Origin of the sequence: Streptomyces longisporoflavus (assembly GCF_014649775.1) — a bacterium.
In the GTDB taxonomy this organism is placed as follows: domain Bacteria; phylum Actinomycetota; class Actinomycetes; order Streptomycetales; family Streptomycetaceae; genus Streptomyces; species Streptomyces longisporoflavus.
This window is the reverse complement of sequence record NZ_BMTR01000001.1, coordinates 782,117-837,131: the sequence shown is the minus strand read 5'-3', so window position 1 is coordinate 837,131 and position 55,015 is coordinate 782,117. Positions and strand designations below refer to the sequence as shown.

Sequence of the window (55,015 nt, the reverse complement as noted above, 5' to 3'; positions counted from 1 at the left end):
GATGTTGGTGCGTTGGGAGGCACTGACCAGCACCTCCCAGGCACGCTCGGGCCCGCAGGCTCCCACGGCCATCAGGATGCCGCGCGCCTGGTCCACCACCGGGCGGCCGGTGAGCACCTGGCGCAGTTGCGCGTTCTCCCGCCGCAGCTCCTCCACCTCGGCCTCCGTGGGCGGTGTCGGCGCCGGAGTCCGGGGCGGGAGCGCGGGGCACGGCGAGAAGCGCTGCCTGGCGCGTCGGCGGTGGCCGCCTTCCAGGCGCAGCCGGGAGCTGTGGTTCGACGCCCGACGAGACCTGCGCACCAGCTCCCTGGCGCGTTCGTGAGTAGCGTCCAATTGCTTGCACAGAGCGTCCACGTCTACCGCCATACGGTCCTGTTGCCCGCCCCGTGCGCTTTCATGGCCTCAGCGGTGCGGGTGGCCCTGATCGGGGTCGTCGTCGGGGGTCTGCCAGGTGGTGCCGCGCTGGGCTTCGCCGCTGGCCGGCTTGGGTGTGTGGGCGGGCTTGCTGGGCTGGGTGCGCCGGGCCGCGCGGCGCCGGCCGCTGACGAACATGGCGAGGAGCCCGAGGACGACGGCGACGCCGACGATGGGAAAGATGAGCGAGCCGCCGCCCTCGAGCGCCAGGACGGTATAGCGATGAGTGTGCATATCAGCCATATACCCCATCAGCGGTGAAACCGACCCGGAAGGCAACCCGGGAATGCCGGCCCGCCCGCCGGTCAGGCCCGGGCCGCCGCCGTCAACGACGGCCCGGGCCTGCGTCTAGCGGGAGTCGGTATAGCCGCCGGTGGCCGCGATCGTCTCGCCGATGGTGTAGCTGGAGTCGGCGTCGCTGGCGAGGTAGACGTAGGCGGGCGCCAGCTCCTCGGGCTGCGCGACGCGACCCAGCGGCGTCTGGGTGCCCAGATTGATCAGATAGTCGTCCGGGAAACGCTGTCCTGCCAGGTTCAGCGCCGTCCAGGTGGGCCCGGGGGCCACCACGTTGGCGCGCACACCCTTCTTGATCAGATGAGGGGCGATCGACTTGGTGAAGACCACCACGGCCGCCTTGGACGCGGCGTAGTCCATCATCCGATCGCTTCCCTTGAGGGCCTCCTCCGAGGCCGTCGCGATGATGGAATCGCCCTGGCCCATGCGCGGGAAGGCCGCCATGACCAGGTGGAAGTAGGCGTAGACGTTCGTCTTGAAGACCCGGTCGAAGTCCTCGGCGGTCAACTGCTCGAGCTCCGTCTGGCTGTTGAGGTAGGCGGCATTGCTGACCAGGATGTTCAGCCCGCCGAGCTCCTCGACGGTGCGGCGTACCGACTCGGCGCAGAAGTCCGGGTCGCACAGATCGCCGGGCAGCAGGAGACAGCGCCGCCCGACGGCGTGGATCTCCTTCTCGACCGTCTTGGCGTCGGACTCCTCTTCGGGCAGGTAGACGATCGCGACGTCGGCGCCTTCCCGTGCGTACAGCAGGGCCACGGCGCGCCCGATGCCGGAGTCCCCGCCGGTGACCAGTGCCACCTTGCCGGCCAGCTTGTCGGCGGGCCGGTAGTTCCGGGCCTGGTAGCGGGGAGCGAGCTCCATCTCGGATTCCAGCCCCGGGCGTTGCAGGCGTTGCAGCGGATAGGGCGGGAAGAGCTCCTCCGAGACCTGGGCGGAGGCGGACGCGGCGTTGGGCGCGCCGGGAGTGCTGTCGCTCATGCGGAAAGTCCCCTTTGAACGGTGGCGTCGGTGGCTCTGTCGCGGCTCAGTCGGTCGAGAGGGCCTCGAGCAGACGTCCCGCTTCCGGGTCGTCGAGGGACCGGGCCACGTCCGCGAGGGCGACCATCCCGACGAGGTCCTTGCCGTCGATCACGGGAAGCCGCCGGACCTTGTGCTCCGTCATGGTCGCGAAGACCTCGTCCATGGGGTCGTCCGCGCCGATCGTCACGGCTTCCCCCTGGGCCAGGGTGCCGGCCTCGACCTCCGCCGGGTCCAGGCCCTCGCCCAGGACCTTCACCACGAGGTCGCGGTCCGTCACCACTCCGATGAGCCGGTTGTTGTCACCGCAGATGGGCAGGGCGCCCACCTTCAGCTCCTTGAGCTTGCGGGCCGCGTCCAGGGCGGTGCCGTGGGCTCGGACGCACTCTGCGCCGCCGGTCATGATGTCGCGTGCGGTCTTGGTGGGCATGGCGATCTCCGTCCTTCGGCTGATGGTTCACTTCATGGCTGCTGGTTCACTTCATGCCCCGGCACACCTTCCGCGCCGGGATCATGCCTGCCGGGTGTCCTGGTGCGCGGGCCGCGAAACAGGCGATTACGGGTTCTTTGCGATGCGCGCTGCCCAGCGGGCGGTGCCATCGCCGCGCTTCTCGGCGCCCGGCTGCCCCGGTCACCGCCGCCGGGCCAGCGCGCGCTGCGCGGTCACGGCGGCGGTACGGACGGGACCCCTGGCCCGCAGGGCGGCGCGGGCCGCGTTGGCCCCCGGCGCTCCGTGCACTCCGCCGCCCGGGTGGGCGGATGCCGAGGCGAGGTAGAGGCCGGCCACCGGGGTCTCGGGGCGGGCCGTTCCCGGCAGGGGCCGGAAGAAGAGCTGCTGGTGCATGGCGGCGGTTCCGCCGTTGATGGCCCCGTTGTGCAGGTTGGCGTCGGCGGCCTGCAAAGTGGGGGGCGCCAGGATGCGCCGGGCGCGGATCCGGTCGCGGAAGCCGGGTGCGTACTGCTCGGCCTGCTCCTCCATCCGGTCGGCCATGGCCTCCTGTTCCCGCTTCTCCCAGCGTCCGGCGAGCCCTTCTCCCCCGGCGTCGCCCTTTACCTCGTGCGGTACGTGGGTGTAGGCCCAGGCCGACTCCGTGCCGGCCGGGGAACGGGTGGGGTCGGCGGTGGTCATCTGGCCGAACAGCAGGAAGGGGTGGTCGGGGACGTGTCCGGTGGCCAGTTGGGCGGCGAAGCGGGTGAGGGCGTCGACGCCGTCGGCGATGTGCACCGTTCCCGCGCCGCGGGCCCCGGGCGCGGTCCACGGGACGGGCCCGTCCAGCGCCCAGTCCACCTTGAACGTGGCGAAGTCCCAGGCGAAACGGCGCACGTCCTCCCGTACCCGCGAGGGCAGATGGTGTCCGGCGACCAGGTCGCGGTAGAGATGCGGCGCCGCGACGTCGGCCAGCACGGCCCGCCGTGCGCGTACCGCGTCCCCGTCGGCGGTCCGCACACCCAGGGCCCGCCCCGCGCCCACCACCACTTCGGTGACGCGCTGCCCGCACCGCACGCTGCCGCCGCGGTCCCGCAACCGTGCCACCAGGGCATCGGCCAGCGCTCCCGCCCCGCCCACGGGCACCGGGAAGCCGTGACTCTGGCCCAGCATCGTCATCAGCCAGCCGAAGCCGCCGCTGCCTGCGGCCTCCGGAGCCAGGTCGGCGTGCAGCGCGTTGCCCGCGAGCAGCAGCCTGCCGCCCTCTCCGGTGAACTTCTCCTCGCCCAGCCTGCGTACCGGCAGCAGGAGTTCGCGCGCCATCCGCAGTCCGCCGGCCGCTCGCAACCGCGCCGCGAGCCGGGCCGTCGCGCGCACGGGAGGAAACGGCGTGAACAGCGCCTCCAACAGGGGGTCGCGCAAGCCCTCCCAGACCCGGCACAACTCCAGCCAGGCCTGCCCGTCGCCGGGGGCGAAAGCCTCCAGGCTGTCGGCCGTCGTCGCCCGGTCGCGATCGAGCACCGCGCACCGCCCGTCCGGCAGCGGGTGCGCAAGGACGTGCGGGGCGTGGCTCCAGCGCAGGCCGTAGTGGTGCAGGTCCAGGGAGTCGACGATCGGGGAAGCGGCGGCCAGCGGATAGAAGGCGCTGAACACATCGCTCACGAAGTCCGGATCGACCCCGCGGTCGCTGCGCACCGCGCCGCCCGTCTGCTCCTGCTCCTCCAGGACCGTCACGCTCCAGCCGGCATCGACCAGCAGGTTCGCGGCCACGAGACCGTTGGGCCCGCTGCCGATCACTACCGCGTCAGGCATCGGCCGTCTCCCTGCCCCGTTGCGGCGCCGACTCCTCCACGACGCCGGCCAGGCGCCGCAGCAGACGGCGGTGGCGCAGCTGCAGGACCATGTCCAAAGCGCCGTTGTGCAAGGTGCCGCCCATGCCGCTCAGCGGATGCTCGTCCAGGATGACCAGCGTGTTCTCCCCCCACGGCCGGATGTCGAAGGCGATGCGCGCGGTGCCCAGCGGCCCGCTGAAGGCCTCGAGTTCCAGAAACCGCGGCGGCTCGTAACGGCGCACCACGGTGAACCCGGCGACCTCCTTGGGCCCGAGGCGCACGGTGTAGTTCAGGGTGGATCCCTGTTTGGGCCAGTTGCCGTCACCCGGGCAGGAGGAGTGCGTGCCGACCACCCATTCGTGGAAACGTGACTCGTCTTCGAGCACGGCCCACAGGGCTTGCGGCGGGCGGCGGATGAGCTGGTGCCGTACGGCCATGACGCCTCCAGGTAATGCGGTCGGGACCTGACTGCCCGAACACTGCTGATCGTCGCGCGGATGCCGAGTGACCGCCTGCGCCCGCTCTACACCCCCTCCCCCGGGTCGGCCCCGTTGCCGGCCTCCCGGTGTGGCCGAGCGCCGCCAGGGGTACCCCTGCCGCACCGCCGCACCGACACCGGAAAAGGAGCGGCACAACGAAACGGAAGGGGCCGAACAGGTGGCTGCTGACCTGGACAAGGTCGTCGTGATCACTGGAGCGTCGAGCGGAGTCGGCCGGGCCTGCGCGCAGGCATTCGCCGCCCGGGGATGCTCGCTCGTGCTCGCCGCGCGGCGGGCCGACGTACTGCGCGAGGTCGCCGAAGAATGCCGCTCGTCGCACGGCGCCCGCACGCTCGTGGTGCCCACCGACGTGACGGACGCCAAGGCGGTCGAATCCCTCGCACAGCAGGCCGTTGCCACGTTCGGGCGCATCGACGTCTGGCTCAACAACGCCTCGGTGGCGGCCTTCGGAGCGCTTCAGGAGGTGCCGCACGAGGTGTTCCGGCACGTCGTGGACGTGAACGTTCTCGGCTACGTCAACGGCGCCCGGGCCGCCCTGGACGTGATGCGCGGGCAGCGGCACGGCACGATCGTCAACGTGTCCTCCGTGGTCGGCGCCGCGGTCGTCCCGTACAACACCCCCTACGTCCTGTCCAAGGCGGCGGTACGAGCCCTTGGCGGCACCCTGCGCCAGGAGATGAGGCTGGCGGGGCAGGACGGCATCCACGTCTGCACGGTGCTCCCGGCGACCATGGACACCCCCTTCTTCCGCGACGCGGCCAACTACTCGGGCCGGGCGGTGCTGCCCATGGCCCCCGTCTACACCGCGCGGCGCGCCGCGAAGACCGTCGTGGGCCTCGCGGTCAGGCCGCGCAGGGAGGTCTACGTGGGGCCGGCCGGACAGGTCCTGGGGGTTCTGTCGAAGGTGGCGCCGCCGTTCGTGGAACGGGTCCTTGCCCATCAGATGGACCGCGCCCACCTCTCGCGCAAGCACGGCGCGGAACCCACCGAGGGCAACGTCCTGCGGCCGTCCGCCGCCCCGGCCTCGGTGAACGGCGGCTGGCACGGGCGCAGGCGCACCGCGCTGCGCAGGATCGGCACACTGGCGCTGGCGGCGGGGGCAGGCGCCGCGGCCGTGTCCGCGCGGCGAGCGGGTCCGTCCGCTCAAAGCAGCAGGACGAGGGCGTAGACGAGGAAGAACGCCGCGATCAGCACCACAAGGACGCTGATCAGCGTCACGGGCCCCTTGGCCCACCCTCTGGCCGGATTGTGGGTCTCGTCAGGCCCTGCTCCGGACATGCTGCTCTCGGCGGGCGGAGTCTCTCCCGGTGGCACGCCCCCGCCGGGTTCCAGACCCGTCGAGGTGTCGGGGTCCGGTTCCGGGCTCGGGTCCTTGGAAGGGGTCATGTCATCCAAGCTGCCACGACATCGCCGGGCTCACCTCTCCACCCCGTTCGGGCGCGCGCCTCTCCACTCCTTTCGGGCGTGCCGGCAGACGCGCCCGTTATGCCCCGGAGACGTCGGGTACGCCTATGCGAACGAACGAAAGCGGTCGCGACCTGCAAGGAGATAACAGCAGCATGAAGATCGGCTACAAGTTGGCCGCCGAGGCCTTCGGCCCGGCAGAACTGGTGCGGCAGGCGGTGCTCGCGGAGCAGGCGGGCTTCGATTTCGTCGAGATCAGCGACCACTACCACCCCTGGCTCGACAATCAGGGACATTCGCCGTTCGCCTGGACGGTCCTCGGCAGCATCGCGGCCAAGACCGACCGCATCGAGCTGGCGACCGGCGTGACCTGCCCGACGGTGCGCTACCACCCGGCGATCATCGCCCAGGCGGCCGCCACCCTCGCCCTGCTCTCCGAGGGTCGCTTCGTACTCGGCCTCGGTTCGGGCGAGCGGCTCAACGAACACGTCACCGGCGTGGGCTTCCCCGACGCCGTCTCCACCCGGCACGAGATGCTCGAGGAAGCCCTGGAGATCATCCGGCTGCTGTGGAAGGGCGGCTACCGCTCCTACGAGGGCAAGCATCTGCGGCTGACGGACGCGCGGGTGTTCGACCTGCCCGAACAGCTTCCCCTGATCGCGGTGGCCGCCAGCGGCAAGGACTCGACGCGGCTCGCCGCCGAGTTGGGAGACGGCCTGTTCGCCACGGAGGACAAGCCCGAGATCGTCCGGCAGTACCGGGATGCCGGCGGTACCGGCCCGCGGTACGCGGAGGTGCCGATGGCCTGGGCCCCCGACGAGCACACCGGGGCCAAGGCGGCCCTGGAGACCTCGCGTTGGGCGCTGACCGGGTGGAAGGTCATGAGCGAGCTGCCCAACCCGGTCAACTTCGACGCCGCGACCTCGACCGTGCGCGAGGAGGACATCCTGGAGAAGTTCGCCTGCGGCACGGACCCCGCCCGGTTCGTCGAGGTGGCGCAGAAGTTCGTGGACGCGGGCTTCGACAACCTGGTCATGCAGAACGCCGGCCCCGATCCCGACGGTTTCATCGACTTCTACCAGCGCGAACTCGACGGGCGCATGCGGCAGCTCCGGCCGAGCGGCGGACAAGCCTGACCCGGTTGCGGTCCGGTCGGCCGCGCCGGCAGCCGGCATTCCGCGGGGGCTGGACGCGGCCGCCGTCGCGTCGCTCGAAGCGGCGGCGGCCGCGCCGGCGCGGGGCATGGCTCCCCTATTACCTCGCGCCGACGTCCTCACGGGCCCGGGGGCGCGGGAGTGGCTCCAGGCCAGGACATGAGGACGTCCGGACCGGGGCTTCGTTCGCTGCAGAGCGCGTCCCGGCCGCTTTTGGGGTCAGACCTCACTACACGCCCGGGGACTGGGGGCAAGGGTAAGAGTGCCCGTACGACGGGTCAGTAAGCTGGTGCAATCGCGGGAAAACGGGCCTACTCGGCTACGCCGGGATCGGTACGAGGCGGCGGCGCGGGCAGTCGTCGACGACCTCGTTCGGGGCGCGGCGCGCTCGGCGGCGCGAGACGAACACAGCCATGGACGTCGGCGAACTCCCGCAATGCCGACGCCCACGGCCGGGCCGCACCGACCGTGGAGGGGAGCCAGCGCGGGCGGTACGCCCTTGCCCCCACTGTTCTCCGGAGCCGGGGCTCGAAACGCCGCGGGCTCGCGCATTTCCCCTACGCCAGAAGGCTCCGCGACCGCCGACGGGGGCGCTGCCCGGTCAGGGACGGTCCGGCGCGCGTTCAGGGGCGGGACAGCGGAAGGAAGCCGGCCCTGGCGGAGTCGGGAGCGGCCGGCGGATCCGGCGCCCCGGGATGCAGGTGGGCGAGGAGATCCGCGAGGCCGCCGGGGGCCCGCCCGTGCAGGCGGGCCGATGTGCGCACGGGGTGCCGGTCGGTGCGGGCGATGCGATGGCCCGTCGCGAAGAGGCGGGCCGCGAGGTCGCGGTCCTCGCCGGTGGGCAGCGGGGCGAAGCCGCCTACGCGGCGGTAGGCCGCAGCGGACACGCCCAGGTTGGCGCCGTGTACGTGCGGGTGCTCCCATGCTCTCCCGCTCTTGCCGAGTCGCCGGGTGCGGAAGTACTCGGCGTCGTGCCGGGCCACCAGCAAGGGGCCGGCCGTGTCGGGGGCGAGGCGGATGGTGCCCAGGACGGCGTCGTACCCCCTCCGCGCCCAGGCGATCTGGTGAGCGAGCCATGCGGCGGGCACGGTGCTGTCGGCGTCCGTCATGGCCAGCCACACATCCGGGCCGGCAGCCGCCCGCCGCTCCAGCGCGTGATCGATGCCGGCCGCCCGCGCGGCACCGACATTGCGGCAGCGGGTCTCCACCACCCGGGCTCCCTCACGGGCGGCCAGGCTCGCTGTGGCGTCCGTGCACGCGTCCGCCGCCACCACGATCAGCACGGGCAGCGGCGCCACGTGCGCGGCGGCCACCCGCAGACTGCGCAGGCAGGCGGAGATGCGGCGTTCCTCGTCGTGCGCGGGGACGACGACGGCCAGGGCCGAGGGCGTCATACGAGACCTTCCGCGCGGGCCGGCGAGAGCACCGGGCCCGGATCCGGGCGGCGTTCGTGGACGGTGAGGGTGAAGTCGGGATCGTCGTAGCGGGCCAGGCCGCTCAGTCCGTCCAGGGCGTCGAGCTGGGCGGCGATGTCGCGGCCCGTGCAGGTGTGCTCCGCCACGGGGTGGTTCCAGTGCACGGCGACCAGATGGCCGCCCCCGTCCAGACTCTCCATGCTCTGGTGCAGCAGCGCCGCGCGGGTACCGGTGTCGAAGTAGTAGAGCAGTTCCGACAACACCACGAGATCGAAGGACTCTTGGGGCCACTGCCCGGGGACCGTCATCTGCCGCACGGTGACGTGCTCAAGGCCGGCGCTGCGCCGTGCGGTGGTTTCCACGGCCGCTGTGATGCGGTCGGTGGAAAGCAGACGGTCACAGCGCGCGGCCAGCTGCTCGGTCAGCACGCCGACCGAGCAGCCGGGTTCGAAGGCCCGGGCGTAGCGGGCGCGGGGCAGGGCCGCGACGGTCAGGGTGTACTTACGCCGGTCGTACCACCGCTCGCCCAGGTGCCAGGGGTCGGTGGCCCGGGCGTACTGGCTGTCGAAGTAGGCCGCCGGGGTGTTCAATGCAGCACCGTCTCGAAGGTGCGGGTGTGGTGGGCGATCTCCTGCGGCGGCAGCACCGGAGGCATGCCGCGGCCGCGCGGCTCCAGTTGGCTGGTGAACCGTGCCAGGGCGGCTTCCTTGCGGTCGAGCGCCGCTTGCGCGAGAGGGAGTACGGAGGCCCGGTGCCACGGCACCCGCGGGTCGTGCGGGCGGGCCCAGTGCCACATCCACACCGGGTAGGACCACACCGGCGTCGCCGTGTCCCGGCCTGCGCCTCGCGCGGCGCGGCCCGCGGCCTCGTGGTCGCTGTGCAGGTCGTTCTCCCACGGGGCTACGCACAGGGCGGCCCCGGTGGCGTCCAGGAGTTCGCCGATCACGGCGCGGGCCTCGTCCTCGTGCTCATCGAGCGCGGAGTCGGGCAGAGCGGCGTGCACGGGGGCGGGCAGGGCTCCGAGTTCGCCCAGCGCCGCGGTCAGTTCGCCGCGCCGCCTGGCGGCCAGCCGGGCCAGGGCGGAGGGCGTCGCCGGGCCGTGGGAGGCTTCCCCGTCGGTCAGGCACACGGTGTGCACCGACCCTCCGGCAGCGAGCAGGGTGGCGATGGCACCGCCGAACCCCAGGACCTCGTCGTCGGGATGGGCGGCCACCACGACCACGGCGCCCGCGGGAAGTACCAGGCGGGGCAGGTGGTCCGCCAGCCGTGCCGCTCGCCACATGGCCTCGTCGGTGCCCGGCGCGTCGATCGCCGCGGCGGCGGCCTGTCTGTCAGGGGTACGGGTCCGTGGCGTGCTCATGGTGCCGCCTGTGTACGGGGGGCTGTCATCTGCGTGCGGGCGGCTGTCGCCTGGCGGCCGAGGTCGGCCTGGGCCGCCTCGGCATGGTGCTGGCGCACATAGACCGTCAGATCCGCCACCGCGCGGGCGTGCCGTTCGTCCTGGCACAACGGCCCGGCGCCGGTGGCCCGCCCGACGTGGTCCATCACCTCGGCGCACACCTTCTCGACCAGGCAGCGCACGCGCAGGGTGCGTACCCGCGCCTGCTCGCGTTCGTCGAGGGGGTCGGCGTCGATGTCCTCGCCCGCTTCGCGCACGACCGTGTCGGCCGTGTGCAGCAGCATGTCGACCGCTCCGAGGTGGGCGGCGGCGTGTTCGTTCAAGCGTCCCGCCTCGGCTCGCTGGTACAGCGGCGCGGCGACGGCGTGGGCGCCGCCGAGCCAGCAGGCCGCCACGCCGATCCCGCCGTGCTGGAAGCCCGGCCGGTTCAGATAGCCCTCCACCCCTCCGACGGCCCGGGCGGGTACGTCCGTGAAGGACATGTCCAGGCTGTCGCTGCCGGCCATGCCGATCGCGGGCCACGTCCCCTCCACCGGCCGTACGCCCGGGTGCTCCAGCGGGACGGCGAACAGTCGGTACCCGTCCTCCGCGTCCGCGGTCACCAGGGCGTGGGTGCAGCTGCGGGCACCGGAACAGTAGGGCTTGACGCCGCTGATCATCCACTCCTCGCCGGCGGCTGTGGCGTGCACGCCGGGGCCCGGCGGGCGGGCGGCCCACACGCCCCACCGCTCCCCCGCGGCGGGCGGGGGCTCGTTCAGTTCGTGCAGGATCGCCGCGGCGTCGAGATGTCCCTCGGCGAGCCGGGCCAGGGACAGGTCCTGCCGCCCCAGAGCGGTCAGGACGGCAAACCGACGCGCCGTCATCCGGCCCGGCAGCGGTACGCCCGGCGCCTGCCGCTCGACGAACTCGGCGAACAGGTGCGCCGTACGCCGCTGCGGTGTGCGGAGGTGATCGGGCACGTCGGGCACGTCGGGGGACGGCTCGGGGGACGTCAGGATCACGCGGGACCTCCTGCGTACATCGTCGAGCGCGCCGGCAGACGCATGACTATCCGTAGGTCGTTCCTTGCTCCTCCGGAGCCGCCCGAGCTGCCCGGCCGCCCTCTTGGACTGAGGCGTCGCCTTTCACCGGCCCCGCTGCACACGTGCCCGCGGGCGCCCGCCCCGGCCCCTCGGCGCAGCCGCCGGCCTACGACCGAGGACCGCATCGAGCGGAAAGCCGCCGGCACTCCGTAGAGCCCAGCATCGGGCAGCCCGCGGGCCGCCGCCACTTCGCGAAGCTCCCTGTGCGCCGCCGGGGTCCACGGCTTCCTCACCGCTGCATGTCCTCGGCTGTCCTGCCCTCGGCTGTCATGCCGTCGCCCGACTCGGCCGCGGTGAAGAGGTGGCGTGTGCCGGTCAGCTCGAGCAGCCTTTCCACGGCGGGGCTGCCGGCGCGCAGGACGAGCTGCTGGGCCGCCCGGTGGGCGCGATGACGCGCATGCAGCAGGACGTTGAGGACGGAGCAGTCGCAGAAGTCCACACCCCCGAGGTCCAGTTCAATCCCGGCGGAAGCGTGCTCCAGCGCGTGGTGCAGCGTCTGCTGCAACAGCGGAGCGCTGTCCAGGTCGAGTTCACCGGACACGGTCACCACGAGCCGCTCGCCGTCCGCATCGATGCGCAAGCCCACGGAGGCCGGTGTCCGCGTCTGCGCGAAGGTATGGCCGCATCCGGGGCAGGTCCATGCGGTGGGGGGAAGAGTGGCGTGAGGGGGCATGTGCGGCTCCCGGCATGTCGTCTTCTGGACCACGCACACTATTACCCGGTTCACTCTTCACGTCAAGTAATACACGAAAAGCTATTCGTCTTTTGAGATGCGTGAACGGTGCCCCCTATCGTGGGGACATGGATCGAGCGCCGGAACCACATTCAGGCTGGACGTTTCTGACCAACCACTCCCGCGTGCTGGCTTCCATCGCCGCGGATCGCACCACCCGCGTCCGCGACATCGCCGCCCGCTGCCGGCTCACCGAGCGAGCCGTACAGAAGATCATCGCCGACTTGGAGGCGGGCGGGTATCTCACCCACGTCAGGGAAGGCCGTTCAAACACCTACCGCATCGCCGCACACACGCTGCTGCGCCATCCCGCGGACGCCCCCGCCAGCGTCGCCGACCTGCTGGCGCTCCTGGCCCAGCACGACTCCGCGCGCCCGGCCGCGTCCGCGGCCCTGGCAGACCAAGAGCACTGACCCGGCACAGAGAGCACTGACCCGGCACCCCTGCAGACCGGCGGCCCCCGGGCCGACGGGTCCACAGGTCGACGGGTCCACAGGTCGACGGATCGACGGGCGGGGAAGCGTTCGACAACCTCCCCAGGTGGCACACGCTTCCCCGCCCACCGCGTCCCAGTACCCCGCGCCCCGATGTCCATGCGGCGTGCTCACCCCGGCTTGATCCCGCCGCCGGCGACTCCGCGCCGGTGCCGCCCGGCGGCCACCGCGCCCAGGGCCGTACCGACGGCCAAGACGATGAGTCCTCGCACCCACACCTCGGCCTCGACCTGCGTGGCAAGCACCACGCAGGAGACCGCGCCGAGGACCGGAAGCGCCGTCCAGGCCCGGAAGTGCGCATGCGTCGCCCGGTCGCGGCGCAGGACGAGGACGGCGGTGTTGACGAGGAAGAACACCACGAGGAGCAGCAGGACGAGCGTGGAGGCAAGGGTTTCCACGTCACCGGTGAGCGCCAGCAGGAACGACAGGACGGTCGTGGCCGCGATGGACGCCCACGGGGTGCCGCGTCCTGGCAGCACCCGGGTCAGAACGCGCGGCAGGAGCCCGTCCCGCGCCATGCCGTAGGCCAGGCGGGAACTCATGATGCCGGTGAGCAGCGCGCCGTTGGCGACGGCGACGAGCGCGATGGCGCTGAACAGCTCCGGCGGCATCCCGCCTGCCTCCTTCACCACTTCGAGCAGCGGGCCGCTGGAGTGGGCCAGCGTGCCGGTGGGGACAGCGGCCGAGGCGACGATGCCGACGAGGGCGTAGACCAGCCCCGCCGTCACCAGGGCGCCGAACAGGGCGCGGGGGTAGGAGCGGCGCGGGTCGCGGGTCTCTTCGGCGACGTTGACCGAGGTCTCGAATCCGACGAAGGAGTAGTACGCGAGCACCGTCCCGGCCAGCACTCCTGCCGCGGCCCCCGAGTCGGCGGTCCCGAACTGGACCAGCCTGGCCGCGTCGCCGTCGCCGCGCAGGAACAGCATGATGCCCAGGCCGACGACGAGCAGCAGCCCGCCCACCTCGATGACCGTCGCGGCCACGTTGGCGCGGGTGGACTCGCTGATGCCGCGCGCGTTGAGAAGCGCCAGGGCGCACAGGAAGACGGCCGCCACCAGTACGACGGGCAGAGTGACGAAGGCGGTCAAGTACTCGCCGGCAAAGCCCCTGGCCAGTGCGGCCACGGAGACGATGCCCGCCGCCAGCATGCAGAACCCGGCAAGGAAGCCGGCGAACGGCCCGTAGGCCAGAGTCGCGTAGTGGGACGCTCCGCCGGCCCGCGGGTACTTCGTCGCGAGCTCGGCGTACGAGGCCGCCGTCAGCAGCGAGAGCACCAGGGCCAGGACCAGGGGGAGCCACACGGCGCCGCCCGATTTCGCGGCCACCTGGCCGACGAGGACATACACGCCCGCCCCCAGCACGTCTCCCAGGATGAAGAAGTAGAGCAGCGGGGTCGTCAGTGTCTTCTTGAGTCCGGGGCTCTGATCCCGCACCGCGGACGGTGCCGGCGCGGAGCGGGCCATCACCACGGCTCCCGGAGGTTCACGACCGCTGCGAGAGTCGCGTGCCGTGCGGTGCCGTGACTCTTGCGGCAGGCGCGGGACGGACGGTCGGGGACGCTCGGTACGTGGGACCACCAGCTCTTCTGTCGTCGCATGGACATCTGGTAACCCCTGTCCGCACAACCACACACGCCGGCAGCGGCCCCCCTGGCCGCGTCGACCCGGACGGCTCCCCGCGCGGGCCGTGCGAAGACATGTCCATGCGCTCACCCTGCGCCGGGCAGCCGCCGCCGACCACTCGGCTTGATCGCGATTCCTCCGACCGGGCGGGCATTTTCTGCGCGAACCGGGTACACGAGCGGCATGCAGACTCACAGCTATACCGTTCTGGCCGTCGAGGGCGGCGGCTCACTGGTCTTCGTCGTGGTGGGCCTGGTCGTGGTGATCGGCCTGCTCGCCATGTTCGTCAGCGGGCGGCGCCGCGCGGCCCGGCGCAGGCCGAGCACCCCCGCCCCGCCCGCCACCCCCGCCAGCGGCGAGGCCCAGCGCGGCACCACCTGGCAGACCCCCGACGACGACCCCGCCCAGGGCCGCCCCCACCGCTGACCGGCCTCTGCCCTCGCCGGGGTGTCCGCACCGGCGGGGGCGAGCGCCAACTCGGCCGGTACGACCGTCACATGAAGGCCGCGTCGCGGGCGCCGGGCCCCCTGCGTCAGGCGGGAATTTCTGATGCGAGACTGGCGGATATGGATATCCGTGTCAGGAACAACGTCACCGTCACCGGCCGCGCGGACGGGCCGGTGCTCCTGCTGGCGCACGGCTTCGGCTGCGACCAGAACATGTGGCGCCTGATCGTCCCCGCCCTCGCCGAGAACCACCGGGTCGTGCTCTTCGACTACGTGGGTTCAGGCAGGGCGGATCCTGCGGCCTGGAATGAGCGGCGCTACAGCTCTCTGGAGGGTTACGCGCTCGACGTGCTGGAGGTGTGCGAGGAGCTGGACCTGCGGGACGTGACCTTCGTGGGGCATTCGGTCAGCGCGATGGTGGGGGTGCTCGCCGCCGCGAAGGCGTCGCAGCGTATCTCCCGTCTGGTGATGGTCGCTCCCTCGCCCCGCTACATCGACGACGAGGGCTACCGGGGCGGTTTCAGTACCGAGGACATCGAGGAGCTGTTGGAGTCGCTGGAATCGAACTATCTGGGCTGGTCGGCGGCGATGGCCCCGGTCATCATGGGCAACCCGGACCGTCCGGAGCTGGGCCAGGAGCTGACCAACGCGTTTTGCGCGACCGATCCGGACATGGCGCGGGTGTTCGCCCGTACCACGTTCCTGTCCGACAGCCGGGACGACCTCAAGACGGTCGCGGTGCCGACGCTGATCCTGGAGTGCAGCCAGGATGTGATCGCCCCCCGCGAGGTCGGTGCCTACGTCCACTCCGCGATTCCCGGCAGCCGGCTGGTGACGCTGACCGCGACGGGCCACTGCCCGCAGCTCAGCGCGCCGCAGGCCACCGCCGGGGCGATCACCGAATACCTGGGAACGGCAGCATGATGGGCTGCACCGACCAGACGTCCGAGCCGGGCGGGGAGCGCGACGCGCATGCCGCCGACGCGGTGTTCACCTCGCTTCTGGAGGACAGCGCCGAGGAGCTGTACGAACAAGCCCCGTGCGGGTATCTGTCGACGCTGATGGACGGCACCATCGCGAAGATCAACGCCACTCTGCTGGACTGGCTCGGTCTGGAGGGGTCGCAGGTGGTGGGCCGGATGCGGTTCACCGATCTGCTCACCGTGGGCGGCAAGCTCTACCACGAGACGCATTTCGCGCCCCTGCTGCAGATGCAGGGTGAGGTCAGCGGCATCGCCCTGGACCTCAAGGCCGCCGACGGCGCGCGACTGCCGGTCCTTGTCACCTCGAAGGTGAAGACGAGCCAGCAGGGCGAGCCGCTGCTGATCCGCACCACGGTCTTCGACGCGCGGGACCGCCGCGCCTACGAGGCCGAACTGCTGCGCGGCCGTACGGCGGCCGAGGAGGCACGCCGGCAGGCCGAGGAAGCGCGCCGGCAGGCCGAGGCCGACCGCGCCCGGCTCCAGGAGGCCCTCGCCGTCCTCCAGCAGAGCCTGCTGCCCTCCGCGCTGCCGGAGATCCCGGGTCTGGAGGCCGGTTCCTACTACCACACGGCCTCGCCGGATCTGCTGGGCGGAGACTTCTACGATCTGTTCGCCCTGGACGGCAAACGGTGGGCGTTCTTCCTCGGCGACGTGTGCGGCAAGGGCCCGCAGGCCGCCGCCGCGACGTCGCTGACCCGCTACACCCTGCGCGCCGCCGCGCTGCACGACCCCGATCCGGTCAGCGTGCTGTCTACTTTGAACATGGTGCTGCACGAGCGGTACTCCAGCGGCGACAGCCGTTACTGCACCGCCGTCTTCGGCGTCCTGGAGCACGGCGAGGACCACGTCAGCGTGCAGCTGGCCTCCGGCGGCCATCCGGCGGCCCTGGTCCAGCGCGCGGACGGCAGCGCGGAGTTCCTGCCCACGCCGGGCGGGATGCTCATCGGCGTCCTGCCGCGGGCCGAGTTCACCGCTACCCGCACCGAGTTGCGGCCCGGCGACACCCTGCTCCTGTACACCGACGGCCTGACCGAGGCGCGTACCGGACCCGAGCGCGAGCTGTACGGCGAGGAAGCCCTGCACGCCTTCACCGCCGCCCAGCCGGCCGCGGGCCCGCAAGCCCTGGTCACGGCCCTGACCGGGCTCCTCGCCGGCTTCGGCGACGGACTTGACGACGACACCGCACTGCTCGCACTCGGCATGCCGCCGGTCTCCGCCCCCGCCCCCGACAGTGAAACCTGAGATGACCCCGCTGACGATCACCTCCCGCGACGCCGCCACCGGTCCCGTACTGGAGATCACCGGTGACCTCGACTACACGTCCGCACCCGAACTGCGCCAACTCCTCGACCAGCTCACCCTGATGGCGGGGCAGCAGCTGGTCCTGGACCTGACCGGCCTGGCATTCTGCGATTCCAGCGGCATCAGCGCCCTGCTGGCGGCCCGCAGCCGGGCCATGGAACAAGACGCCACCGTCGCCCTGGCCGCGGTCCCCGCCAACACCGCCCGCATCCTGCGCATCGTCGGCCTCGACCGGGTCTTCGCCCTCTACCCCGACGCCGCCGCGGCCGTTGCCCGTGCCTCTGTCACGGACCTGACCGCCTGACCGGCCGGACGACCTGCCGAGCCGGGTGCCGCTCACGCGCAAGGGCGGTGCGACCTGTGGTCGGCACCGCCCTTGGCACTGGATCCGCCCAGGAGTCAGTGGTGTCCGTGGGCGCTGGCGGAAGCTCCGCCGAAGAGCCTGGCAACGGCACGGAACGGAAGCGTGACGACCGTGGCGATGGCTCCACCGATGGCTCGCAGCACATCTGCAATGGCCTTCAGCATGTCGGGACCTCCAAGCGGGATCTAGCTCTCTCGCATCACCAGCTGTGCACTCCTGCACGAGCTGTTGCCTACCGGGTGCCCCTGGACCGACGGCAAAAACATCGTGATCTGCGCGAGGGGGTCGCGGGGCGTCGGCCGGCCGGAGGGCCTCTCAGCGCAGCGCCTGCGCTCCGATGACGGACGGCAACCGCAGCTTTTCGTGGCTCTCGCTGCCGGGGACGGCGGTATAGACGAGCAGGAGATGCGGCTGGTGCGGATCGAGCGGTGTCTGGCAGGTCAGCTCCAGTGCGCCTACCCGGCCCGCGGCTGGGTCATCACGAGCAAAGCCCGGCGCGTCTGGCAGGTATCCGAAGAACTCACGAAGGCCACCTTCCCCGACAGCTGAGAACCGACTGCTGAGAACCTCAAGGGCGGCCCGGCAGGGGTGGGGTGCGGGTTCACGCCGGGCGAAGAGGTGACGTAACGGTGCAGACCGCCGGTCCGGGCACGGGCGATCGCGCGGGAATGCAGACGTCCGCTGCGCGGCCGGGTGCGCATATGACAGGGTCGACAAATGTTTCCCCTCGACAACACTATGGAAGTCCGTCCGGAGGGACGGATCATCGTGGTCACGCTGCGCCACGAGATCGATCTCCAGGGCGCGGACGCCGTCACCGAAGCCTTCCACCGCGCCCGCACCCACAGCGGCACCGACGCCACCCTGCTCGACCTCGCCGCACTCACGTTTGCCGACAGCACCCTGCTCGGTCTGATCCTGCAGACGAAAGCCGAGCACGAGCAGGCCCGGCGCCCGCTCGTCCTGAGCGGCCCCTTCCACCCGGGCATCCAACGCCTGCTCGACCTCACCGGCGCCGCCACCGTCCTGCCCCTGGCCGACACCCGCGACGAGGGGCTGCGGCAACTGCACACGCTCCTCAGCACCGCGGCACACCACGAGGCACCCTGAGCCCCGCACCACCGCACCCCTGGCCGGAGTCCCCGCTCCGGTCGGACCTGCCCGGGTGGCGTCGGCTTCGCTGACGCCACCCGGGATGGCGGGTCAGCCGCAGTTCCCGTCGACGCGGGTCTGGGCCCGCAAGCGGGTGCTCACACGTCCCCGCGCCGGTCCGCCGCCCGCGTCGAGTCGGCTCGCGGGTCGGCGGCATGGTCGGCGGGCAGGTCGGGCGGGGTCTCGCCCGCGGCGAGGTGCTCCAGTACCTCGGCCAGTTCCCGGCAGGCGTTCTGCACCGAGCGCCGCAGCGCGCGCTGTTCGGCGACCATGGCAGACAGCAGGAGTGCCGTCAGGGCGCAGGCGCCGTTGAACGCCTGCAGTTTGGTCATGACCTCGATGGCCGAGAGGTTGTGGAAGGCGCCCTGCTGCGTACTCGCCTCGAAGGTGGTCAGCACCGACGCGAACAGGGCGCACAACATGCTCCCCGCAAGCTGGAAGCGCAGCGCAACCCAGATGAGCAGCGGGAAGACGAGGAAGAGCAGGCTCAACTCGCCGAGCACCGACAGGGGCACGACGACCAACGTCGTGAGGCCCAGGACCAGCATCTCCTTCCAGCGCCTCAGCCGCAGTGGCCCGGTGGCCCCCACCAGCACCAGCAGAAGCGGCGTGACCAGCAGGACGCCCATCGCATCGCCCACCCACCAGGCCAGCCACACCGACCAGAACTCCGCCGTGTCGAGCCGGCCGGTCACCACCTGAAGCCCGACCCCCGCCGTGGCACTGATCAGCATGGCTCCAAGCCCGCCGAGGAAGACCAGGGCCAGACCATCGCGCAGGCGTGAGATCCCGACCCGGAAACCGGCCCGCCGCAGCAGCAGACAGGCACACAACGGCGCGACGGTGTTGCCCGCCACGGTGACCAGCGTGGAGAGCTGCGGGGTGGCCAGGGACGCGATGAGCAGGAAGGAGCCGACGGCGATGCCGGGCCAGACCGCCGTGCCGTAGACGAGCAGGGCGGCGAGGGCTACGCCGGTGGGCGGCCAGATGGGTGTGACGATCACGCCTTCGACGGTGAGCCGGCCGAGCAGGCCGAGCCGCCCGGCCACGTAGTAGCAGGCGGCCACGGCCAGCGTCTTGAGGACGGCCTCCAAGGACAGCCCGAAACGCCGAGTCACCAACACAGAGCCATCAGACACCCGGCGGGCCACTTCGGCCACGCGAAGGTCCCGGTCCGTCTCCGCGCCCCGACCCGTCTCCGCGCTCCCCCGGCCCCTTCTCCCCTCCCCCGTGCCCGGCGGCGTGCGCCGGACGTGCGTCGCCGGCTGCGCTGTCGTGGCCCAGGATCAGGACGGCGGCATCGTCCTCGTGCCCCACCGTGTCCGCCAGTCGCATGACACCGCCTGCGAGGGAGTTGATGCCGAGCCCGGCAGCGGTGGTGATCTCGGCGAGGCGCATCACCCGCCGCAGACCCTCGTCGAGGCTCAGTGAGGGCCCCTCCACCACTCCGTCGGTCAGCAGCACGACCACCCCGTCCGTGGTGAGCCGGTGGCACACCACGGGGTACTCGGCGCCTTCGAGCACGCCCAGCGGGGGGCCGCACTCCCCTTCGTCGATGCCGGACCGGCCGTCGGCCGTGGCCCAGATGTGGGGGATGTGACCGGCCCTGGCGCACTCAAGGACGCCGGTGGCCGGATCGAGCCGCAAGAACGTACACGTGGCGAAGAGGTCCGCGCCCAGGGAGAGCAGGAGCTCGTTGGTACGCGTGAGCAGTTCCCCCGGATCGCCCGTGACGGAGGCCAGGGCCCGCAGGCCCACCCGGACCTGCCCCATGAACGCGGCGGCCTGGATGTTGTGACCCTGCACGTCGCCGATGGACAGTCCGATACGGCCGTCGGGCATGGTGAAGGCGTCATACCAGTCTCCGCCGACGTTGAGCCCGTGATTGGCGGGCATGTAGCCCACGGCCAGCCGGACACCGGCGGGCTGGGGAAGGTCGTGGGGCAGCATGCCGCGCTGCAGCGCCACGGCCAGCTCGACCCGCGAGCGCTGCATCGCCGCGAGCTCCCGGGCCCGGGCCGTCAGGCCCCCGAGCCTGGCAAGCAGCTCGTCACCGTCGTCGGCGGTCTGCGTACGGAACATTGATCGCCCCGGTTCCGCGAGAGCACCCCGCGTCAGTTCAGCTGTCTTCCGCCACATGCACCACTGGCACAACGTCGCGATCAAGTCTGCCCGCAGATGACGCCGGTCGCACCCTGTCGGCCGGACCCGGGGCGCCGACGCCCGGCAGGATCAGGGACGCACCTGCTCCACCAGCGCGGGCAGCGCCTCTCCCAGGGGCAGGTCGACGCGCTCGGTGGCCCAGCGGTCGCCCCGGGTCGGCCCCTGGTTGACGATCAGGACCGGCGTGCCGGACTGCGAGGCCTGGCGCACGAAGCGCAGCCCGGACATGACGGTCAGGGAAGAGCCGAGCACGAGCAGGACAGCGGCCTCCCCGACCAGCTGCCGGCACTCCGCGACGCGCTCGATGGGCACGTTCTCGCCGAAGAAGACGACATCCGGCTTGAGGACCCCGTGGCCACAGGCCGAGCACGCCACCACCTTGAACTCGCGCACCGCCTCCTCGGGCAGTTCCACGTCACCGTCCGGATTGACCCGCGCCGCACGGTAGCGCTCGGCAGCGGCCTCGAACCCCGGATTGGCCGCACGCAGCCGCTGGTCGAGCTCCGCACGGTCGCTGCCTCGCCCGCAGCCCAGGCAGGTCACCCGGCTCAGACTGCCGTGCAGCTCGATGACGTGCCGGGCCCCGGCCGACTGCTGCAACCCGTCGACGTTCTGTGTGATCACACCGGTGACCAGACCGGCCTCGGCCAGGGCGGTCACGGCCCGGTGACCGGCGTTGGGGCTGGCCCGCGTCATGGCCCGCCAGCCCAGCTGGCTGCGCGCCCAGTACCGCCTGCGTGCCTGCTCGGCGCCGACGAACTCCTGATACGTCATGGGAGTGTGCCGGCGCAGGGAGCCGTGCTCCCCGCGGTAGTCCGGGATGCCTGACTCGGTGGAGAGCCCGGCCCCGCTCAGCACCACGACCCCGCCGCCGCGCACCGCCTCGACGACAGCCGTGAGGTCGGTCGAGGCCGGCAGCAGGCCGCCCGTGGGCTCCCAGGTCAGCGTGGGTCGCGTCCGCATACGGGCCAGCTTACGTTTCGGGTGCGGGATCACTGCTCCGCGTCGCGCACCAGGAGTGCGATCTGTACCCGGTTGTCCACCGCCAGCTTGGCGAACAGGTTGCCGGTGTGGGCCTTGACGGTCGCGATGCTGATGCACAGCCGCTTTGCGATCTCCGGGTTGCCGAGACCGTCCGCGATGGCCCGGGCCGTCTCGCGTTCCCGGTCGGTCAAGTTGGCCAGCTTCTCGCGTGCGGCCTTGCGGGCCGCTTCGCGGACGTGTCCGGACTGCGGCCCGGTGGCCGCGGCGATCACCCGGGCCGCGGCCGCCGGAGAGAGCACCGCCTCGCCGTCCGCGACGGTGCGCACCGCGTCCAGGATCTGTGCCGGCCGGGTGTCCTTGAGGACGAAGCCGAGTGCTCCGGCCCGCAGCGCGCCGAGCACCAGGTCATCGGAGTCGAACGTGGTCAGCATGAGCACCCGGGGCGGCTCCGCGCGGGCGAGCAGTTCGCGGGTCGCGCTGAGGCCGTCCCGTACGGGCATGCGCACGTCCATCAGCACGACGTCCGGCCGCTGCTCGTCCACCGCGGTGATCGCGGCATCGCCGTCGGCCGCCTCCCCCACGACGCTCAGGTCCGGTTCGCCGTCGATGACCAGCCGCAACGCCATGCGCACCAGCTCTTCGTCGTCGACGATGACCACACGCACCGGCTGCCGCTCGCTGTGCACTCAGGTTCTCTTTTCGTGGGAGGGGTTCGGCCAGGGTAGTTGCGCCGTCAGAAGGTAGCCGTGCTCGGGCGTGGGGTGATGGTCGAGCTGCCCCCCGGCGAGGCCGACGCGTTCGGTCAGGCCGAGCAGGCCGTAGCCCGAGGCCGGTCGTCGCTGTGTCGCTCTCGCGGCGCCCGGAAGGTGCGGTGCCGGGGAATTGCGGACGCTCACATCGAGCCGGGCGCCCGCTGCCCCCTCCAGCGTGATGTGCACGGGCGCGCCGGGAGCGTGCTTGGCGGCGTTGGTCAGCCCTTCCTGGACCACCCGGTAGCAGGTTCGCCCGACGACGTCGGACGGGGATTCCCGCACGGTGGTGGTGAGCGTGACGTCCAGGCCGGACGAGCGGGCGTCGGCCACCAGGTCGGGGATCCGGTCCAGGGACGGCTGGGGTGGTTCCGGGTGGCCCGGCTCTGCCCTGAGCACCCCCAGAACATCCCGGAGTTCCTCCAGGGCCTGGTGAGAGCCCTCGGCGATGCCGCGCACCAGCACACGGTTCTCCTCGGTGCTGAGGTCACCGCGGTGATCAAGGACTCCGGCCTGCATGGCGACCAGGGAGATCCGGTGGGCGAGTACGTCGTGCATCTCGCGGGCGATCCGGTTGCGTTCCATGGCCCGCGTCTGCGCCACCCGTGCGGCCTGTTCCCGTTCCGCGCTCTCCGCCCGCTCTCGCAGGGACCGCACTTCGACACGGCGCGCGCCGACGGCCATGCCCACGGCCGCCGCGCTGCCGGCGGTCAGTGCCGGCAACGTGAGCTGGAGCCACCACGTGCCGGGCACGCTCTGGATTGGATAGACCTCGACAGTGAACTGCGCCGCGCTCACATAGGCGAGTGCGACGACCCCGATCTCCACCGGCCGACGACGGGTGGCGATCGAGCCGAGCGCCGCGAGCGCGGCGCCCGACGCCAGTGCCGAGGCGGTCGAGGCGATCGTGACCGTCATGGCGACGGCCAGCGGAAAACGCCGGCGCCACACCAGCGCCAGCAGGCAGCCGAGCGCCACCAGCGGGTCACCGAAGTGGAACCAGGGACCCGGCGCGTCCCCCTGCTGGTGCAGCAGCACACCGGTGTAGAGCCAGGCCGGAATGCCCACCGCTGCGGCTGCCGCCAGCCGCCAGATCTGCTGCCACCACCCGAGCCGTGGCGCGACGTCCGTATTCACCCGGCCATTGTCGCCAACGCGTGCGGCCCGTGGATCAGACCCGGGGCTGATGCCACCTAGACCTGAGTCCAATGCCCCCTGGCCCGGGGGTGAAGACGGCGCGAGCCTCCGGGTCGATGTGCCGGATGCACCGCACGGACAGACTCGATCACGTGCCAGGACGACGCGACAACGAACGACCGCAACGGACGGATACGAGAGGGAGGGCCGCGATGCGCAAGGCCGGCTTCGCGGCCCTGGAGGCGGTCGGTATGGCTACCACCGCCCTGGCCGCGCAGGCGGTGATCCGCGGGTTGCTCGACCACGACACCGAACTGTTGTGGGGCCTCGCCGACCGGGTCCCCGGCGGCCGCACCGGTCAAATGGTCCTCCTCGGCTTCATCGCGCTCCTCGCGGCGGTGTCCGGCGGCTGGGCACACACCCGCCGGGAAGCGCACGCCCCGCACCGCGGTGACGCGCAGGGGCCCGGAGCCGGAAGGCGGCCTGAGCCGCTCCGGGACGACGGTCTCGCTCCTCGGCGCTGACGGTCCGCTCCTCGGCACCAGCACCATCCCCAGCACCCCTGCGTCCTTCGGGAGGACACCAGATGCGCAGAGCCCTGTCCCTCGCCCTCGTCACCACCACGATCGCGGCGGCGACCGCCGTGCCGGGAGTGTCGTCGGCGGCGACGCCGGACACCGTACGGTGGGGCCCTTGCCCGAAGGGCGTCTCCTCGCCTCGCCTTGAGTGTTCGACGCTCGAAGTCCCTCTGGACTACCGGAATCCCGACGGTCGCCGGATAGAGATCGCCATTTCCCGGCTGGCCGCCAAGGACCCCGCGCAGCGCCGGGGCGTGCTGCTGACCAATCCGGGCGGTCCCGGCGGCGCCGGGCTCGACTACCCGGCCGTCCTCGCCGGCGCCGGGCTGCCGCAGAAGGTCCTCGACTCCTACGACGTGATCGGCTTCGACCCGCGGGGCGTCGGCCGCAGCACACCGGTGACCTGCGACCTGACGGCCGGACAGCAGGCACGCGGCAACTTCGCGCCGTACGCGCACACCGCGGCCGATGTCGCACGAGAGGCGGGCAACGCGCGGCGCATCGCCCGGCAGTGCGCCACCTCGCGCACGGCGTGGATGCTGCCCCACACCACCACCGCGAACACGGCGCGCGACATGGACCGCATCCGCGCGGCGCTGGGCGCGCCGAAGGTCTCCTACCTCGGGCATTCCTGGGGCACTCACCTCGGTGCGGTCTACGCCACGCTGTTCCCCGGGCGGGGCGACCGCATCGTCCTCGACAGCAACCTGGGGCCCGGCGGTTACGACGCCACGGCCATGCGGCGGTTCGCCCGCGGAATGGGCGACCGGTTCCCGGACTTCGCGGCCTTCGCGGCCGCGCACCCGCGGTACGGCCTTGGCACCACACCGCGGCAGGTGACCGCGAAGTTCTTCGAACTCGCACGGCGGTTGGACGCCAAGCCGGTCCAGGGCATCGACGGGACGCTGTTCCGCGGATTCACGTTCGAGCGCCTCTACGCCGATGCGTTCATGCCCCAGACCGCCGAGTTCTGGCAGGCACTCGACACCGGCCGGCCGCTGCCGCCCATGCCGCCCCCGCCGAACACGGAGAACCTCATGTCCGCGCGTTTCCACGTCATTTGCGGCGACAAGCGCTGGCCGGACACCGTCCGCGCCTATCAGCGCAATGTCGCGATCGACCGCGTGCGCCACCCGATGCTGGGCGGGTCCACTGCCGGCATCGGGCCGTGCGCGTTCTGGCCGGACAAGCGGGTCGAGAAGCCCGTGCGCATCGGTGACCGGGGCCCGTCGAACGTGCTCATGGTGCAGAACGAACGCGACCCTGGAACGCCGCTGACCGGCGCCGAAGAGTTGCGGCACGCGTTCGGCGAGCGGGCCACGCTGGTGACCGCCGACCAGGGCGGTCACGGCGTCTACCCCTTCGGCCGCAACACCTGCGCGAACGACGCGGTGACTGCGTTCCTGACCACCGGGGAACGCCCCGCGCGGGACCTCGCCTGCGCGGCCGAGCCGAGCGAATAGCCGGGAGGGCAGGACATGCTCAACGAGATGCGGCGCCGACGGGCCACACGTCGGGTCAAACCGGGGGACGACCGTCCCCTGAAGCGTTTCCGCTGGTGGCAGATGACCTTCCGCGCACTGTTCTACCTGCGGCTCACCGGCGACGACGGCCGCCGGATGGTGTACGCCGTCGATGTCAGGCATGCGGGGGACAAGTCGACCGGCGTCGTCGAAGCCCACCTGTACCGCGACGGAAGACAGCACGCCCGATCCCGGCTCCCGGCCTTCTTCCCCGTCCCCGGCGGCACCGTCCAAGTGAGAGGCAGCGCCTTCGGGCTCAAGCGCTGTCACTACGTCACCACCAACGGCACCGAGCACCAGCTCACCCCGGACCGCGACTCCGCCGAGGGCCGGCGCGAGCACCTCGATCGCGCGCACCCCGCGCTGAGCCGTGCGATCGGCGTCTTCTCGTCGGTCGTGCTCCTCATCTCCCTGGCAGTCCTCTTCTGCCAGCTCATCGAGCCGATCTCCAGGGTGGAGCCCATCGCCCGGAGCATCGGGACGTTCACCTCGCCCGTCCGGCTGCCGGGATGGGGCAACTTCACGGTCGGGCTCGCCGGCACGCTGGCCAGCATGGAGCGGGCCATGCGGCTGCGCTACCACTGGCTGCTCGACGGCGGGGCGGGCTGACACGCCCTGCTCGCCGTTCTGCGCACACCGGAGCCGCGGCTACATGGCAGCGGTGCTGATGGCGGTGCGGGTGCCGGGGCCGTAGACGCCGAGCGGCTCGTCGATGGCGCGTGCCTGTTGCATGCGCGCGACGGCGGCTGCGACATCGTGGCTGTAGTAGCCGTCCACGGGGCCGGTGTAGAGGCGCAGTCGGCCCAGCTGTTCCTGCAACTTCCGCACGGAGGTGCCCGTGCTGCCAGGGCGCAGCACGCTCGCCGCGGTGTCGGCCGCCGGGTCCGGGTGAGCGGGCGGGGTGCCGCGTCCGGGGTTCGGCGCAGGGGGCTGGTGCGGTGTGGGTGGGGCCGGGGGCGAGGGCGCCTTGTCGGGGGCGGGCGACGACTCGTGGCGGGGAGTGTCCGGCTGCTGCGCGGGCGGCGCGGCCTGCGGGCGGGTGGGGGCCGTGCGGCCGTGGGACTGGGCCAGGAGCCCGGCGGTCAGGACGAGCAGGGCTGCGGACGCGTAGCCGTACGAGAGCGGCGGGATGATCCGTCTGGGCCTGGCCGCGCCATGACGGCCACGGGGGTGCGGGCGGGTCCGGCCGCGTGGGGTAGCGGTCGCGCGGTGGCGCCCCTTTTCCTCGCTGCCGGCCGTGGGCGCCACACTCGCGGGCGCCGCGTGGGTCGGCCGGTCCACCGGGCGCGGCGCCCCGAACGCCGTACGGCGCCGTCGATCAGGGGTACGGGCGGAAGTCCGCGTCAGGTAGGAGGAAAGGGCCGGGTACGTGGACGGATCTGGGGCGGCTGCTTGGAGACTCACATGATCGAACGTAAACGCCCGTGCGGCGCTGATCGCCCGCTGCGGGCCCGGAAACGTGATCCTTAAGGCTGCGTTGATGGTCGACTCAGGGCCGGATAAGCACCAGCACGTCCGGCGAGGATCCCGTGCGGGTCGAGGACCTTCTTGCCGGCCTGCAGGGCGACGGCGGGCGGACAGCCGCCAACTCTCACCCTAATGTCGAGGTTGAGGGATGGGCGGCCAGTCACTCGATGCGACCATCACGCTCCTCCGCACCTCTTCCCCTCTCCCCCTTCTCCCGGCCCGCTGTTCAGGAGGGCGATGCCCTCCAGGAAGGGGACGATGGCGGCGAGGAAAGGGTCGTTCCGGTCGCCGGCCACCATGTGTCCCGCCCCGGCCACGTCCACGCGCCGCGCACCGGGGACCAGGTCGCAGAACTCCTCGGCGATGTCTTCAGGCACCACGTCGCTGACCTGGCCGCGGACGAGCAGGATCGGCACGGCCGCGCGGCGCCCGGCCGACAGAAGACGCTCCGCCATGCCCGGCGGATCCATCCGCCCCTCGAAGCTGTCCAGCATCCGGGGATCCCAGTGCCAGACCCACCGATCGCCCCGGCGCCGCAGATTGTTCTGCATCCCCGCGGAGTCCGCAGGGCGCGAGCGCTGCGGCAGATAGGCGCGGGTCGCCGCCACCGCCTCTGCCACACTGGCGAAGCCCTCCGGGGCGCCGCGCATGAACTCCGCGATCCGGTGAAACCCGCGGGAATCGGGCCGATGGGCGACATCCACCAGTACGAGAGCACGCACCGCGGCCTCCGGCGCTTCCCCTGCGGCCAGCAGCGCGCTCAACCCGCCCAGTGAGGCCCCGACGAGCACCGGCCGGGCGCCGAAACTGTCGAGGCTGTCGAGCAGGGCCCGCACGTCGTCCGCGTAGAGGCCGAGATCGTAGCCACCATCGGCGGACCACCCGCTGTCCCCGTGCCCGCGCAGGTCCGGGGCGATGACCTGCCACCCCAGCGCGGCCAGCCGAGCGCCGGTGCGGCTCCACGCATGCCGTGTCTGGCCTCCCCCGTGCAGCAGCACGACAGCGGGCCACGACGCCTCGCCCCACACGTCCGCCGCAAGCACCACCCCGTCGGCGCCCACGAAGTTGCGGACCGCCCGCCGCGCTCCGGTCATCCCTCCGCCTTCCGGGATCGCAGGGGCGCGAGCAGTTTCTCGCGGCTGGGTTCCGTGGCCGCCGCGGCCAGTGCGACGTCCAGGGCGAACAGCGCATGCGACAGGAACCGCTCGTCGTCGATGCGGGCGGCCACCCACTGGTGCAGCGCGCCCACACACGCGGCGCCGACCACGGCGGCCAGTGCGCCTGTGTCGACATCCGCGCGCAACAAGCCCCGGGTTTGCGCCTCCCCCATCGCCTCGCGCAGCCGGGTCAGCGGGCTGTGGTCGAGCGCCAGGCCGCTCTGCCCCCACGCACGCACCATGTGGCGTGACACCACCGGGTCGTCCACGAACAGTTGCACCGTCATACGCACGACACCGTGCGGGTCACCGGCCTCAAGGCCCGCCAGGCGGTGCTCCAGGTCCTCCATGAACCCGGCCGCGAGCGCCTCCCAGATCCTCTCGCGCGCCCCGATCAGGTTGTACACGGTCGCCGGGGCAACCTCCGCGCGCTCCGCGATCCGCTCGACGCTGACCGCCGACTCCGGTTGTTCTCGCAGGAGTTCCCGCACGGCGTCCACGATCCGCGCGCGCCGCTGCGCCTTGTGCCGCTTACGCAGTCCCTCACCGGTCCCCGGCATCCCCGCCCCTCCCCCGAACTTAGAGAACTCTCTAAAACTAGAGGTCCCTCCAAGAGCAGGCAAGCAGCGGGACACACCCGGACTCCCGGCAGATCCCCCCGGGACGCGGCTTCAGTACCACGTACGCCGGTGCACGCAGGACGTTTTCGCCGGAACCCGCCCCCGTCGCCTCCGTTTAAGGATGATGGAACGGCACCTCAGTCGGAGTGCTGCGGGGGATGCGGGGGATGGGGCGATGGAAAAGATCGGGCTGCTCTCGGACAATGCGATCTCCGGGGCATCCGGTGATGCCTTCGGGTTTCTGGCACATGCCCGTGTTCTGTGTGACGCCCTGGAAGGCACGGAGGACCTTCCGCTCACCGTCGGCATCTTCGGCCCGTGGGGCATGGGCAAGTCGAGCTTCATGAATATCTGCCGCGACACGCTGCGCGAGCGCGCTATTCCCACGATCTGGTTCAACCCCTGGAAATACGACCAGAAGGACGAGATCTGGCACGCGCTCATCCAGAGCGTGCTGACCGAAATGGCCGTCGATCTGGAAAGGCGTCGGAGCGAGGCCGGTGAAGCAAAGCGCGAGCGGTTGACCGAGACGCTGGCCACCGTACGGCAGTTGAGCCAGGCGGCGGCCTGGCTTCTCGCCCGACGGGCGGCCGGCCCGCTGACGGGCGGCTTCCTCGCGGCCGATGACGTCGACCGTTTCCAAGAGTCGATCACTGCCACGGACACCGCGGCCTACCGCCACGTCAATCACTTCGAGGAGGACTTCAAGGACGTCGTCCACCGGTACACGAACGGCGGCCGGCTCGTCCTCTTCGTCGACGACCTCGACCGCTGCACGCAGGAAGCGGCCATCACCGTACTGGACTCCCTCAAGCTGTTCCTCGGCGAGGCGTCCTGTGTCTTCGTCCTGGCGATGGACCAACAGGCGATCACCGAGGCGGCCGGGCGAAAGGCCAACGCGGAGGAACCCGATCTCGTCCGAGGCCAGCAGTACCTGGAAAAACTGATCCACTTCCCGTACCACCTGCCCGTCGTACCGTTCGAAGCGCTCTACCGGCAATTGCGGACAACGGTCCGACCCCCGGAAATGGCCGAATCCCTGGAACTCTGGGAACTGATCCGATCCGCCTTCGGCGCCAATCCCCGACGGGTGCGCAGATTCATCAACGGCCTCAATCTCTCCGCCGCGACCCTGGAACTGCAACAGGCGCCGTCCGTACGACGACTGCTGCACGCCGGTGTTCTGCTGTCCTTACGGATGCTGCATCCGTCCTTCTTCCTCGTCCTCCAGGAAGATCCCGCCATCTGGTTCCGCTTCGACGAGGCGGAGGCCAGAAAGACACAACTCGGCGGCCGGGACGAAACGGTCGCCCTGGAAAACCCGGGCGTACGACGCCTCCTCGCGGATGTATCGGCGCACCGCGCGGGGTTCGGCTTCCCGCCACCGCCCAACGAGCAGGAGATCAGACTCCTCACCGAGATCCTCACCGTGACCGGTGGCCTGCCCTCCGCACCCGAGGAGCCGTCATGAGCCAGGCATCTTCTCCGCAGGAGCCCTTCCGCTCCCCCGGCCCCCGCCATGTCATCGGACTCGACATCGGGGACGGCGAGAGCGCCCTGTGCTGGCTGTCGACGGACCCGGACACCACGGGGGCCGAGCCGGAGGTCTTCGAACGGGACACCAAAGAGAAAAGCATCATCACGGCGATCGCGTGGGAGTACGGGAAGCACGACGACGAAGCCCGGAACGACGAACAGGACCACGAGCAGAACCAGCCCCAGACCCGGGACCAGGACCATGACGGGGATCATGAGGAGACCACCCGGCTTCTGATCGGCGAACAAGCCGTGATGTCCAGGGACTGTCTCCAGTTCAGCGTGAACTTCAAGACCGCCTTCGACCCCGAGCAGCAGGTCATGCCGCGACAGGTGCCGTTCGCCCAGGCGCTGCTGCGCGAGTTCTTCCGCCGCCGTCCCGAGGTCAAGGAGGACTGCGCGGTGTATGTGGGGCATCCCGCCGGATGGCCCGTGGACGCCGTCGAGGCGTATGCGAGGCAGTTCGCCCCTCTCGACGTGCCCGTGCGGCTCATGCCCGAGTCGCAGTCCGCGCTGGTCCACGTCCGGGACCGGCACGCGGGAACCCGGGGCAATGGTGTCGATCGCGACGCACTGCGAGAGGTCCTCATCGTCGATGTCGGGTCCTCGACCACGGACTTCACGTTCGTCGACGATCTCGAACCGAACAATCTTCCGGTGGGCGCCTCACTCGGCTGCCGGCGGATCGATGACGCTCTCGCCGCCCTCATCCGCAGGGAACTCGCCGAGGACAAGGAGTTCACCGACGCCCTGGCGATGCCCGGCGGAGCACAGATGCTCCGGCTGGTGTGCCGTCGGGCCAAGGAGGCACAGTTCTCGTCCGGCGACGCGGACAAGGGCAACTTCCTCACCATCCCCCAAGGGGGCGCCACCCGGTTCGCACCGATCATCGTCAAGGGCGGCGGCCGACTGCGCGGCGTGGAGATCCCCCAGTTGGTCGCCGCCCCCGGAGGCTGGGCGGACGACCTCCGCGCCGTACTGGCCCGGGCCAAGCGGCACCTCGGCACGTCCCGGCCTCAGCTGATCGTCGTGACCGGCGGCGGCTCGCGGATGCCGGTCGTACGGGAGGCTTGCGCCGAGGCATTTCCCGACGCGGCGGTGCGCAACGACCTGGCCCCCTCGTTCACGGTGGCCCGCGGCCTGGCGAGCGCAGGCCGGCACCGGGTCGGGGTGGAGCGCTTTCGGCGCGACATCCGCGCCCTGAAAGACCAGGCCGCCTTCACCGGGGAAATCCGCACCACGCTCCTCGAATCGTTCGACGAGGTGATAAGTCTGCTGCGACAGCGCGTCGCCCCGGGCGCGGGGCACAGCGACGTCGAGTCGGCCTCGCTGGACGAGCAGATCCGCGAGATGGCCGATGTCGACGCGGTGTTCGGGCGGATGCGGGCGCGGCTGGAGTCCTCGTTGACCCCGCTCGTCCTGGACATCTGCCGCGCCTACGGGATACGGGACGACCGCTTTCGACTCGACCTGACGGTGCCGAACGTCGTCAGCGCCGCGATGAAGGCACGCATCCGCGGGGTTTTGTGGACGGCTGGCACGACACAGGAGATTCTGACGAGCACCGGAAGCGCGCACGGGGCCGGCCGCGTTCTCATGAATGGCGCGGTGCAGGCCTTCCGCAAGGGGGGCGCCGCTCCGCTGCTCGCCGCCGCCGGGGTGGTAGCGGCGGCCGGTGCCGTGATCGTCGGCGGTGCCGCGGGAATCGAGTACGCGGCACGCTGGCGGCTTCAGCGAGTGCTGGAGTCGGCACACCTGGAGCCGACCGAGATCACCAAGCTCGTGGAGGAGGTCGCGGAGTCCATCGCCGCGCAGATGGACGACCGGGCCGAAGAGATCGAGCGTTTCGTCAACCCGGTCGGCACCCGCCGTTCGTGAGGTGTATGCGGGAATCCGAACGGCCCGTACGGTTCCGCTCCCCGCCCGTCACGGGCGGGGAGCGGTAGCAGCCCGCGTCACCGGGACGCGGATCCGCGGTCAGCCGAAGGGGATCGTCAGGGTCGAGTCGGCCGTCCCGGTCCGCAGCTTGGCCGGAGCGTTGCCGATCGCCGACCACACCTCCAGGCGGACCGTGCCGTTCTTCAGGTCCCCCAGTTGGCCGGTCGCCGACTTGAGGCCGCGGCCCTCGCTGTAGGCCTCCCAGCCGTTCACCGGGTCGGTGGCGAAGTACTGGTAGGTCTCCGTCCGCTCGAAGGTGCCGTCACCGGTGAGGTCGTAACTGATCCTGGCCTGCTGGCCCAGGCCGACCGCGGTTCCGGCGTCCACCTGGAGGCGGAAGGTCGTCGACTTGCCCGATGAGAGGGTGCCGTTGACCTTCTTCGCCTCGTAGACCTGCGGCTGGTGTGGTGTCCCGTCGTGGTTCGCACCGCCCGCCGAGGCGAGGGTGTCGCTGCCGGACGTGGCTCCGCTCGCCGTGGTGAGGGTTCCTCCCGTGCGGAGCTGGAAGACGTTGCCCGTGGGCGGGTCGGGGTCGGGATCGCCGCCGCCCGTTCCGGTGCCCGTCGCCGTGGAGCGGGCCGGGACCGTGAGGGTCTTGCCGTCGGAGAAGGTGACCGTGCGCGGCGAGGCGCCGAAGTTGTGCGCCGCGTAAGTGCGTGTCGTGCCCTTGGTGAAGACCGCCGAGGTCGGGATGTCGCCCGTGACGGTCGTATCGGGGGCGCCGAGCGTGTCCAGGGTGTTGATCCAGTGGTAGGTGTGCGCCTTGGACTCTCCCTGCTCGGGCGTATAACCGGCGTTGCCCGCGTCCCACTTGGACTTGGCCGCGGCCGGGTCGGCCAGCGATTCGAATTCCCAGAGGATGTCGCGCCATTCGACGGCCGGGCCGCCGTTCTCCCGGACCATCTCGGCGAGATTGCGCCGGATCGCGGCCTTGTGCCCGGACAGGTGCAGTGAGCCGCCGGTTATGGGCAGGGCGTTGATGCCGTGGATCTCCTCCGGATTGGCCGTCCACCACGTCGCGTACGCCGCGCCGCTCCCCCACACCATGCCGGCCGTGTCATGGCCGAACCCGGAGGGGAAGACCTGCTCGTCGGCGTCGAACCAGTACTGGGCGATCGCCTCCGACTCGGTGGTCAGCAAGTAGGCGCCCAGGTCGCGGAGTTCGGCGTTGTCGGTGGCCGAACCCCACAGCACGAGGGCCGCGCTGAGGTTGGTCGACTCCGAGGAGGACTCCTGGTTGTTGCCCGCGGCGAAGCCCTGGTGCCCCGAGGCCCAGCTGTGGCCCGCGTAGACGTCGAAGCCGCGCAGGAAGGGGAAGGCCGAGTCGCCGCGTGCGGGGTTGACGGCGTCCTTGATGAGCGTCTTGACCATGCCGCCCCACGCCGAGTCGGCGGCCCAGGCCTGGTCGTACTGGGCGACGATCGCCGCCGCGTAGACGTAGTAGCTGTAGTGGAAGTGGTGGTCGTTGAGTTCGGTGTCGCTGCCGTACGACGCCGGGTAGCCGGTCAGGGTCTTCCAGTCCTTGTCGTACGAGAACTCACTCGCCCCGCCTGCGGTGAACCACTCCTGGAGGCGGCCCTTGAGCAGACCGAGGAGTTTGTCGCGGGTACCGGTCTCGCCGATCTGCTCGGCGACCGGGACGAGTTGGGCGAGCCGGCCGAGGGCCTTGCCCGTCCAGTAGGTGTCGGTGGCGCCCGAGAACGGGTCGGAGGCGTTCGCCACGTCGTCGAGGTAGGTCTTCAGACGCGCCCGGTCCACGCCCGAGGACTTGGGCAGGGCGGGCAGGACGGACGAGGACTTCTGGGTGGTGGTGAAGGATGTGCCCTCGCGGACCTTCATCGTGCCGCGCGGCGACTTGTAGGTGTAGGAGGTCAGCGCGTCGCTCGTGTGCAGCCACTGGTGGCGGTAGAGGGCCTGGAGCGTGCCGGTCTCGCTGCCCTCCTGCGCCTGGGTGGTGAGGGTGTAGTCCGCCTTGACCGAGCCTGCCGCGGAGGACCAGGACGCCTTGGATCCGGTCACGAAGCTGTAGGCGTACTTCTTGTACGTGGCGAGCGCGTCGGTCGACGGGAGCACGGCCAGGGAGAAGTAGTCCTTGGCGCCCAGGCCGGCAGTGATCGTGGAGCCCGAGACCGTCCAGTCGCTGCCGCCGGGGGCGAAGAGGGCGTAGTGGTGGCCCGCGATCGTGATGCCGAGTACGTTGCCCTGGTCCGCGAAGACGCTCGGCGCACCGGCGGTGGTGATCTGGGCGTTGCCGCCCGACCCCTTGGCGTAGACGTAGGGCAGGCCGTGGCCGATGGTGGTGCGCAGGGTGCGGCTGCCGTCCGACCAGTAGGGGGTGACGGTCCAGTCGGACCAGGCGTCGGCTTTGGTGTCCGCGGAGTTGAGGCCGCTCAGGCCGAGGGTGAGATCGCGCTTGTGCGCGTACTCGTACTGGCGGCCGTCGCCGACGACCGCGGACGTGGTGGGGTAGCCGACCTCCAGGCCTCCGGAGACGGCCTGGTAGGTGAGCGGGTGTCCGTACATCGGGGTGGAGTACGGGTTGTCGCCGTACCGCTGGAAGGCCAGGGAGGACCACCAGTCGTTGGTGGGGACCGGCTTGCCCTTGGCGGCCGAGGTGACCTTGGGGGTCACCGGGGTGCCGGTGTTGGTCGTGGGCCCGGAGGCTCCCGCGGGGCGGGTGTCGGAGTAACTGCCGGAGCCTACCGGGATGTTGGCTGCCGCCGCCGGGGTGGCGGCAGGGCCGAGACCGACGCCGGCCAGGGCGGCGACCAGCGCGAGGGCGGCGGCCGGTCTTGCGTGGCGGACGGGGCGTAGGCGGGGGTATGGCATGGACGGCACCTCAAACTCATGACGGGGAGGGCGTCTTGAGAGCGCTCTCAGATGTCGAGGAACGTAAAGGCAGCGCAAACAAGCGTCAATAGGCGGGGCAGGCGGGCATCGGGCGCCCGCCGCACGGCAGTTGCGCCTTCGAGGCTTGAAGAGACCCGCCACCGGGGGAACACCGCGACGTCCCTGACGCCCGGGGCGCGTCCAGACAGTTGTACAGAACCGGACTGATTGCCCGTGGCGGAGCCGGCGCGGTTGTATCGCGGGGCGCCTCGGCAGGAGGCCGGGGCCGGGAATGCCCAGGGGGGAACATGCGAAGACTCTTATCGGCGATGACGGGCGCGTTAGGGGCCGGCCTGCTGGCGGCGCTGCTGCCGATGGGCACAGCCGGCGCGGGGTCCGCGAGCGGGGACGCGGCGACGGAGCGGATCAGCGTGGCCGCCGACGGGACGCAGGCCAACAGGGCGTCGTACGCACCGGTGATCAGCAGGAACGGCCGCTATGTCGCCTTCGTCTCGCAGGCGACGAACCTCGTACGCCCCTATACGGTCCCGCCCGGCGGGCAGTACTGGTCCTACCTGCGCGACCTGCGGACGGACACGCTGGAGCGGGTGGCCGTCGACGGCATCCCGGCGGAGGTGCACGACTTCGACGCCTCGGAGAACCGCGTGGTGCTCAAGTCACGCACTGGTCTGTACGTGCGCGACCTGCCGACGGGCGACACCCGGCGGGTGGACCTCGACCTCGGTGCGTTCGCCGGCGGCGGCGCGTACAACGCCCGGATCAGCGGCTCCGGCCGCTACGTCGTGTTCGAGGCAAGCCGCCCCATCGGGTCGACGGCGGCCGAGGGCTCAAGGGTGTACGTGCGTGATCTGCAGGACGCCACGACGCAGTGGGTGAGCCAGCCCAACACCGCGACCGACACCTACTACGCGGGCGGACCCGTGATCAGCGACGACGGGCAGCGCATCGCGTACACCCACACCCGGCACGTCTCCGCGGGTGCCGCGCGGGGCAACGCCTACCTCTACGACCGCCATACCGGCGAGCGGCAGATGGTGGACGTCTCGCAGAACGGTGAGACGCCGGAGCGCACCGTGAACCAGCTGTCGTTGAACGCGGACGGCAGCCTGGTGCTCTTCAACCGCGCCGACGACAGCCCGGTGACGGCGGACGACCAGAACTCGAACACCTTCATCCGCGAGCCGGCGGCGGGCACCACCCGGCCGATCCCGCCCGCCGGAAACGAGACCGTCACCGGCGGCGGCAGGCTCAGCCCTGACGGCCGCTTCGCGCTCTACACCGCCGGCATCGGCCCGGACGCGGCGCCACGACCGCTCTTCATCCGGAACCTTGGGACCGGAGAGGTGCGGACCGTGACCACCACGACGGACGGCAGTCCGGTCACCGGCGATCCCGGCCGGGTGGCGATCACCGGCGACAACAGCATGGTCACCTTCTCCTCGTCCGCCCCCGACCTCGTCCCCGGCGACACCAACGCCACCTACGACGTTTTCGTCCGGACCCTGCCGTCCGACTCCTGAAACGCCGGCGGCACGGGGGCGGTCGTCGCACGACTGCTCCCGTGCCGTCTTTCCGCGGGACCGCGTCCCGCCCTCCCGCGGGTCGCGCGCAACGGCGCCCCCGGCGGGGACGCGTGCCACAGCCGGTCCCCGGAGTACCTCGGAGTACCCCGGAACACCTCGCACACAGCAGTCCGGCCCCGGCCGACCCGACGCGGCACGCGCCGGCCGATGCCGGTGCCGTTCCCCACCCTGGCTCTCCCAAGATGCGGCGCGCCCGACAGTGACAAGACTTGTCACCATGGCAGATCAACATGCACGGGCCGGGGGCTCCTCGACGGCATCCCGGAGAAGAGCAGCGCCTCGCAAAGGGCCCGAGTACGCCGCCCGCGCCGCCTGCCAGAGCCTTGAAGGACTGATCGGCCACCGCACCGAGGGCGTCTCGGCGGTGCGGCGCTCCGACGACGACGGCTGGTGCGTCGTCGTGGATGTCCTCGAAGTGGCCCGCATCCCGGACACGACGAGCCTGCTGGCCTCCTACGAGGTGCAGCTCGATCGGTCCTGCGAACTCCTGGAATACCGCCGGCTTCGCCGATACCGGCGCGGTGCCGCTGACGAGTGACCCAGTTGACGAGTGACCCAGTTTCGTCCGACCACTGGAAGGCCCCCATGACGACCACGACCTACGCCGACGAGATCGCTCCGTGCCCTCCCCGCGCCGGCACGCTCTACGACGTGCTGGAACTCATCCTCGACCGGGGCATGGTGATCGACGTATTCGTGCGGGTCTCCCTGGTCGGCATCGAGATCCTCAAGATCGACGCCCGCATAGTCGTGGCAAGCGTGGACACGTACCTGCGCTTCGCCGAGGCGTGCAACCGCCTCGACCTCGAACGGGACTCCGGCAGCACCACCGTGCCCGAACTGATCGGCGGCGGGGCCGCCAAGAAGATCGGCAAGCGCAAGGTGCGTGACGCCGCGGAGAGCGTCGGCGACACCGTGCGCAAGGTCGTCGGCGCCGACGGCTCCGACGAGCATGACGAGGACGAGGCGGAGGAGCAGTACGAGCGTCCCCGGAAGCGTCGTGCGCCCGCCCGCAAGAGCAGTAGCGGCGCGCCCCGCCGCCGCAGAGCGGAGGCCTGATCGTGTCGCCCGACGGACTGTACGTCTACGGGATCGTGCGGGCCCGGACCCCGCTGCCGCCGGGGGCCGCGGGGGTGGGCAGCCCGCCCGCCGCACTGCGCACGGTCGGGACGGACTCGGTGGCCACGGTCGTCAGCGCCGCCCCCGCACAGCTGCGCGCCCGGCGCCGTGATCTGCTGGCCCACCAGAACCTTCTGACGGGGCTCGCGGAGGCCGGGCCGGTCCTGCCCATGCGCTTCGGCGCGGTGGCACCGGACGAGGAGGCGCTGCGTGCCCAGCTGGCCGCCGCGGAGGCGAGTCACCTGGCCACGCTGGACCGACTCGCGGGGCATGTCGAGATCAACGTAAAGGCCCTGCCCGCCCGGGATTCCCTGGCCTCGCTGGTGGCCGGCGACTCCACCGTGCGCCGGCTGCGCGACGAGGCACGCCGGCGTCCCGGCTACGAGGCCGACGTACGTCTGGGACAGGCCGTCGCCTCTGCCCTGTCCCGCCGGGCTGCCGAGGCCGGGCGGAAGATCCTTCGCGACCTCGCGTCGATGGCACGCGCGACAGCTGCGGGGCCGGACGTCCAGGGCTGCGCGCTCAACGTGTCCTTCCTCGTCGGCCGGTCGGACGCCGACCGCTTCCGCACCACCACCGAACGTTTCGCCGCCGCACACCGGGAGCATGTCGAGCTGCGTCTCGCCGGGCCCCTGCCCTGCTACAGCTTCGTCGGTGCCTCCGCGAATCCTGCGGCTCCTGCGACCCCTCCGGTCGCTGCCGGTGGAGCGTGAGCATGGGACTGATCTCCGGGTTGCTGCTCCTCCCGCTGGCGCCCGCGCGCGGCGTGATGTGGGTCGCCGAACGGCTTCAGGACGCCGCCGAGCGCGAGCTCTATGACCCGGGCGTGATCCGCGCCCAACTCGCCGCACTCAATGAGGACCTCGACGAAGGACACATCTCCCTGGCCGAGTTCGAGGTGGAAGAGGAGCGGCTGCTCGACCGGCTGTATGCCGCGCAGACCGGCCCGACGCCGACAAACAGAAGGTGACAGGCATGGATGACCGGAGCAAAGTCGCGCTCGCCACGGCCGTGGTGGGCGGATATGTACTGGGGCGGACGAAGAAGGGCCGGCTCGCTCTGACCGTCGCCACCTATCTGGCAGGACGCAGGTTCCCGCTCGAACCCCGGCAGCTGGCAGCCGAGGGCATGCGCAAGCTGGGTGAGGTCCCCCAGTTCGCGGAGTTGCAGGAACAGCTCCGGGGCGAGGTGCTCGGAGCCGGTCGCCAGGCCCTGACGGCCGCCGCCGACAGAGGCATGCACACGCTGGCGGACGCGCTGGGTGAGCGTACGGCCCGGCTCTCGGAGGCGGCGGAGGAAGAGGAGGAAGAACCCGAGGACGAGTACGAGGACTCAGAAGACTACGAGGACGACGAGGACGACGACGAAGACGCATACGAAGACCCCGACGACGAGCCGACTGACGGGGCCGGCGGCTACGACGAGGACGAGGGGGACGAGGACTACGAGGGGGACGAGGACGAAGGGGACTACGAGGAGGACGAGGAGCCTGAAGAGCAGCCGCCTGCTCCGCGCACCCGGCGCAAGAGGGCCTCCGCGCCTGCCGCCAAGAGGGCCCGAGCACCTGGCAAGTCCCCCTCCGCGAAGAAGACGGCGCCCCCGGCGAAGAAGTCGTCATCGGGCCGCAAGCCGGCTCCGCCGAAGAAGGCCGCATCGAAGAAGAGCGCCTCGAAGAGGTCCGCTCCCGCGAAGAAAGCCGCATCGAAGAAGACGGCGCCGGCCAAGAAGGCAGCTCCCTCGAAGAAGCAGGCCTCAGCCAAGAAGGCCGCCCCGGCGAAGAAGACCGCCCCGGCCAAGAAGTCGGCGGCCAAGAAGACCGCCGGGAAGAAGGCGGCCCCCGCGAAGAAGTCGGCGGCGAAGAAGTCCGCCGCCAAGAAGACGGCATCAGCGAAGCGGGCAGCACCCAAGCGCGCCGATCGGCGGAGGTAGCCACTCATGGCAAAGAACGACAGGGACGAGTCCGCGGCTCCCGAGGAGTCGGGGGTCGGCCGGCTGAAGGATGAGCTGTCCAAGTTCGCCAGTGCCCAGGTCCAGGACTGGGCCGAGAGGGCAGGCGGCAAACTCACCGACCTGACCGGGAAGTTGAGCGACGCGGCCGAGAACGGCGGCTCGCTGCCCGCCGTCGGTTCGCGCGTGCTCCAAGGGGAATCTCCGGTGAAGGCATTCGTGTCGGAGAAGGCCAAAGGGGCCAAGGACGCCGTCGTGGACAAGGCGAAGGAAGCATTCGGGGGCGGCGGAGGGGGCAAGAGCAAATCCGGCGGCGGCAAGCTCATGAACATCGTCGAGGTGCTCGACGTGGGCGTGCCGTTGCGCACCGCCTACAACGCCTGGACGCAGTACGACCAGTTCAGCAGCTTCGCCAAGGGTGTCAACGACGTCTCCACCAGTGATGAGACCGAGAGCGACTGGAAGGTCAAGGTCGGTCCCTCGTCCCGCAGCTTCAAGGCCACCGTGCAGGAGCAGGTGCCCGACGACCGGATCGTGTGGACCTCGGAGGGCGCCAAGGGCACCACGCGCGGCGCCGTCAGCTTTCACGAACTGGCGCCGAACCTGACACGGGTCGTCCTGGTCATGGAGTACTACCCCTCCGGGTTCTTCGAGAAGACCGGCAATCTCTGGCGCGCCCAGGGCCGTCGCGTGCGGCTGGACTTCAAGCACTTCCAGCGTTACGTCACGCTCACCGAAGAGGAGCCCGAGGGCTGGCGCGGGGAAATCCGTGACGGCGAGGTGGTCCTCTCCCACGAGGACGCCGTCGAACGGGAGGAACAAGAGGAGGAGGAGAACGCCGGGGACCAGGACGACGAGCTTGAGGACGAGTGGGACGCGGAGGACGGCGAAGAGGCCGGGGACGGCGAGGACCCCGAGGCCGAGTTCGAGGACGAAGACGAAGACGATGAGGACGGCGAGGACGACGAGGAGGACGAAGAGGAGGAGCCTCCCCCGCCCCGGCGTTCGAGTCGTAGGGGCCGCCGGGGGGCCGCACGGTGACGGACCTCGACTTCAGGGCGGGCGGGCAGCCGGTGCCCGGTCCGGCCGGCACCAACCTGGCCGACATCCTCGAACGGGTGCTGGACAAGGGCATCGTCATCGCCGGGGACATCAAGATCGACCTCCTCGACATCGAACTGCTCACCATTCGTCTGCGTCTGTTCGTCGCGTCCGTCGACACCGCGAAGAAGGCGGGCATCGACTGGTGGGAGACCGACCCGGCGCTGAGCTCACGGGCCTCGCGCGATGCGCTCCAGGACGAGAACCGTGAGCTGCGTGAACGCCTGGAGGCGCTCGAGGCATCCGTAGACGCGCCCGCGGCCCGACAAGCGGACACGGGGAAGACCAGGAAGACGAAGACGAGCAAGCAGGCGGAGGACCAGCAGCCATGACGCACCCCGGCCCCCGAGCACAGGATCCCGTCGCGCAGACCGCCACCTACGTGTTCGCCGTATGCCGCGACACCCGTGCCATGAACACGGCCGATCTCACCGCTCTGCCGGGTATGCCCGGTGGTGCGCCGCTGCGCTTGCTGTCCTCGGCCACTCTGACGGCCGTGGTCCAGAGTGTGCCGACCGCCGACTTCACCGACGAGGTCTGGCAGCAGCGGCTGTCCGACCGGCAGGAGATCGAGCGGTACGCACGCGCTCACCACGAAGTGGTGTCCGCCGCGGCAGCCCGGGGCCCGGCGGTCCCGCTGCCCCTCGCCACGCTGTACCACGACGACGAGCGGGCCCGCCGGGTCCTGGACGACGAGGCGGAACGCTTCCACGGCGCGCTCAAGCGCATCGCGCATCACGCCGAGTGGGGTGTGAAGGTGTATGGACGCCAAAAGCCGCCGCAAGCACCGGGCGCGACACCCGCGCGTCCGGTCGCCGTCGGTGCGGGACCGCGCCAGGCCCCGGCTCCCGGCGCCGGGCTGGCCTACCTGAACCGCAAACGCAGCGTCCACCAGGGCCGGGAGCGGCGCCGTCAAGAAGCATTGAGCGTCGCGGAGTCCGTGGACGCCGAATTCCGGCAGCTCGCCGCGGCATCGCGCCGGCTGCGAACCCACGACGCGAGCCTGACGGGCGACCACCGCGTGCACGTACTCAACGCCACCTACCTGGTCGCCGAGGAGCGGGTGGACGAACTCATGCGGATGACACGGACGCTGCGCGAGCGCACGGACGCGCAGATCGAGCTGTCCGGCCCGTGGGTCCCCTACTCCTTCGTCGGCGAGGTGTAGGGGGTGGAAAGGGAGGTAGTGCCCTGGGACAGCCCGGAGCCGCTGTCCGGTCCCATCGGCGTGCCGCTCGTCGATCTGCTTGACCGGGTCCTTGCCACCGGCGTGGTGGTCAGCGGCGACCTCGTCATCGCCATCGCCGACGTGCCCCTCGTACGACTGTCGCTGCACGCCCTGCTGTCCTCGGTCAACGAGCGGGTGCCGGCGCCCTGGTCCGACGGGGGGCCGCTGTGACGGAATCACGCGTCGACCTGGACTCCGAGAAAATGGGGCGCGACCTGGTGGCCCTTGTTCTGACCGTGGTCGAGCTGCTGCGGCAGCTGATGGAGCGGCAGGCCATCCGCCGGGTCGAACAGGGCGGGCTGAGCGACGCGCAGGTCGAGGAGATCGGCACCACCCTCATGCTGCTCGACCAGCGCATGCAGGAACTCTGCGACCAGCACGGCGTACGCCCGGAAGACCTGAACCTGGACCTCGGGCCACTGGGCTCACTCCTGCCGCGGGAGTGAGGCCCTTGCGCGGATCGCGCACTTCGGGGCGCGGACCCTGGCAAGCAGAACTCGACGCTTTCACCCCTTTGAGTGAACTGGGGCCAAGGGCGTCGTTCTTGCGGCCTCCTGCGCACCTAGGTTCACAGCAACGGCGTTTCCCCAGACCCCGGTTGGGCCGCTCGCGTCCTTGTCCGTGACCTGCCTGCCGGTATCCGAGGCAGCCGCCCCACCGAGGTGATGCCGCCATGTCGCAGCACCATGTTCCCGTCCTCTCCCGCCCTGCCCGCGTCTATCGAACGCACGGTCACACGGTTGTCGAACTGACCGGAGAGATCGATCTGACGGTCGTCGACGAGATCGCCGCAGAGCTGGATGCGGTGGGCACCCATCCCGGCGAGTCCGTCGTGATCGATCTGTCTCCCGCCACGTTCTTCGGCTCCTCGGGCCTGAATCTGCTGTGCGGTGCCCGCCGCCGCGTCCAGGCCCGTGGCGGGCACCTGCAAGTGGTCTGCCCGCACTCCCTCACCGTGCGTGTCCTGCGGCTCGCCGGGCCCTTTCGGGTGGTGCGCACGCTGGCGGAGGCGCTGCAACGCACCCCGGCGTGAGAATCGCCGCTGAGCGCCCCAAGCCGCCGGGCAACCCCCGGCGCACGAGGGTTCCTTGCCCCGGCCGGCGGGGAGGAGGATGGCAGCAGTACTCGGCCATCGGCTCCCCAGACCCCGGAGCGTTCGCAGTGTCGCTGTCTTCGCCGGCCCGGCCAGGGCTCTGCCGCACCTCCCGCCCGCTGGGGGTGCGACTGGCCGGCTCCCTGGGCACGTTCGCCGACGGGGCCCTGGAGCGGTGTCTGGCCGAGCTCCTGTCCAGCTACCCCGGCCGGGTCATCCATGTGGATCTCATCGCTGTGACCTCGATGAGCCTCGCCACTACCGCGCTGCTTGTGACCATGGACGACCGGGCCCGCAGGCGCGGCGGCGAATTGCGGCTGCACCTGTCACCCGAGCTGGAACGTCTCTGTGAGACCACCGTGCGGGCTCAAGCACGGGTAGCCCCGCGGGACTGAAGCGCCGTCAGGTCCGCAACGACATCGTCCCGGACCCGGCCGGGTCCGCTCCCGCCCGTCCGGTATACCGACTTCGGCGTACTGGAGTAGGGCCGAAGTCGCTCGGCCAGGTCGGCTTATCGTCTCGACGGGCGGGCACGCTTACCCTGCCCCCAGACCCCGGGCGTTACTGAGGCAAGACCCCAGACGGCCGGGATTACGCTCCACCGCGACGCAGCCCCGGCCCCACGTCCTCACGACCCGGCCCGGGGCAACTCCCGCGCCCCCGGGCTCGTGAGGACCCCGGCGCGAGGGAAAAGGGGGAGCCATTCCCACGCGCCGGTGCGGCCGCCGCTGTGCCGAACGATCCGGCGGCGGCCGCCTCCCCCGGCGCATCGGCGATCACCCGGAGAACCAGATCGCGGGAGAGGTCTTTGCCATGTATACGACAGTTAAAGGAATGAAGCCCCCGAGGGTGGATAGCGATGTGCTCACCACGACACCACCGCACCACCTCACCCACAGCCGCCGCTGACCTACGCAGGCGGACACCGGTGGCTGCCGAACACGACTGACGCAAGAGCACGATCGCTCCGGCTGAAGGGTTCTCCATCATGGTGCAACCGGCCCAAGAGTTCGGCGACAACCCTGTCGATGTACGTGAAACCGGGCACTACACGGAGGAATACGTACCCAGCTTCGTCGAGAAGTGGGACTCACTCATAGATTGGGAGAAACGGGCGGAGAGCGAGGGGACGTTCTTCATCGACCTGCTGCGCAAACGCGGTGTCCGTAGCGTCCTCGACGTCGCGACGGGCACCGGATTCCACTCGGTGCGCCTGCTCGCCGCCGGATTCGAGACCGTCAGCGCCGACGGCAGCGCCGAGATGCTGTCCAGGGCCTTCGCCAACGGCATGCAGAAAGGCGGCCACATCATGCGGGTCGTCCAGGCCGACTGGCGCTGGCTCAACCGCGATGTGCACGGCGAATACGACGCCATCGTCTGCCTGGGCAACTCCTTCACGCACCTGTTCTCCGAGCGCGACCGCCGCAAGGCACTCGCCGAGTTCTACGCGATGCTCAAGCACGACGGCATCCTGGTCCTCGACCAGCGCAACTACGACGCCATCCTGGACGACGGCTACACCAGCAAGCACAAGTACTACTACTGCGGCGAGGACGTCGCCGTAGAGCCCGACTACGTCGACGAGGGGCTGTGCCGCATGCGGTACCGCTTCCCGGACGACTCCGTGTACCACCTCAACATGTTCCCGCTGCGCAAGCAGTACACCAGGAAACTCATGACCGACGTGGGCTTCCAGCGGGTGGAGACGTACGGGGACTTCCAGCACACCTACCGCGGCGAGAAGCCGGACTTCTTCGTGCACGTGGCCGAGAAGGAGTACCGGGCGGAAGGCGAGCAGGAACGCCGCTACACCGGCGCGACCAGCACCGCCCGCAGCTACTACAACTCGCCCGACGCGGACACCTTCTACGCCGAGGTGTGGGGCGGCGAGGACATCCACATCGGCCTCTACGAAAACCCGGGCGAGCCGATCGCGGACGCCAGCCGCCGCACCGTCCGGCGGATGGCGGACAAGCTGTCCCTGACCGGGGAGTCCGTCGTCCTCGACCTCGGCTCGGGCTTCGGCGGCTCGGCCCGCCAGCTGGCGGCGGGCCACGGCTGCCGGGTGATCGCCCTCAACCTGAGCGAGGTGGAGAACCAGCGGCACAAGGAGCTCAACGCGGGGCGCGGCCTGACCGACCGGATCGACGTCGTGGACGGCTCTTTCGAGGACATCCCCTACGGCGACGGGCAGGTCGACGTCGTCTGGTCCCAGGACGCCTTCCTGCACAGCGGAAACCGCGTGCGGGTCCTGGAAGAGATCGCCCGTGTGCTCCGGCCCGGCGGCCAGCTGATCTTCACCGACCCGATGGCCGCGGACGACTGCCCGGCGGGCGTACTCCAGCCCATCCTGGACCGTATCCACCTGGACGACCTGGCCTCCCCCGGCTTCTACCGGCACCAGTTGTCCCGGCTCGGATTCGCCCCGGCCACCGGCACGGACAGGGGCTTCGAAGAGCACGGCGACCAGCTGACCACGCATTACACACGTGTCCTTGAGGAAACAGCACGTCAGGAGGCGCACGGTCTGGCCCGGCAGATCAGCCACGACTATCTGGACCAGATGAAGACGGGGCTCGGCCACTGGATCGACGGAGGCCGCCGAGGGCACCTGACCTGGGGCATCTTCCACTTCGTACGCGACTGAGCGGGAGTACGCCCCGGCGGCGGCCCGGTCGTCGGGCAGGAACCCGTGTCGGGCCGCCGACCCTGCCGCAGCACCCCACTTCGTCGCCACAGCGGCCCCACGCCCCGCCGCCAACACCACGCCGTTCAACCGCTGTTGACAGGAGCAATGAGCAGGCGTTGGCTGGCGGCGCGGCGTAGGGCCGTGTCACTCCGGACCGTTCGGTCACGACACCCCGCCTTCCCGCTCCGCCCGGACCCCGCGGACATCAGGAACCTCTCCGCGATCCATGTCTCGTTGCCTTCGTCACGGGCGACCGCGGCACCGGCGGCGACCTGGATCGCGGCAGCGGCCGAGGCCGGTCCAGCCGCAGTCACGGATGACCGGCATCCCATCCATCAAAGTCGAACAGAGGACAGCCGTGAGTACTGGACGCACGTTTGGCAACAAAGTGCAGACGCTCAAGGGCCGGATCACTGAGCGCATGGGTCGCGGCACCCGCAACAAGCGTATGGAGCGCGAAGGCAAGACGGACCGGGTGGCGGGAAATCTGAAGCAGTCCGCCGACAAGGCCAAGAACGCCTTCCGCCGCTGACCCTCATCCTTGCGGGTGGCGTCCGGCCCGTGGACGCCACCCGGCCAGGCGGCAACAGGACACCTCGCAGTGGAAGTTGCCGAGGCGCCTCGCGGCACCGCCGCAAGAGGCGTGTCGCCGAGACCGTCACGCTGCCGGCACGGCCGTCCCGGGGCCGGGGACACCCCGACGTGTTCACGGTCCGCCCGACATCACAGGCCGAAGAGCCGCCGCGCCACGCGCTGGAGCAGCCCCCATCCCAATGGGCCGTCTGATCAATGCCGGTGTGCGCCAATCGCGGCGTTTCCGCGCAGGCATGCAGGTGCGCTGCCTGTTCAGGGAAGGACGGGGAGGGGAGAAATGGGAGCAGAATGGTCGATGTCATTGTGTTGATCGGCGTGATTGTCGGTGCGTCCATGCAGATTCAGGCGGTGTGGGACCTGGGCCGCACCCCGAACGACGGTGAGGACAAGACAGCGGTGCAAGCCCAGGCTTTTGTCCTGGCGGCGGCAGGGTCCGTAATCGCTGTCGGCGCCCTGGCCACCGCCCTGCTGATCGCCCCCGGCTTCTGACCCGCCTGCCGGCAACACCTGAATACACGGGGCCGGGGCCCGGCCCCCGGCCCGGCCCGGACTCGTACGGCTGCCGGAGTGAATCCGTACCGAGGGCGAACTGCCCCTGCTGCCCGCCGGAAATGCACGGTCTCCGGTGAACCGCCCGCTCCGCCCCGGCGTCTTCGCTCATGATCGCCACCAGACGCACAGGAGCACAGACCGTGACCGACAAGCACGACGAGCAGTCCGACGCGCGGGAGTACGGCCCGGGGCCCTGGTGGGAGGATCTGGGGACGTGGGGCGCCGTCGCCCTGATCGCCTTCGGCGGCCTCGCGGCGGCATGGGTCTTCCTCCGGCTGCCCGGCACCCCACAGGACATGGCGGTCGGCTACTACCACGCCGCCAAGATCATCGCCATCGGCCTGGTGATCGCGGGCAGCGCCCTGCTGGGCCGCCGCCGCACCGGGACGGGAGCCGCCGAGGAGCCGAACGAAGCCGAACGCGCCTGACACCACCGGCCGGTGAAACCCGTCCGGCTCACGGCCTCTCCCCTTCCCACCAAGCCTCCCGGGTCACCGGCCCGAGCGGCGACAGCAGTAGCCGATCTCACCGCCTGCTATGCGGCGGTGTCGGCCCACAAGGCGTTGCTGTGGGCATCGATGAGCGCGCCGATACGGGTGAGTGCGTCGCTGATCGGCTGCGGGTCGAGTCGGCGTCCGTCTCGCAGACGCAGGGCCACGTGATCGTCAGCGGCCTCCTTGGCGCCGATGACGGCCTGATAGGGAACCAGGCGGGCCTCCCGGATACGGGCGCCCAGGGTGCCGCGGTCCGGTCCCGCGATGTCGGCACGCAGTCCGAGGTCGGTGCATCGCCGGGCGAGGGCCGCGGCGTTCGGCAGTTCGGTGTCGGAGATCGGCAGGATCACCAGTTGAGTGGGGGCGAGCCAGGCGGGGAAGGCACCGCCGTGCTCTTCGATGAGATGGGCGACGGCTCGCTCCACACTGCCGATGATGCTGCGGTGCACCATGACCGGCCGGTGTTTGGCGCCGTCCGCACCGATGTAGTGCAGGTCGAACTGCTCGGGCTGGTGAAAGTCGACCTGGACGGTGGAGAGGGTGGACTCCCGGCCGGCACCGTCGGCGACCTGGACGTCGATCTTCGGGCCGTAGAACGCGGCCTCGCCCTCGGCCGCCTCGTAGGGCAGGCCCGAGCGGTCGAGGACATCGGTCAGCAGCGCGGTGGACCGTCGCCACTTCTCGGGAGCGGCTACGTACTTGCCACCGGAGCCCGGCAGGGAGAGCCGGTAGCGGGCCGGGGTGATACCGAGCGCCTCATAGGCCCGGCGAATCATCTCCAGCGCCGCCCGCGCCTCCTCGGCGACCTGGTCGAGGGTGCAGAAGATGTGCGCGTCGTTGAGCTGGATGGCCCGTACCCGGGTCAGCCCGCCGAGCACGCCGGAGAGTTCGGAGCGGTACATGCCTCCCAGCTCGGCCATGCGCAGGGGCAGTTCGCGGTAGCTGTGGGAGCGGGAGCGGTAGATCACCGCGTGATGAGGGCACAGGCTCGGCCTCAGGACGACCTGCTCACCGCCGAGGTCCATCGGCGAGAACATGTCGTCGCTGTAGTGCGCCCAATGCCCGGAGATCTCGTACAGCTCCCGCTTGCCGAGGACCGGCGAGTACACGTGCCGGTACCCGGCACGCCGCTCGGCGGCGCGGATGTACTCCTCCAGGGTGTGCCGTACGGTCGCGCCGTCGGGCAGCCAGTACGGCAGGCCCGCGCCGATCAGCGGGTCGGTGTCGAACAGGCCCAGTTCACGGCCGAGCTTGCGGTGGTCATGCATGGCGGTCTCCTCGCGGATATCGGGCGAGTGACCGCAAGACGAAGCCCCGGGGCACTCGCCCCGGGGCTTCGACTCAGACATCTGTCAGCGCGCCGGGACACTCTCCGGCGTCGTCGTCATAGCAGCGCGCTTCATACGGCTGACGCTAGCAGGCCCGTAGCGACGTCCGCGCGGTCATTTCATTTACGTCGGAACCGCCGCCCGCCGTACGCCGCGTCTACGGCAGCTTGCGCATCCGTCGACTGCTCAAGGCAGCCGCAGGCCGCCGGCTCCAGGCGCTGCTTCCCGGATCATGTACGGAGCCAGATCATGAGGGCTGCGAGGGCGACGGTCGCGAGGGAGATGTATCCACGCTCGCCACAGCAAGTGGCCACGGCCCGGGACCCCGATGCCCCTCACTGCAGGGCTCCTGCGCGGCGGCCCTCGGCGAGCAGCGCTTCCACCAGTTTCGATTTGACGCCCGGTGCCACGCACACGAGGGGTTTGGCGGTCTGGTTCCGGTGGATCTCCATGCGGTGCGCTCCCATGTAGAGTTCCACGACCGTTGTCTGCTCTATACCGGTCACGTCGCTCCAGGCCACGGAATCGGTCACCCGGCCGAAGCGGTTGGTCACGGCCACCCCCTCCGCCAGGAGGTAGCACCGGTTCATGCCGAGCCGGGCGCTCAGCAGACGCCATCCGAACGTCACGGCGTAGACCGCGATCACCACCGCCGTCGTCCAGGCTAAGTTCCCGTCGACCTGGTCGGGGGTGAACACCGTTAAACCGACCATGACGACCCAGAAGATCAGCATGAATCCCCGGTGTATCTGGAACAGGGTGCCCACGAGCGGGGTCATGACGGCGTAGTCCCCTCGGCTCGGACCGAGGCCCAGTCCGGACACGCGAGTGCGCACGATTCCCCCATCAGCCAGATCCGGTCCGAGCCCTGACGTGCGGTCGGCAAGGCAGGACATACCCCCGCGCACGAGGGATCGAACGGGCTTTTCATCTGGATCGTGCCGACTGGTCCCAGCGCAGGGGCGCGGCCGCGGCACTGGAACCAACGACGCGGGACGGAACGCAGGGCGGACGCCGAGGACGGGACGATCGCGAGCTGGGCCGGGTCGGCCCACCGCGTCAGGATGGGGGCGCAGTCACGGACTGTCACAACGGTTTCCGCCGACTCAAGGGCTTCCGCGCCGTCGCCACACGTTACGGGAAACGCGCCTGCATCTACCTCGGAACCGTCGCCCTCGCAGTCCTCATGATCCGGCTCCGCACATGATCCGGGAAACAGCCCTAGGGGATCACCACTCCGGGACCGTTGTCGCCGCTCAGGTTCAAGCCGTACAGGGCCTTCGCCGCCGGTGCCCCGATGTCCGTCGGGTTCTGCGCGGCGGACTTCGAGGCCGTCACGCCGGAGGCCGAGCCGCGCAGCAGCCACACCGCACCGCCGTTCACGACGGCACCCGGGTCCTCGCCCGGCGCGCCCGTGGTCAGGTCCGCCTTGCCGTCACCCGTCACGTCGAGCAGCCGTACCGAACCGCCGAACCGGTCGCCGGACTCCGCGACACCCGGCACGTCCGCAGTGTCCTGGTGGAAGGCCTGCGCGCCCGTGCCGGTGAGCCCGCCCCTGCCGCCCTTGAGCACCACCACGGCACCGGCTTTCGCCTTCGAGCCGATCGCCTCGCCGGGGACGCCGACGGCCAGGTCGGGGTAGCCGTCGCCGTTCGTGTCGCCCGTGTTCAGGCGGCCGCCGAACTGGTCGCCCTTCTCGCTCGTGCCGGGCACACCCGCCGTGTTCTGCGTGACCGACTGCGTGCGCGTCTGGCCGGGGCCGGACGGCGACCCGTATTGGATCTTGACGGTGCCGGGGTCCACCTCGGTGCCCTCGGTGTCGCCGTTCGGGAAGATACGGGTGGCGAGGTCTGCGTAGCCGTCCTGGTCGAAGTCGGCGACGGCCGAGGCCGCGGCGGAACCCAGAGGCTGCGGGACGGTGGACAGGCCGGTCTTGGTGCCGAGCCACAGCTTGCCGCCCTCGGCGTGGTTCTCGTAGACGTAGAAGGTCGCGAGGTCCTCGATGCCGTCGCCGTTGAAGTCGCCCGCGACGGTGGAGTTGATGGAGTTGTCGGTGCTGTAGACCTTCACCTGCTGCTCGCGGGCGGGGGCGCCTGCCCGGTCGAAGGGGCCGTAGAGCACGGCGTGGTAGTCGTAGTCGTCGCCGTTGCGCATGAACAGGTCCTGGTGCCCGTCGCCGTCGAAGTCGCCCGCGGTGATGTCGTCGCCTACCTGTGCGTTCGCCGGAGCTCCGAGGCGCACGGCGCCCTGGCCGGTGATGCCGGCCTTGCGGCCCCACAGGAGGATCACCGATCCGCCGACGTTGTTCTCCGGCCGGTATTCGCGGGTGACAAGCCCCAGGTCGGTCAGGCCGTCGCCGTCCACATCGCGGGCGATCATCGCGTAGCCGAAACCGTGGTTGTCGCCGGGGACTCCGGGCACGCCGGGGGTGTCCTGGTTGATGATCGTGGTGCGCGCGGGGTCGAAGCCCTGCGCGGAGCCGTATCTGACCGTGATGTAGCCGGCCCAGACGTGGCCGCCTACCTTCGCGCCGGGGGCGGCGACGGCGATGTCCTGGTAGCCGTCGCCGTCGAAGTCCTCGCGCACGGTCACGGCGCCGTCCTTCGCTGCTGCGGTACCCGCGAGGAGCGGAACACCGAGCGACCCGATCAGGGCGGCGGCCACGGCGGTCGATATGGCGGGTCGGCGAATGCCCACGGTTCCTCCTTTAGAGCGCGAGCGATGTCCAGACGCGTTCGCGCAGATGTGATTCACCTCCGAGACACGTGGAAACGGCTGATGGTTGTGCGCTGAACGGCACCTGAACGGGCGCAGGCCGAATGACCATGAACCCGGCGCGAAATCCGCCGCGCTCAGCCCGCGGTGTTGAGGAGGTGGGTGCCTGCGGGGGTGACGGTGTGGAGGGCGGTGTTGTGGTGCCGGGTGGTGTGGGAGAGACCGGCGGTGCGCAGAACGGTCGCGTGCTGGCTGGCACTGGCCGGGGAGATACCGGCGTGGCGGGCAAGTTCGGTGGTGGTGCAGCCGGGGTGGTGGGCGATGGTCCACAGCACGACGGCGCGGGTGTGGCCCAGGAGGGCGGTCAGGGAGTCGGGGATGGTGCTCAGGGCGCGCGCGGTGTCGGTGGGCGGCAGGAAGAGGTCCGTGTCGCGCAGGCCGACGGGGTAGGTCAGCCACGGCTGGGGTTCGGCTGTCTCGTCCAGCGCGGGATAGACCGCCCCGAAGACCGAGGGAATCAGGAGCAGGCCACGGCCCGCGAGATGGATGTCGCCCGCGCTTCCGGAAGCCATGGTGAGCTCCAGAACCGGCGGTCGCCAGCGGATGTAGCGGGGATTGAGTCCGGACAGCAGGGCCTGGAGCCCGCCGTGAGCGGCCTGCCGGGTGCGCAGTGCCTGGTCCGCGCCGCTGAGGGCGTCGGTGTGCTGCTGGTACGGGGCGATGATGTGCTTGTGCGCGTGGGCCGCGGTGTCGGCCAGGTCCAGGAGCAGTTGCCTGTCGCTGCCCAGTGACTGGGTCCAGGCCGGCACGGCGCGCTGCTGGCCGCGGCCGGCCCAGGTCTCCATGTCCTTGCGGATCCGGGCGGCGGGCGTGGCCCGCACCCGCTCCAGCGCCTCGTCGATGCTGCCTGCCATCGCCTGGTCGAGGAAGTCCACCGTCCAGCCCGTGCGCGGGATCAGATCGAGCAGACGTCTGCTTCTTGCCGGCAGACGGCGCAGCGATTGTCTGCGCCAGGCCCCGAACCGGTTCGCGTGGCTCCCTTCTTGCAGCAGTCGCAGCGCGATATCCAGCTCCAGCATGGGCCGAGGCCCATCAGCCAACCGGGTGCGGGCCAGATCCGCGGCCGTGAAATGGATACGAAGGGGCATGGCGCAGAGCCTGATCAAGATGTCGTTATTCGGGCTAGGCCAAATCACGTCGATCCTCGATCACCGACTGAGCCAACCTTGCACGTGAGCGAGCACGAGCACAGTCCGCTTCGGCGCCCGATCGGTGGGCCCGATGTGGCGGTCGGACGGCCACGTCAGGGGGGAGCGGCCGTACGACCGTGCTCGTGCCGCTTCACCATGCCGGTTGCGGGCGTTCGGCGGCTCGCCACTTCGGCGGGCTGCCGGCCCGGAGGGTGTCAGCGGCCTTGACGTGTTTCAGCGGCCTTGACGCCGCTGCACATCGAAACGGCGCAGTACCCGCACGACGCGCCATACTCCGAGGGCGCCTCCCGCCAGAGCGCCCGCCCCTCGCATCTGCTCGCGCGCCGAGCCGGAGACGCCGAGGACCAGCGTGAGGGCCAGGGTGGCGGCAAATACGACGGCGGCCAGCAGGGCGGCCGTCACCAGGGCGAAAACGATCTCCACCGACATGGCGTCCTTCTCCCACCGTGACTCACGCCCCATGTCCATGCCGCAAGTCTTACACCACGGCCGACCACCCAATCATCCGTACACAGGCGGGTCTTCAACGTCATGGCTGCCGAGTGCGTGACCCTGCGACGATGCAGCTGTGAGCTACGACCTTGCGGTGTGGGACGGTGACCGCCCCCGCGACGACGACCAAGCAGGATCGACCTATGACGAGCTATATGCGCGCTACCTCGGGCCCGAGGACGCCGCAGTCCCTCCGACTCCGCGTATCGGGGCCTACGTTGAAGCACTCACCGGCCGCTACCCGGACAACGACGACTTTGGCGGGAGCGCCTGGGTTTCGACTCCGGTCGTCGACGAGGCTTCAGGGCCGATCGTGTACCTGCTCATGACATACGGCAGAGCCGAGGAAGTGTCCGCATACGCTGCAGCGCTGGCCCACGAGCACGGCCTTGTCTGCTACGACCCGCAGGGCGAGTGCCTGCGGCCGTGAGGCACACGCTTCGCCCCGATACACCGGGCTGTGTCGGTTGCGGCACCGCCTTCCGCGCTGCCGGGGGCCCACCGCAGCCAGCAGAGGAGCCGACGCCGACGCGCGCCAAGAAGTTGGAGGGTCAGTGAGTCTGCGGCGGGTCCTCGAAGCTGGCGAAGTAGGCGGCGGCCATGTCCTCATCGCCGTGGCCGGCCGCGGCGGCGCGGGCCAGGCGGTCGGCGCTCGCGGCGGCGACATCGAGCCGGACACCGTGGGCGCGTCCCGCCTCGACGATCAGGCGGGCGTCCTTGACGGCCGTGTCCACGGCGAACTGGGCCGGGGACAGCTGGTCGTTGAGTACGAGGGCCGCCTTGGCCCGGAGGTAGGGCATGTCGAGCCCGCCGCCCTCGATGGCGTCGAAGAAGCTCTGCGGATCCACCCCGAGAGCCTGCGACAGGGCGAGGACCTCGCCCGCCGCGTTGGTGGTGGCGAGGACCCAGCTGTTCGCCACGAGTTTCAGCCGGGTCGCACTGCCGAGGGCCCCGTCCTCGCCGGTCCATACGGTGCGGGAGCCGACCGCGTCCAAGACTGGCGTCACGGCGGGGCGGTGCTGCTCCGGGCCGGCGGCGAGAACGGTCAACTGCCCCGCTTCGGCGGGCTGCCGCGTGCCCAGCACGGGAGCGTCGAAGAAGACGAGCCGGTTTTCCTCGGCGAAGCGGGCCAGGTCGCCGATCGCCTCGATGCCCGCGGTCGTCGATTGCACCCACGCCGTGCCGGGGGTCAGCGCTTCGGCGGCCCGCCGCATGACATCCAGAGCGGCGGGGCCGTCGTAGAGCATGGTCAGGACGACATCGGCGCCGGTGACGGCCTCCGCCGGGGTGTCGGTGATCTGAACACCGTCGGCGGCGAGGGGCTCGGCCTTGTCGCGGGTGCGGTTCCAGGCGCGTACGGAGTGTCCGGAGCGGGCCAGGTTGCGGGCCATCGCGGCCCCCATGATCCCCGTGCCCAGAAGGCCCACGGTGCGCGTGTCGCTCATCGGACGGCCTCCCCGGATGCGGATGCGGATGCGGTACGGACGGGGCCGACCGGCCATGCCCCGTGGCCGTCGAGCCTCGGGGCGGGCCGCTCCGGCGCCGGCGCGGCGGCGGGCCGGCCGAGCTGCGACACGCGGGGCAGGACACGCACGCGGCCGCCGGGCAGGTCCTCCACCGGCCAGGCGTGCAGCACACCCGGGAGCTCCACGACACGGGCGTCCCGGGGTGCGAAGGGGTAGTGCCGTACCCAGGGGGCGGTCAGGCTCCGGCCGCCGATTGTTTCGTTGGTGAAGGAGTCGTCGTCGGTGCCGGGCAGGTATTTCCCGGGCCAGTCGATCGCGTACTGCGTGGTCATGCGGGGAGCCTCTCGGATACGGCGGCCTTCCGGGTTGCGTTGCCGCGTCACAGGCATCCTTGCGGTCGGATGCCCGTGACGCTACTGGTGCCTCATCCTCGACGAGCAGCTGCCCGGCCGGACCGCCGACTCCGGCTTCGGTTTCGGCCTCGGCCACACCGGCCTGCCCGCTTCCTGTGCTGCCGCACACGGGTCTGCCGGGACGAGCCCCCACGCACGCTCTCCGGCACCGGGTCAGTCAACCTCCGACGGCTGTCCTGCCGCATGTCGCCGCACGAACCGGGCCCGAGCGGCATCGTGGGCACCGCGCAGCAACTGCACAACGGTCTGCATCG

63 protein-coding genes (2 of these 63 cut by a window edge) are annotated in these 55,015 nt (G+C 70.9%); 32 read left to right on the top strand and 31 right to left on the bottom strand.

Translation table 11 applies throughout. The features are described 5' to 3' along the window. From IE226_RS03960 to IE226_RS03935, 6 genes are all read right to left on the bottom strand, one after another. A protein-coding gene (locus IE226_RS03960; RefSeq protein WP_229870401.1) for an ANTAR domain-containing protein crosses the window boundary here: on the bottom strand, positions 1–300 show its 5' portion. The gene continues 111 nt to the left of window position 1, outside the view; only the first 300 of its 411 coding nucleotides appear in the window; it begins with the start codon at positions 298–300; the stop codon falls past the left edge of the window. Positions 301–402: 102 nt separating this feature from the next. Further along, complete coding sequence (locus IE226_RS03955; protein ID WP_190079494.1) at positions 403–657, bottom strand: DUF6479 family protein; 255 nt, start codon at positions 655–657, stop codon at positions 403–405. Positions 658–762: 105 nt separating this feature from the next. Next, positions 763–1,686, bottom strand: a complete 924-nt coding sequence (locus IE226_RS03950; RefSeq protein ID WP_190079493.1) for an SDR family oxidoreductase — start codon at positions 1,684–1,686, stop codon at positions 763–765. Positions 1,687–1,732: 46 nt separating this feature from the next. Next, positions 1,733–2,155 carry a CBS domain-containing protein gene (locus IE226_RS03945; protein ID WP_229870400.1) on the bottom strand — a complete coding sequence of 141 codons (423 nt, stop codon included), beginning with the start codon at positions 2,153–2,155 and terminating at the stop codon, positions 1,733–1,735. Between the two features lie 201 nt (positions 2,156–2,356). Then, complete coding sequence (locus IE226_RS03940) at positions 2,357–3,964, bottom strand: phytoene desaturase family protein (protein WP_190079492.1); 1,608 nt, start codon at positions 3,962–3,964, stop codon at positions 2,357–2,359. Continuing rightward, complete coding sequence (locus tag IE226_RS03935) at positions 3,957–4,421, bottom strand: SRPBCC family protein (RefSeq protein ID WP_190079491.1); 465 nt, start codon at positions 4,419–4,421, stop codon at positions 3,957–3,959. The genes IE226_RS03940 and IE226_RS03935 overlap by 8 nt, the downstream gene beginning before the upstream one ends. A gap of 220 nt (positions 4,422–4,641) precedes the next feature. Between IE226_RS03935 and IE226_RS03930 the strand changes: the two genes are divergently transcribed. Next, entirely contained in the window at positions 4,642–5,652 is a 1,011-nt protein-coding gene (locus IE226_RS03930; protein WP_229870399.1) for an SDR family NAD(P)-dependent oxidoreductase, read from the top strand. Here IE226_RS03930 and IE226_RS03925 read toward each other — a convergent pair. Then, entirely contained in the window at positions 5,628–5,870 is a 243-nt protein-coding gene (locus IE226_RS03925; protein ID WP_190079490.1) for a DUF6480 family protein, read from the bottom strand. The genes IE226_RS03930 and IE226_RS03925 overlap by 25 nt on opposite strands. A gap of 173 nt (positions 5,871–6,043) precedes the next feature. Here IE226_RS03925 and IE226_RS03920 point away from each other — a divergent pair, with 173 nt between their 5' ends. Beyond that, the gene (locus IE226_RS03920) at positions 6,044–7,024 is read left to right on the top strand and encodes a TIGR03557 family F420-dependent LLM class oxidoreductase (RefSeq protein ID WP_190079489.1); all 981 of its coding nucleotides are present in this window, start codon (positions 6,044–6,046) and stop codon (positions 7,022–7,024) included. Between the two features lie 641 nt (positions 7,025–7,665). Here the strand turns inward: IE226_RS03920 and IE226_RS03915 are convergent. From IE226_RS03915 to IE226_RS03895, 5 genes are all read right to left on the bottom strand, one after another. Next, on the bottom strand, positions 7,666–8,436 hold the full coding sequence (locus IE226_RS03915; protein ID WP_190079488.1) for a glycosyltransferase: 771 nt from the start codon (positions 8,434–8,436) through the stop codon (positions 7,666–7,668). Then, positions 8,433–9,047: an SAM-dependent methyltransferase gene (locus IE226_RS03910; protein ID WP_190079487.1), complete on the bottom strand. Its 615-nt coding sequence runs from the start codon at positions 9,045–9,047 to the stop codon at positions 8,433–8,435. The genes IE226_RS03915 and IE226_RS03910 overlap by 4 nt, the downstream gene beginning before the upstream one ends. Beyond that, a complete protein-coding gene (locus IE226_RS03905) occupies positions 9,044–9,817 on the bottom strand; it encodes a PIG-L deacetylase family protein (RefSeq protein WP_190079486.1) in 774 nt (257 codons plus the stop codon). The genes IE226_RS03910 and IE226_RS03905 overlap by 4 nt, the downstream gene beginning before the upstream one ends. Next, entirely contained in the window at positions 9,814–10,851 is a 1,038-nt protein-coding gene (locus IE226_RS03900; RefSeq protein ID WP_373306871.1) for an acyl-CoA dehydrogenase family protein, read from the bottom strand. Before IE226_RS03900 ends, IE226_RS03905 begins: the two co-directional genes overlap by 4 nt. Positions 10,852–11,167: 316 nt before the next feature. Then, a complete protein-coding gene (locus IE226_RS03895) occupies positions 11,168–11,524 on the bottom strand; it encodes an STAS domain-containing protein (RefSeq protein WP_229870397.1) in 357 nt (118 codons plus the stop codon). A 215-nt stretch (positions 11,525–11,739) separates the two neighbouring features. Here IE226_RS03895 and IE226_RS03890 point away from each other — a divergent pair, with 215 nt between their 5' ends. Then, positions 11,740–12,084, top strand: a complete 345-nt coding sequence (locus IE226_RS03890) for a MarR family transcriptional regulator (protein ID WP_190079484.1) — start codon at positions 11,740–11,742, stop codon at positions 12,082–12,084. A gap of 191 nt (positions 12,085–12,275) precedes the next feature. On the opposite strand, the gene IE226_RS03885 is transcribed toward IE226_RS03890, so the two are convergent. Further along, entirely contained in the window at positions 12,276–13,628 is a 1,353-nt protein-coding gene (locus tag IE226_RS03885) for an APC family permease (RefSeq protein WP_190079483.1), read from the bottom strand. 342 nt (positions 13,629–13,970) lie between these two features. Here IE226_RS03885 and IE226_RS03880 point away from each other — a divergent pair, with 342 nt between their 5' ends. The 4 genes from IE226_RS03880 (at position 13,971) to IE226_RS03865 (ending at position 16,822) form a co-directional block, all read left to right on the top strand. Next, positions 13,971–14,213 (top strand): DUF6479 family protein, encoded by a 243-nt coding sequence (locus IE226_RS03880; protein ID WP_190079482.1) that lies wholly within the window; start codon positions 13,971–13,973, stop codon positions 14,211–14,213. Between the two features lie 140 nt (positions 14,214–14,353). Further along, complete coding sequence (locus tag IE226_RS03875; protein WP_190079481.1) at positions 14,354–15,157, top strand: alpha/beta fold hydrolase; 804 nt, start codon at positions 14,354–14,356, stop codon at positions 15,155–15,157. Beyond that, positions 15,154–16,458: a PP2C family protein-serine/threonine phosphatase gene (locus tag IE226_RS03870; protein WP_373306857.1), complete on the top strand. Its 1,305-nt coding sequence runs from the start codon at positions 15,154–15,156 to the stop codon at positions 16,456–16,458. The genes IE226_RS03875 and IE226_RS03870 overlap by 4 nt, the downstream gene beginning before the upstream one ends. Position 16,459: 1 nt before the next feature. Next, positions 16,460–16,822 (top strand): STAS domain-containing protein, encoded by a 363-nt coding sequence (locus tag IE226_RS03865; protein WP_190079480.1) that lies wholly within the window; start codon positions 16,460–16,462, stop codon positions 16,820–16,822. Positions 16,823–16,917: 95 nt separating this feature from the next. On the opposite strand, the gene IE226_RS44820 is transcribed toward IE226_RS03865, so the two are convergent. Beyond that, on the bottom strand, positions 16,918–17,046 hold the full coding sequence (locus tag IE226_RS44820) for an LPFR motif small protein (protein WP_268251272.1): 129 nt from the start codon (positions 17,044–17,046) through the stop codon (positions 16,918–16,920). Between the two features lie 199 nt (positions 17,047–17,245). On the opposite strand from IE226_RS44820, the gene IE226_RS45190 reads away from it, so the two are divergent. Together IE226_RS45190 and IE226_RS03855 are read left to right on the top strand one after the other, a co-directional pair. Then, positions 17,246–17,431 carry a hypothetical protein gene (locus tag IE226_RS45190; protein ID WP_190079479.1) on the top strand — a complete coding sequence of 62 codons (186 nt, stop codon included), beginning with the start codon at positions 17,246–17,248 and terminating at the stop codon, positions 17,429–17,431. A 189-nt stretch (positions 17,432–17,620) separates the two neighbouring features. Next, the gene (locus tag IE226_RS03855) at positions 17,621–17,992 is read left to right on the top strand and encodes an STAS domain-containing protein (RefSeq protein WP_190079478.1); all 372 of its coding nucleotides are present in this window, start codon (positions 17,621–17,623) and stop codon (positions 17,990–17,992) included. Positions 17,993–18,132: 140 nt separating this feature from the next. On the opposite strand, the gene IE226_RS03850 is transcribed toward IE226_RS03855, so the two are convergent. From IE226_RS03850 to IE226_RS03830, 5 genes are all read right to left on the bottom strand, one after another. Next, the gene (locus IE226_RS03850; protein ID WP_229870395.1) at positions 18,133–19,152 is read right to left on the bottom strand and encodes an MASE1 domain-containing protein; all 1,020 of its coding nucleotides are present in this window, start codon (positions 19,150–19,152) and stop codon (positions 18,133–18,135) included. Between the two features lie 13 nt (positions 19,153–19,165). Continuing rightward, complete coding sequence (locus IE226_RS03845; RefSeq protein WP_190079477.1) at positions 19,166–20,116, bottom strand: PP2C family protein-serine/threonine phosphatase; 951 nt, start codon at positions 20,114–20,116, stop codon at positions 19,166–19,168. 150 nt (positions 20,117–20,266) lie between these two features. Beyond that, entirely contained in the window at positions 20,267–21,160 is an 894-nt protein-coding gene (locus tag IE226_RS03840; protein WP_190079476.1) for an NAD-dependent protein deacetylase, read from the bottom strand. 29 nt (positions 21,161–21,189) lie between these two features. Continuing rightward, on the bottom strand, positions 21,190–21,867 hold the full coding sequence (locus tag IE226_RS03835; protein ID WP_190079475.1) for a response regulator transcription factor: 678 nt from the start codon (positions 21,865–21,867) through the stop codon (positions 21,190–21,192). Continuing rightward, on the bottom strand, positions 21,868–23,067 hold the full coding sequence (locus IE226_RS03830) for a sensor histidine kinase (protein ID WP_190079474.1): 1,200 nt from the start codon (positions 23,065–23,067) through the stop codon (positions 21,868–21,870). It lies immediately after the preceding gene. Between the two features lie 212 nt (positions 23,068–23,279). Between IE226_RS03830 and IE226_RS03825 the strand changes: the two genes are divergently transcribed. The 3 genes from IE226_RS03825 (at position 23,280) to IE226_RS03815 (ending at position 25,777) form a co-directional block, all read left to right on the top strand. Beyond that, complete coding sequence (locus IE226_RS03825) at positions 23,280–23,591, top strand: hypothetical protein (RefSeq protein ID WP_190079473.1); 312 nt, start codon at positions 23,280–23,282, stop codon at positions 23,589–23,591. Positions 23,592–23,653: 62 nt separating this feature from the next. Further along, entirely contained in the window at positions 23,654–25,108 is a 1,455-nt protein-coding gene (locus tag IE226_RS03820) for an alpha/beta hydrolase (RefSeq protein WP_190079472.1), read from the top strand. Between the two features lie 15 nt (positions 25,109–25,123). Next, entirely contained in the window at positions 25,124–25,777 is a 654-nt protein-coding gene (locus tag IE226_RS03815) for a hypothetical protein (protein WP_190079471.1), read from the top strand. Between the two features lie 39 nt (positions 25,778–25,816). Here the strand turns inward: IE226_RS03815 and IE226_RS03810 are convergent, their stop codons facing one another. The 3 genes from IE226_RS03810 to IE226_RS03800 form a co-directional block, all read right to left on the bottom strand. Beyond that, a complete protein-coding gene (locus IE226_RS03810) occupies positions 25,817–26,572 on the bottom strand; it encodes a peptidoglycan-binding domain-containing protein (protein ID WP_190079470.1) in 756 nt (251 codons plus the stop codon). 239 nt (positions 26,573–26,811) lie between these two features. Continuing rightward, the gene (locus IE226_RS03805; RefSeq protein ID WP_229870393.1) at positions 26,812–27,729 is read right to left on the bottom strand and encodes an alpha/beta fold hydrolase; all 918 of its coding nucleotides are present in this window, start codon (positions 27,727–27,729) and stop codon (positions 26,812–26,814) included. Next, positions 27,726–28,352: a TetR/AcrR family transcriptional regulator gene (locus tag IE226_RS03800; protein ID WP_190079469.1), complete on the bottom strand. Its 627-nt coding sequence runs from the start codon at positions 28,350–28,352 to the stop codon at positions 27,726–27,728. The genes IE226_RS03805 and IE226_RS03800 overlap by 4 nt, the downstream gene beginning before the upstream one ends. Positions 28,353–28,587: 235 nt before the next feature. On the opposite strand from IE226_RS03800, the gene IE226_RS03795 reads away from it, so the two are divergent. Both IE226_RS03795 and IE226_RS03790 read left to right on the top strand, forming a co-directional pair. After that, positions 28,588–29,883 carry a KAP family P-loop NTPase fold protein gene (locus IE226_RS03795; RefSeq protein ID WP_190079468.1) on the top strand — a complete coding sequence of 432 codons (1,296 nt, stop codon included), beginning with the start codon at positions 28,588–28,590 and terminating at the stop codon, positions 29,881–29,883. Then, positions 29,880–31,826, top strand: a complete 1,947-nt coding sequence (locus IE226_RS03790) for an Hsp70 family protein (protein ID WP_190079467.1) — start codon at positions 29,880–29,882, stop codon at positions 31,824–31,826. The genes IE226_RS03795 and IE226_RS03790 overlap by 4 nt, the downstream gene beginning before the upstream one ends. A gap of 99 nt (positions 31,827–31,925) precedes the next feature. Here IE226_RS03790 and IE226_RS03785 read toward each other — a convergent pair whose 3' ends face one another. Further along, on the bottom strand, positions 31,926–34,715 hold the full coding sequence (locus IE226_RS03785; protein WP_190079466.1) for a glycosyl hydrolase: 2,790 nt from the start codon (positions 34,713–34,715) through the stop codon (positions 31,926–31,928). Between the two features lie 308 nt (positions 34,716–35,023). Here IE226_RS03785 and IE226_RS03780 point away from each other — a divergent pair, with 308 nt between their 5' ends. The 17 genes from IE226_RS03780 (at position 35,024) to IE226_RS03700 (ending at position 47,070) form a co-directional block, all read left to right on the top strand. After that, on the top strand, positions 35,024–36,256 hold the full coding sequence (locus IE226_RS03780) for a TolB family protein (protein WP_190079465.1): 1,233 nt from the start codon (positions 35,024–35,026) through the stop codon (positions 36,254–36,256). Between the two features lie 280 nt (positions 36,257–36,536). Next, positions 36,537–36,857 (top strand): gas vesicle protein GvpO, encoded by a 321-nt coding sequence (gene gvpO, locus IE226_RS03775; protein ID WP_190079464.1) that lies wholly within the window; start codon positions 36,537–36,539, stop codon positions 36,855–36,857. A gap of 47 nt (positions 36,858–36,904) precedes the next feature. Next, complete coding sequence (gvpJ, locus tag IE226_RS03770; protein WP_190079463.1) at positions 36,905–37,378, top strand: gas vesicle protein GvpJ; 474 nt, start codon at positions 36,905–36,907, stop codon at positions 37,376–37,378. Positions 37,379–37,380: 2 nt separating this feature from the next. Beyond that, positions 37,381–38,151, top strand: a complete 771-nt coding sequence (locus IE226_RS03765; RefSeq protein WP_190079462.1) for a GvpL/GvpF family gas vesicle protein — start codon at positions 37,381–37,383, stop codon at positions 38,149–38,151. 2 nt (positions 38,152–38,153) lie between these two features. After that, positions 38,154–38,408: a gas vesicle protein GvpG gene (locus tag IE226_RS03760; protein ID WP_190079461.1), complete on the top strand. Its 255-nt coding sequence runs from the start codon at positions 38,154–38,156 to the stop codon at positions 38,406–38,408. Positions 38,409–38,413: 5 nt separating this feature from the next. Then, complete coding sequence (locus IE226_RS03755; protein WP_190079460.1) at positions 38,414–39,367, top strand: histone protein; 954 nt, start codon at positions 38,414–38,416, stop codon at positions 39,365–39,367. Positions 39,368–39,373: 6 nt separating this feature from the next. Beyond that, on the top strand, positions 39,374–40,426 hold the full coding sequence (locus IE226_RS03750; RefSeq protein ID WP_190079459.1) for an SRPBCC family protein: 1,053 nt from the start codon (positions 39,374–39,376) through the stop codon (positions 40,424–40,426). Further along, positions 40,423–40,818: a gas vesicle protein gene (locus IE226_RS03745; protein WP_229870387.1), complete on the top strand. Its 396-nt coding sequence runs from the start codon at positions 40,423–40,425 to the stop codon at positions 40,816–40,818. The genes IE226_RS03750 and IE226_RS03745 overlap by 4 nt, the downstream gene beginning before the upstream one ends. Beyond that, positions 40,815–41,654, top strand: a complete 840-nt coding sequence (locus IE226_RS03740; protein ID WP_190079458.1) for a GvpL/GvpF family gas vesicle protein — start codon at positions 40,815–40,817, stop codon at positions 41,652–41,654. Before IE226_RS03745 ends, IE226_RS03740 begins: the two co-directional genes overlap by 4 nt. A gap of 3 nt (positions 41,655–41,657) precedes the next feature. Beyond that, positions 41,658–41,885, top strand: coding sequence for a gas vesicle protein (locus IE226_RS03735; protein WP_190079457.1), 228 nt, complete (start codon positions 41,658–41,660; stop codon positions 41,883–41,885). Continuing rightward, on the top strand, positions 41,882–42,160 hold the full coding sequence (locus IE226_RS03730) for a gas vesicle protein K (RefSeq protein WP_190079456.1): 279 nt from the start codon (positions 41,882–41,884) through the stop codon (positions 42,158–42,160). Before IE226_RS03735 ends, IE226_RS03730 begins: the two co-directional genes overlap by 4 nt. A gap of 227 nt (positions 42,161–42,387) precedes the next feature. After that, positions 42,388–42,747 carry an STAS domain-containing protein gene (locus IE226_RS03725; protein ID WP_190079455.1) on the top strand — a complete coding sequence of 120 codons (360 nt, stop codon included), beginning with the start codon at positions 42,388–42,390 and terminating at the stop codon, positions 42,745–42,747. Positions 42,748–42,875: 128 nt separating this feature from the next. Next, entirely contained in the window at positions 42,876–43,202 is a 327-nt protein-coding gene (locus tag IE226_RS03720; RefSeq protein ID WP_190079454.1) for an STAS domain-containing protein, read from the top strand. A 593-nt stretch (positions 43,203–43,795) separates the two neighbouring features. Further along, complete coding sequence (locus tag IE226_RS03715) at positions 43,796–45,454, top strand: glycine/sarcosine N-methyltransferase (RefSeq protein ID WP_190079453.1); 1,659 nt, start codon at positions 43,796–43,798, stop codon at positions 45,452–45,454. A gap of 400 nt (positions 45,455–45,854) precedes the next feature. Next, a complete protein-coding gene (locus tag IE226_RS03710; RefSeq protein ID WP_190079452.1) occupies positions 45,855–46,028 on the top strand; it encodes a CsbD family protein in 174 nt (57 codons plus the stop codon). Positions 46,029–46,378: 350 nt separating this feature from the next. Beyond that, positions 46,379–46,579, top strand: a complete 201-nt coding sequence (locus IE226_RS03705) for a hypothetical protein (RefSeq protein ID WP_190079451.1) — start codon at positions 46,379–46,381, stop codon at positions 46,577–46,579. Positions 46,580–46,782: 203 nt separating this feature from the next. Continuing rightward, positions 46,783–47,070 (top strand): DUF350 domain-containing protein, encoded by a 288-nt coding sequence (locus IE226_RS03700; RefSeq protein WP_190079450.1) that lies wholly within the window; start codon positions 46,783–46,785, stop codon positions 47,068–47,070. A gap of 107 nt (positions 47,071–47,177) precedes the next feature. On the opposite strand, the gene thrS is transcribed toward IE226_RS03700, so the two are convergent. The 5 genes from thrS to IE226_RS03675 form a co-directional block, all read right to left on the bottom strand. Continuing rightward, the gene (thrS, locus tag IE226_RS03695; RefSeq protein WP_373306870.1) at positions 47,178–48,422 is read right to left on the bottom strand and encodes a threonine--tRNA ligase; all 1,245 of its coding nucleotides are present in this window, start codon (positions 48,420–48,422) and stop codon (positions 47,178–47,180) included. A 377-nt stretch (positions 48,423–48,799) separates the two neighbouring features. Beyond that, complete coding sequence (locus tag IE226_RS03690) at positions 48,800–49,243, bottom strand: hypothetical protein (protein WP_229870385.1); 444 nt, start codon at positions 49,241–49,243, stop codon at positions 48,800–48,802. 442 nt (positions 49,244–49,685) lie between these two features. Further along, positions 49,686–51,161: an FG-GAP and VCBS repeat-containing protein gene (locus IE226_RS03685; RefSeq protein WP_190079447.1), complete on the bottom strand. Its 1,476-nt coding sequence runs from the start codon at positions 51,159–51,161 to the stop codon at positions 49,686–49,688. A 155-nt stretch (positions 51,162–51,316) separates the two neighbouring features. Next, positions 51,317–52,258: an ArsR/SmtB family transcription factor gene (locus IE226_RS44815; RefSeq protein ID WP_268251271.1), complete on the bottom strand. Its 942-nt coding sequence runs from the start codon at positions 52,256–52,258 to the stop codon at positions 51,317–51,319. 345 nt (positions 52,259–52,603) lie between these two features. Beyond that, a complete protein-coding gene (locus IE226_RS03675) occupies positions 52,604–52,858 on the bottom strand; it encodes a DUF6332 family protein (RefSeq protein ID WP_190079445.1) in 255 nt (84 codons plus the stop codon). Between the two features lie 100 nt (positions 52,859–52,958). On the opposite strand from IE226_RS03675, the gene IE226_RS03670 reads away from it, so the two are divergent. Continuing rightward, on the top strand, positions 52,959–53,312 hold the full coding sequence (locus IE226_RS03670) for a hypothetical protein (RefSeq protein ID WP_190079444.1): 354 nt from the start codon (positions 52,959–52,961) through the stop codon (positions 53,310–53,312). Positions 53,313–53,433: 121 nt separating this feature from the next. Here the strand turns inward: IE226_RS03670 and IE226_RS03665 are convergent, their stop codons facing one another. The 3 genes from IE226_RS03665 to IE226_RS03655 all read right to left on the bottom strand — a co-directional run. Continuing rightward, positions 53,434–54,327, bottom strand: coding sequence for an NAD(P)-dependent oxidoreductase (locus IE226_RS03665; RefSeq protein ID WP_190079443.1), 894 nt, complete (start codon positions 54,325–54,327; stop codon positions 53,434–53,436). Next, positions 54,324–54,680, bottom strand: coding sequence for a hypothetical protein (locus IE226_RS03660; protein ID WP_190079442.1), 357 nt, complete (start codon positions 54,678–54,680; stop codon positions 54,324–54,326). The genes IE226_RS03665 and IE226_RS03660 overlap by 4 nt, the downstream gene beginning before the upstream one ends. Before the next feature lie 234 nt (positions 54,681–54,914). Then, on the bottom strand, positions 54,915–55,015 hold the 3' end of the coding sequence (locus IE226_RS03655) for a DUF6194 family protein (protein ID WP_190079584.1). It continues 379 nt past the right edge of the window; 101 of the gene's 480 nt are visible here — the last part of the coding sequence; its start codon lies off the right edge, out of view — the gene reads right to left on this strand; its stop codon occupies positions 54,915–54,917.

Coding starts and splice junctions, on each gene's coding strand:
- IE226_RS03915 (WP_190079488.1), bottom strand. CDS start 8,436: ATGACGCCCTCGGCCCTGGCCGTCGTCGTCCCCGCGCACGACGAGGAA.
- IE226_RS03935 (WP_190079491.1), bottom strand. CDS start 4,421: ATGGCCGTACGGCACCAGCTCATCCGCCGCCCGCCGCAAGCCCTGTGG.
- IE226_RS03940 (WP_190079492.1), bottom strand. CDS start 3,964: ATGCCTGACGCGGTAGTGATCGGCAGCGGGCCCAACGGTCTCGTGGCC.
- IE226_RS03820 (WP_190079472.1), top strand. CDS start 23,654: ATGCGCAGAGCCCTGTCCCTCGCCCTCGTCACCACCACGATCGCGGCG.
- IE226_RS03760 (WP_190079461.1), top strand. CDS start 38,154: ATGGGACTGATCTCCGGGTTGCTGCTCCTCCCGCTGGCGCCCGCGCGC.
- IE226_RS03885 (WP_190079483.1), bottom strand. CDS start 13,628: ATGGCCCGCTCCGCGCCGGCACCGTCCGCGGTGCGGGATCAGAGCCCC.
- IE226_RS03725 (WP_190079455.1), top strand. CDS start 42,388: ATGTCGCAGCACCATGTTCCCGTCCTCTCCCGCCCTGCCCGCGTCTAT.
- IE226_RS03890 (WP_190079484.1), top strand. CDS start 11,740: ATGGATCGAGCGCCGGAACCACATTCAGGCTGGACGTTTCTGACCAAC.
- IE226_RS03785 (WP_190079466.1), bottom strand. CDS start 34,715: ATGCCATACCCCCGCCTACGCCCCGTCCGCCACGCAAGACCGGCCGCC.
- IE226_RS03715 (WP_190079453.1), top strand. CDS start 43,796: ATGGTGCAACCGGCCCAAGAGTTCGGCGACAACCCTGTCGATGTACGT.
- IE226_RS03690 (WP_229870385.1), bottom strand. CDS start 49,243: ATGACCCCGCTCGTGGGCACCCTGTTCCAGATACACCGGGGATTCATG.
- IE226_RS03800 (WP_190079469.1), bottom strand. CDS start 28,352: ATGCCGGGGACCGGTGAGGGACTGCGTAAGCGGCACAAGGCGCAGCGG.
- IE226_RS03660 (WP_190079442.1), bottom strand. CDS start 54,680: ATGACCACGCAGTACGCGATCGACTGGCCCGGGAAATACCTGCCCGGC.
- IE226_RS03955 (WP_190079494.1), bottom strand. CDS start 657: ATGGCTGATATGCACACTCATCGCTATACCGTCCTGGCGCTCGAGGGC.
- IE226_RS03795 (WP_190079468.1), top strand. CDS start 28,588: ATGGAAAAGATCGGGCTGCTCTCGGACAATGCGATCTCCGGGGCATCC.
- IE226_RS03825 (WP_190079473.1), top strand. CDS start 23,280: ATGCGCAAGGCCGGCTTCGCGGCCCTGGAGGCGGTCGGTATGGCTACC.
- IE226_RS03705 (WP_190079451.1), top strand. CDS start 46,379: ATGGTCGATGTCATTGTGTTGATCGGCGTGATTGTCGGTGCGTCCATG.
- IE226_RS03920 (WP_190079489.1), top strand. CDS start 6,044: ATGAAGATCGGCTACAAGTTGGCCGCCGAGGCCTTCGGCCCGGCAGAA.
- IE226_RS03875 (WP_190079481.1), top strand. CDS start 14,354: ATGGATATCCGTGTCAGGAACAACGTCACCGTCACCGGCCGCGCGGAC.
- IE226_RS03805 (WP_229870393.1), bottom strand. CDS start 27,729: ATGACCGGAGCGCGGCGGGCGGTCCGCAACTTCGTGGGCGCCGACGGG.
- IE226_RS03840 (WP_190079476.1), bottom strand. CDS start 21,160: ATGCGGACGCGACCCACGCTGACCTGGGAGCCCACGGGCGGCCTGCTG.
- IE226_RS03870 (WP_373306857.1), top strand. CDS start 15,154: ATGATGGGCTGCACCGACCAGACGTCCGAGCCGGGCGGGGAGCGCGAC.
- IE226_RS03740 (WP_190079458.1), top strand. CDS start 40,815: ATGACGCACCCCGGCCCCCGAGCACAGGATCCCGTCGCGCAGACCGCC.
- IE226_RS03665 (WP_190079443.1), bottom strand. CDS start 54,327: ATGAGCGACACGCGCACCGTGGGCCTTCTGGGCACGGGGATCATGGGG.
- IE226_RS03945 (WP_229870400.1), bottom strand. CDS start 2,155: ATGCCCACCAAGACCGCACGCGACATCATGACCGGCGGCGCAGAGTGC.
- IE226_RS03905 (WP_190079486.1), bottom strand. CDS start 9,817: ATGAGCACGCCACGGACCCGTACCCCTGACAGACAGGCCGCCGCCGCG.
- IE226_RS03845 (WP_190079477.1), bottom strand. CDS start 20,116: ATGTTCCGTACGCAGACCGCCGACGACGGTGACGAGCTGCTTGCCAGG.
- IE226_RS03925 (WP_190079490.1), bottom strand. CDS start 5,870: ATGACCCCTTCCAAGGACCCGAGCCCGGAACCGGACCCCGACACCTCG.
- IE226_RS03675 (WP_190079445.1), bottom strand. CDS start 52,858: ATGGACATGGGGCGTGAGTCACGGTGGGAGAAGGACGCCATGTCGGTG.
- IE226_RS03950 (WP_190079493.1), bottom strand. CDS start 1,686: ATGAGCGACAGCACTCCCGGCGCGCCCAACGCCGCGTCCGCCTCCGCC.
- IE226_RS03755 (WP_190079460.1), top strand. CDS start 38,414: ATGGATGACCGGAGCAAAGTCGCGCTCGCCACGGCCGTGGTGGGCGGA.
- IE226_RS03780 (WP_190079465.1), top strand. CDS start 35,024: ATGCGAAGACTCTTATCGGCGATGACGGGCGCGTTAGGGGCCGGCCTG.
- gvpJ (WP_190079463.1), top strand. CDS start 36,905: ATGACGACCACGACCTACGCCGACGAGATCGCTCCGTGCCCTCCCCGC.
- IE226_RS03880 (WP_190079482.1), top strand. CDS start 13,971: ATGCAGACTCACAGCTATACCGTTCTGGCCGTCGAGGGCGGCGGCTCA.
- IE226_RS44815 (WP_268251271.1), bottom strand. CDS start 52,258: ATGCTGGAGCTGGATATCGCGCTGCGACTGCTGCAAGAAGGGAGCCAC.
- gvpO (WP_190079464.1), top strand. CDS start 36,537: ATGGCAGATCAACATGCACGGGCCGGGGGCTCCTCGACGGCATCCCGG.
- IE226_RS03855 (WP_190079478.1), top strand. CDS start 17,621: ATGGAAGTCCGTCCGGAGGGACGGATCATCGTGGTCACGCTGCGCCAC.
- IE226_RS03865 (WP_190079480.1), top strand. CDS start 16,460: ATGACCCCGCTGACGATCACCTCCCGCGACGCCGCCACCGGTCCCGTA.
- IE226_RS03790 (WP_190079467.1), top strand. CDS start 29,880: ATGAGCCAGGCATCTTCTCCGCAGGAGCCCTTCCGCTCCCCCGGCCCC.
- IE226_RS03750 (WP_190079459.1), top strand. CDS start 39,374: ATGGCAAAGAACGACAGGGACGAGTCCGCGGCTCCCGAGGAGTCGGGG.
- IE226_RS03815 (WP_190079471.1), top strand. CDS start 25,124: ATGCTCAACGAGATGCGGCGCCGACGGGCCACACGTCGGGTCAAACCG.
- IE226_RS44820 (WP_268251272.1), bottom strand. CDS start 17,046: ATGCTGAAGGCCATTGCAGATGTGCTGCGAGCCATCGGTGGAGCCATC.